The sequence below is a fragment of the Pseudomonas sp. GW821-FHT01A09 genome (genome assembly GCF_058986725.1).
Map to the genome: position 1 here is coordinate 111,456 of NZ_JBYSWB010000014.1, position 53,709 is coordinate 165,164.

Annotated in this window: 45 protein-coding genes (1 of these 45 cut by a window edge); 33 read left to right on the top strand and 12 right to left on the bottom strand. The window is 63.6% G+C overall.

Features of this window, described 5'->3' with window-relative positions:
* A protein-coding gene (locus AC3WJP_RS17240; protein ID WP_493721849.1) for a sugar transporter crosses the window boundary here: on the top strand, window positions 1-1,131 show its 3' portion. The gene continues 66 nt to the left of window position 1, outside the view; the window shows 1,131 of its 1,197 coding nt (coding positions 67-1,197); its start codon lies off the left edge, out of view; its stop codon occupies window positions 1,129-1,131.
* A gap of 108 nt (window positions 1,132-1,239) precedes the next feature.
* Here the strand turns inward: AC3WJP_RS17240 and ppnN are convergent, their stop codons facing one another.
* The gene (ppnN, locus tag AC3WJP_RS17245) at window positions 1,240-2,613 is read right to left on the bottom strand and encodes a nucleotide 5'-monophosphate nucleosidase PpnN (protein ID WP_493721848.1); all 1,374 of its coding nucleotides are present in this window, start codon (window positions 2,611-2,613) and stop codon (window positions 1,240-1,242) included.
* A 272-nt stretch (window positions 2,614-2,885) separates the two neighbouring features.
* The gene (locus AC3WJP_RS17250; RefSeq protein ID WP_493721847.1) at window positions 2,886-3,827 is read right to left on the bottom strand and encodes a sensor domain-containing diguanylate cyclase; all 942 of its coding nucleotides are present in this window, start codon (window positions 3,825-3,827) and stop codon (window positions 2,886-2,888) included.
* A 241-nt stretch (window positions 3,828-4,068) separates the two neighbouring features.
* Between AC3WJP_RS17250 and AC3WJP_RS17255 the strand changes: the two genes are divergently transcribed.
* The 3 genes from AC3WJP_RS17255 (at window position 4,069) to AC3WJP_RS17265 (ending at window position 6,900) form a co-directional block, all read left to right on the top strand.
* Window positions 4,069-5,088: a branched-chain amino acid aminotransferase gene (locus tag AC3WJP_RS17255; protein ID WP_493721846.1), complete on the top strand. Its 1,020-nt coding sequence runs from the start codon at window positions 4,069-4,071 to the stop codon at window positions 5,086-5,088.
* 196 nt (window positions 5,089-5,284) lie between these two features.
* The gene (locus AC3WJP_RS17260; protein WP_493721845.1) at window positions 5,285-6,190 is read left to right on the top strand and encodes a HAMP domain-containing protein; all 906 of its coding nucleotides are present in this window, start codon (window positions 5,285-5,287) and stop codon (window positions 6,188-6,190) included.
* Window positions 6,191-6,291: 101 nt separating this feature from the next.
* Window positions 6,292-6,900, top strand: coding sequence for a methyl-accepting chemotaxis protein (locus AC3WJP_RS17265; protein ID WP_493735682.1), 609 nt, complete (start codon window positions 6,292-6,294; stop codon window positions 6,898-6,900).
* Window positions 6,901-6,932: 32 nt separating this feature from the next.
* On the opposite strand, the gene AC3WJP_RS17270 is transcribed toward AC3WJP_RS17265, so the two are convergent.
* The 3 genes from AC3WJP_RS17270 to AC3WJP_RS17280 form a co-directional block, all read right to left on the bottom strand.
* Complete coding sequence (locus AC3WJP_RS17270; RefSeq protein ID WP_493721843.1) at window positions 6,933-7,523, bottom strand: class I SAM-dependent methyltransferase; 591 nt, start codon at window positions 7,521-7,523, stop codon at window positions 6,933-6,935.
* A 209-nt stretch (window positions 7,524-7,732) separates the two neighbouring features.
* The gene (locus AC3WJP_RS17275; RefSeq protein WP_493721842.1) at window positions 7,733-8,917 is read right to left on the bottom strand and encodes a D-alanyl-D-alanine carboxypeptidase family protein; all 1,185 of its coding nucleotides are present in this window, start codon (window positions 8,915-8,917) and stop codon (window positions 7,733-7,735) included.
* A 117-nt stretch (window positions 8,918-9,034) separates the two neighbouring features.
* Window positions 9,035-9,712, bottom strand: a complete 678-nt coding sequence (locus AC3WJP_RS17280) for a response regulator transcription factor (protein WP_493721841.1) — start codon at window positions 9,710-9,712, stop codon at window positions 9,035-9,037.
* 254 nt (window positions 9,713-9,966) lie between these two features.
* Between AC3WJP_RS17280 and AC3WJP_RS17285 the strand changes: the two genes are divergently transcribed.
* From AC3WJP_RS17285 to AC3WJP_RS17300, 4 genes are all read left to right on the top strand, one after another.
* Window positions 9,967-11,265 (top strand): SGNH/GDSL hydrolase family protein, encoded by a 1,299-nt coding sequence (locus AC3WJP_RS17285; protein ID WP_493721840.1) that lies wholly within the window; start codon window positions 9,967-9,969, stop codon window positions 11,263-11,265.
* A gap of 147 nt (window positions 11,266-11,412) precedes the next feature.
* The gene (locus tag AC3WJP_RS17290; protein WP_493721839.1) at window positions 11,413-11,913 is read left to right on the top strand and encodes a chalcone isomerase family protein; all 501 of its coding nucleotides are present in this window, start codon (window positions 11,413-11,415) and stop codon (window positions 11,911-11,913) included.
* Between the two features lie 36 nt (window positions 11,914-11,949).
* The gene (locus AC3WJP_RS17295; RefSeq protein ID WP_493721838.1) at window positions 11,950-12,882 is read left to right on the top strand and encodes an NAD(P)-dependent oxidoreductase; all 933 of its coding nucleotides are present in this window, start codon (window positions 11,950-11,952) and stop codon (window positions 12,880-12,882) included.
* A gap of 329 nt (window positions 12,883-13,211) precedes the next feature.
* Window positions 13,212-14,564: an OprD family outer membrane porin gene (locus tag AC3WJP_RS17300; protein WP_493721837.1), complete on the top strand. Its 1,353-nt coding sequence runs from the start codon at window positions 13,212-13,214 to the stop codon at window positions 14,562-14,564.
* Window positions 14,565-14,682: 118 nt separating this feature from the next.
* Here the strand turns inward: AC3WJP_RS17300 and AC3WJP_RS17305 are convergent, their stop codons facing one another.
* Both AC3WJP_RS17305 and AC3WJP_RS17310 read right to left on the bottom strand, forming a co-directional pair.
* The gene (locus AC3WJP_RS17305; protein WP_493721836.1) at window positions 14,683-15,435 is read right to left on the bottom strand and encodes a GntR family transcriptional regulator; all 753 of its coding nucleotides are present in this window, start codon (window positions 15,433-15,435) and stop codon (window positions 14,683-14,685) included.
* A 91-nt stretch (window positions 15,436-15,526) separates the two neighbouring features.
* Complete coding sequence (locus AC3WJP_RS17310) at window positions 15,527-16,012, bottom strand: flavin reductase family protein (protein ID WP_493721835.1); 486 nt, start codon at window positions 16,010-16,012, stop codon at window positions 15,527-15,529.
* 192 nt (window positions 16,013-16,204) lie between these two features.
* Here AC3WJP_RS17310 and AC3WJP_RS17315 point away from each other — a divergent pair, with 192 nt between their 5' ends.
* Complete coding sequence (locus tag AC3WJP_RS17315) at window positions 16,205-16,495, top strand: YkgJ family cysteine cluster protein (protein ID WP_493721948.1); 291 nt, start codon at window positions 16,205-16,207, stop codon at window positions 16,493-16,495.
* A 95-nt stretch (window positions 16,496-16,590) separates the two neighbouring features.
* Window positions 16,591-17,304, top strand: coding sequence for an alpha/beta hydrolase (locus AC3WJP_RS17320; protein ID WP_493721834.1), 714 nt, complete (start codon window positions 16,591-16,593; stop codon window positions 17,302-17,304).
* A gap of 114 nt (window positions 17,305-17,418) precedes the next feature.
* On the opposite strand, the gene AC3WJP_RS17325 is transcribed toward AC3WJP_RS17320, so the two are convergent.
* A complete protein-coding gene (locus AC3WJP_RS17325) occupies window positions 17,419-18,627 on the bottom strand; it encodes an MFS transporter (protein ID WP_493721833.1) in 1,209 nt (402 codons plus the stop codon).
* 312 nt (window positions 18,628-18,939) lie between these two features.
* On the opposite strand from AC3WJP_RS17325, the gene pvdP reads away from it, so the two are divergent.
* Both pvdP and AC3WJP_RS17335 read left to right on the top strand, forming a co-directional pair.
* Window positions 18,940-20,556, top strand: coding sequence for a pyoverdine maturation tyrosinase PvdP (gene pvdP / locus AC3WJP_RS17330; RefSeq protein ID WP_493721832.1), 1,617 nt, complete (start codon window positions 18,940-18,942; stop codon window positions 20,554-20,556).
* A 156-nt stretch (window positions 20,557-20,712) separates the two neighbouring features.
* On the top strand, window positions 20,713-22,035 hold the full coding sequence (locus tag AC3WJP_RS17335) for a methyl-accepting chemotaxis protein (RefSeq protein WP_493735681.1): 1,323 nt from the start codon (window positions 20,713-20,715) through the stop codon (window positions 22,033-22,035).
* 166 nt (window positions 22,036-22,201) lie between these two features.
* Here the strand turns inward: AC3WJP_RS17335 and AC3WJP_RS17340 are convergent, their stop codons facing one another.
* The gene (locus AC3WJP_RS17340; RefSeq protein ID WP_493721831.1) at window positions 22,202-22,882 is read right to left on the bottom strand and encodes a hypothetical protein; all 681 of its coding nucleotides are present in this window, start codon (window positions 22,880-22,882) and stop codon (window positions 22,202-22,204) included.
* Window positions 22,883-23,132: 250 nt separating this feature from the next.
* Here AC3WJP_RS17340 and AC3WJP_RS17345 point away from each other — a divergent pair, with 250 nt between their 5' ends.
* The 9 genes from AC3WJP_RS17345 (at window position 23,133) to AC3WJP_RS17385 (ending at window position 32,641) form a co-directional block, all read left to right on the top strand.
* Window positions 23,133-24,083 carry a LysR family transcriptional regulator gene (locus AC3WJP_RS17345; protein WP_493721830.1) on the top strand — a complete coding sequence of 317 codons (951 nt, stop codon included), beginning with the start codon at window positions 23,133-23,135 and terminating at the stop codon, window positions 24,081-24,083.
* A gap of 270 nt (window positions 24,084-24,353) precedes the next feature.
* On the top strand, window positions 24,354-25,811 hold the full coding sequence (locus AC3WJP_RS17350; protein ID WP_493721829.1) for an FAD-dependent oxidoreductase: 1,458 nt from the start codon (window positions 24,354-24,356) through the stop codon (window positions 25,809-25,811).
* Complete coding sequence (locus tag AC3WJP_RS17355) at window positions 25,811-26,785, top strand: ABC transporter permease (RefSeq protein WP_493721828.1); 975 nt, start codon at window positions 25,811-25,813, stop codon at window positions 26,783-26,785. The genes AC3WJP_RS17350 and AC3WJP_RS17355 overlap by 1 nt, the downstream gene beginning before the upstream one ends.
* Window positions 26,782-27,687 (top strand): ABC transporter permease, encoded by a 906-nt coding sequence (locus AC3WJP_RS17360; protein ID WP_493721827.1) that lies wholly within the window; start codon window positions 26,782-26,784, stop codon window positions 27,685-27,687. The genes AC3WJP_RS17355 and AC3WJP_RS17360 overlap by 4 nt, the downstream gene beginning before the upstream one ends.
* A complete protein-coding gene (locus AC3WJP_RS17365) occupies window positions 27,684-28,682 on the top strand; it encodes an ABC transporter ATP-binding protein (protein ID WP_493721826.1) in 999 nt (332 codons plus the stop codon). Before AC3WJP_RS17360 ends, AC3WJP_RS17365 begins: the two co-directional genes overlap by 4 nt.
* The gene (locus AC3WJP_RS17370; protein ID WP_493721825.1) at window positions 28,672-29,685 is read left to right on the top strand and encodes an ABC transporter ATP-binding protein; all 1,014 of its coding nucleotides are present in this window, start codon (window positions 28,672-28,674) and stop codon (window positions 29,683-29,685) included. Before AC3WJP_RS17365 ends, AC3WJP_RS17370 begins: the two co-directional genes overlap by 11 nt.
* A 165-nt stretch (window positions 29,686-29,850) precedes the next feature.
* Window positions 29,851-31,416, top strand: a complete 1,566-nt coding sequence (locus AC3WJP_RS17375) for an ABC transporter substrate-binding protein (protein WP_493721824.1) — start codon at window positions 29,851-29,853, stop codon at window positions 31,414-31,416.
* 116 nt (window positions 31,417-31,532) lie between these two features.
* Window positions 31,533-32,057 carry a CMD domain-containing protein gene (locus tag AC3WJP_RS17380; protein ID WP_493721823.1) on the top strand — a complete coding sequence of 175 codons (525 nt, stop codon included), beginning with the start codon at window positions 31,533-31,535 and terminating at the stop codon, window positions 32,055-32,057.
* Window positions 32,057-32,641 carry a peroxidase-related enzyme gene (locus tag AC3WJP_RS17385; RefSeq protein WP_493721822.1) on the top strand — a complete coding sequence of 195 codons (585 nt, stop codon included), beginning with the start codon at window positions 32,057-32,059 and terminating at the stop codon, window positions 32,639-32,641. The genes AC3WJP_RS17380 and AC3WJP_RS17385 overlap by 1 nt, the downstream gene beginning before the upstream one ends.
* 197 nt (window positions 32,642-32,838) lie before the next feature.
* Here the strand turns inward: AC3WJP_RS17385 and AC3WJP_RS17390 are convergent, their stop codons facing one another.
* Complete coding sequence (locus AC3WJP_RS17390; protein ID WP_493721821.1) at window positions 32,839-33,993, bottom strand: aminotransferase class V-fold PLP-dependent enzyme; 1,155 nt, start codon at window positions 33,991-33,993, stop codon at window positions 32,839-32,841.
* 241 nt (window positions 33,994-34,234) lie between these two features.
* Window positions 34,235-35,272, bottom strand: coding sequence for an AraC-like transcriptional regulator QhpR (qhpR, locus tag AC3WJP_RS17395; RefSeq protein WP_493721820.1), 1,038 nt, complete (start codon window positions 35,270-35,272; stop codon window positions 34,235-34,237).
* A gap of 341 nt (window positions 35,273-35,613) precedes the next feature.
* On the opposite strand from qhpR, the gene eat reads away from it, so the two are divergent.
* The 3 genes from eat to eutC all read left to right on the top strand — a co-directional run bounded on the left by eat (window position 35,614) and on the right by eutC (window position 39,632).
* Complete coding sequence (eat, locus tag AC3WJP_RS17400) at window positions 35,614-36,975, top strand: ethanolamine permease (RefSeq protein WP_493721819.1); 1,362 nt, start codon at window positions 35,614-35,616, stop codon at window positions 36,973-36,975.
* 3 nt (window positions 36,976-36,978) lie between these two features.
* Window positions 36,979-38,373 carry an ethanolamine ammonia-lyase subunit EutB gene (locus tag AC3WJP_RS17405; protein ID WP_493721818.1) on the top strand — a complete coding sequence of 465 codons (1,395 nt, stop codon included), beginning with the start codon at window positions 36,979-36,981 and terminating at the stop codon, window positions 38,371-38,373.
* A 404-nt stretch (window positions 38,374-38,777) separates the two neighbouring features.
* Window positions 38,778-39,632 carry an ethanolamine ammonia-lyase subunit EutC gene (gene eutC / locus AC3WJP_RS17410; protein WP_493721946.1) on the top strand — a complete coding sequence of 285 codons (855 nt, stop codon included), beginning with the start codon at window positions 38,778-38,780 and terminating at the stop codon, window positions 39,630-39,632.
* On the opposite strand, the gene AC3WJP_RS17415 is transcribed toward eutC, so the two are convergent.
* The gene (locus AC3WJP_RS17415) at window positions 39,629-40,030 is read right to left on the bottom strand and encodes a hypothetical protein (protein WP_493721817.1); all 402 of its coding nucleotides are present in this window, start codon (window positions 40,028-40,030) and stop codon (window positions 39,629-39,631) included. The genes eutC and AC3WJP_RS17415 overlap by 4 nt on opposite strands.
* 283 nt (window positions 40,031-40,313) lie before the next feature.
* On the opposite strand from AC3WJP_RS17415, the gene AC3WJP_RS17420 reads away from it, so the two are divergent.
* From AC3WJP_RS17420 to AC3WJP_RS17460, 9 genes are all read left to right on the top strand, one after another.
* Window positions 40,314-40,538: a hypothetical protein gene (locus AC3WJP_RS17420; RefSeq protein ID WP_493721816.1), complete on the top strand. Its 225-nt coding sequence runs from the start codon at window positions 40,314-40,316 to the stop codon at window positions 40,536-40,538.
* Window positions 40,539-40,752: 214 nt separating this feature from the next.
* Window positions 40,753-41,361, top strand: a complete 609-nt coding sequence (locus tag AC3WJP_RS17425) for a paraquat-inducible protein A (RefSeq protein ID WP_493721815.1) — start codon at window positions 40,753-40,755, stop codon at window positions 41,359-41,361.
* The gene (locus AC3WJP_RS17430; protein WP_493721814.1) at window positions 41,358-41,975 is read left to right on the top strand and encodes a paraquat-inducible protein A; all 618 of its coding nucleotides are present in this window, start codon (window positions 41,358-41,360) and stop codon (window positions 41,973-41,975) included. The genes AC3WJP_RS17425 and AC3WJP_RS17430 overlap by 4 nt, the downstream gene beginning before the upstream one ends.
* Entirely contained in the window at window positions 41,968-43,650 is a 1,683-nt protein-coding gene (locus AC3WJP_RS17435; protein WP_493721813.1) for a PqiB family protein, read from the top strand. The genes AC3WJP_RS17430 and AC3WJP_RS17435 overlap by 8 nt, the downstream gene beginning before the upstream one ends.
* Window positions 43,647-44,255 (top strand): PqiC family protein, encoded by a 609-nt coding sequence (locus tag AC3WJP_RS17440; protein WP_493721812.1) that lies wholly within the window; start codon window positions 43,647-43,649, stop codon window positions 44,253-44,255. The genes AC3WJP_RS17435 and AC3WJP_RS17440 overlap by 4 nt, the downstream gene beginning before the upstream one ends.
* A gap of 232 nt (window positions 44,256-44,487) precedes the next feature.
* Window positions 44,488-45,720, top strand: coding sequence for an efflux RND transporter periplasmic adaptor subunit (locus AC3WJP_RS17445; RefSeq protein ID WP_493721811.1), 1,233 nt, complete (start codon window positions 44,488-44,490; stop codon window positions 45,718-45,720).
* Entirely contained in the window at window positions 45,717-48,917 is a 3,201-nt protein-coding gene (locus tag AC3WJP_RS17450) for an efflux RND transporter permease subunit (protein WP_493721810.1), read from the top strand. Before AC3WJP_RS17445 ends, AC3WJP_RS17450 begins: the two co-directional genes overlap by 4 nt.
* Window positions 48,918-48,925: 8 nt before the next feature.
* On the top strand, window positions 48,926-52,033 hold the full coding sequence (locus tag AC3WJP_RS17455) for an efflux RND transporter permease subunit (RefSeq protein WP_493721945.1): 3,108 nt from the start codon (window positions 48,926-48,928) through the stop codon (window positions 52,031-52,033).
* 21 nt (window positions 52,034-52,054) lie between these two features.
* On the top strand, window positions 52,055-53,491 hold the full coding sequence (locus AC3WJP_RS17460; protein WP_493721809.1) for an efflux transporter outer membrane subunit: 1,437 nt from the start codon (window positions 52,055-52,057) through the stop codon (window positions 53,489-53,491).
* Window positions 53,492-53,709: the final 218 nt, after the last annotated feature.

Consider the following 53,709-nt stretch of genomic DNA (forward strand, 5'->3'; position numbering starts at 1 on the left):
TTCATCTTCAATACCACCGAATTCGTGCCGGTCGGGCTGTTGAGCGCCATCGGCCACAGTTTTTCCATGACCACCGCCCAGGTCGGGCTGATGCTGACCGTCTATGCCTGGGTGGTGACGCTGCTGTCGTTGCCGATGATGCTGCTGACCCGCAATATCGAGCGGCGCACCCTGCTGGTGGGTGTGTTCATGGTGTTTATCGTCAGCCACATCCTCTCCGGCATGGCCAACAGTTTTACCGTGCTGCTGATCAGCCGCATCGGTATCGCCGTGGCCCACGCGGTGTTCTGGTCGATCACCGCTTCGCTGGCGGTGCGCGTGGCGCCGGCCGGCAAGCAGGTGCAGGCGCTGGGGCTGCTGGCCACCGGTACGTCGCTGGCGATGGTGCTGGGTATTCCGATTGGGCGCATTGTCGGTGAGGCACTGGGCTGGCGCACCACCTTTATGGCGATCGCCGGTGTGGCCGGGCTGACGGTGCTATGGCTGGCCAAGACCCTGCCAGCGCTGCCGAGCCAGAACTCCGGTTCGCTGCGCAGCCTGCCGATTCTGTTCAAGCGCCCGGCGCTGGTGTCGTTGTATGTGCTGACCGCGCTGGTGGTGACCGCGCACTTCACCGCGTACAGCTATATCGAGCCCTTTGCCCAGGGCGTGGCGCACTTGAGCGGTGACATGACCACCGTGCTGTTGCTGCTGTTCGGCGCCGCCGGGGTGATCGGCTCGCTGTTGTTCAGTCTGTACAGCAGCCGCTTCCCGCGGGGCTTCCTGATCACCTCGGTGGCGGTGCTGGGGCTGTGCCTGATGTTGCTGCTGCCGTTCTCCCTGAACGCATCGCACCTGGGCGCGTTGAGCGTGGTCTGGGGCGCGGCGATCATGTGCTTCGGCCTGGTGATGCAGTCCAAGGTCATCAGTCTGGCGCCGGACGCCACCGACGTGGCCATGGCCTTGCACTCGGGTATCTACAACATCGGTATCGGCGGCGGGGCGCTGCTGGGCAGCGTGGTGATGAGCCAGTTGGGCACTTCGAACATCGGTCTGGTGGGCGGCATGCTGGCGGTCAGTGGCTTGCTGATCTGCTGCTTCACCACGTACCGCTTCGCCAAACCAGCGGACTCCGATATCCGCGACGTCTGAGTCTCTCTGTAGCGAGGGGGCTTGCCCCCGATAACAGTGTGTCAGCCACATTGATTTAGCTGACACGCCGCCATCGGGGGCAAGCCCCCTCGCTACATGAGGCCTTGGTCAGGTCACTACGCGATAGCACGGCTCATAGGCCGCGCCGCCAGGCAGCTTCATTCGGTGTTGCGCCACGAAGGCCTGCAGCAACTTGTCCAGCGGCTGCATGATCGAGGCATCGCCGTGGATCTCGTAGGGGCCGTGCTCCTCGATCAGGCGGATGCCCTTGTCCTTGACGTTGCCGGCCACAATCCCGGAAAACGCCCGGCGCAAGTTGGCGGCCAGTTCATGGGCCGGCAGGTCCTTGCGCAATTGCAGGCTGGCCATGTTGGCGTGGGTTGGATCGAACGGCCGCTGGAAGCTCTCCTCGATGCGCAACAGCCAGTTGAAGTGGAAGGCGTCGTTGCGCTCGCGGCGGAACAGACGCACCTCCTTCAGGCCCGCCGCCATCTGCCGCGCGACTTCGACCGGGTCGTCGATGATGATCTGGTAGTGCTTGTGCGCTGCCTCACCCAGCGTGGCGCCGACGAACGCGTGCAGTTGCTCCAGATACGGCGCCGCGCTCTTGGGCCCGGTGAGCACCACCGGGAACGGCAGTTCGCGGTTGTCCGGGTGCATGAGGATGCCCAGTAGATAGAGGAATTCTTCCGCCGTACCGGCACCGCCCGGGAAGATGATGATGCCGTGGCCGACGCGTACGAAGGCTTCGAGGCGTTTTTCGATGTCCGGCAGGATCACCAGCTCGTTGACGATCGGGTTGGGCGCCTCGGCGGCGATGATGCCCGGCTCGGTCAGCCCCAGGTAGCGGCCGCCCTCGAGGCGCTGCTTGGCGTGGGCGATGGTGGCGCCTTTCATCGGGCCTTTCATCACGCCCGGGCCGCAGCCGGTGCAGACGTCGAGCTTGCGCAGGCCCAGTTCGTGGCCGACCCGCTTGGTGTATTTGTACTCGTCCGAGTTGATCGAGTGGCCGCCCCAGCACACCACCATCTTCGGTTCGACACCGGCGCGCAGCGTACGGGCGTTGCGCAGCAGGTGGAAGACGTAGTCGGTGATGCCCTGGGAATTGCTCAGGTCGATGCGCTGGCTTTCGAGTTCGCTTTCGGTATAGACGATGTCGCGCAGGGCGCTGAAGAGCATTTCCCGGGTGCTGGCGATCATCTCGCCATCGACGAAGGCGTCGGCGGGCGCATTCAGCAGTTCGAGACGTACGCCGCGGTCCTGCTGGTGAATACGGACTTCGAAGTTCTTGTAGGCTTCGAGGATGGTCTTGGCGTTGTCGACATGGGCGCCGGTATTGAGAATGGCCAGGGCGCACTGGCGGAAAAGGGTGTAGGTGCTGCCCGAACCGGCAGCGCTGAGCTGCTGCACTTCGCGTTGGGACAGGGTCTCCAGGCTGCCTTTGGGGCTGACCGAGGCGTTGATGACGTGTCTTTGAGCCATACTCTGATTCCTTGAATCGACAGCTGCAGGCCACCGCGGCCGGCAAGCATCAGGCGGTGTTGCGGTTTGACGCGGCGCAAGCATTTCCTTATGGGTGATAAGCGGTTAGCGAGTTATCTGACCCTAGCATAACCAAAACGTCAGAACAGCTGTCGAGGAAAAATCGGCCGGCAGGTTTCATCTGGTCATGGGTGGTGAAGCATCTCCCACGGGCCCAGTGGGAGCCAGGCGTGCCCGCGAAGAGGCCGGTGCCGGCAGCCCGGTTTCGCCCATCAGCCCCCGAACTGCCCGTACTCGGCGCGTTTGCGGCCATTGTGCTTGGCCAGATACAGCAGCTCGTCGACTTTCTCGACAAAACTCAGCGCGTGGGCCTGCTGCCCTGGAACGATAGTCCCCACCCCCAGGCTCACCGTCAGCCAGCTCGATACCTGCGAGCGTTCATGGGGGATCTGCGCCTGGCGAATCAGCTGCTGACACTTGTTGGCGACTTCCCGGGCCGACGCGGCATCGGTCTCGGGCAGCACCCAGACGAACTCCTCGCCGCCCATGCGGGCAATGAAATCCAGTGGCCGATTGGCCGCCAGGCTGAGCGTCTGCGCGACCCGTTTGAGGCACTCGTCGCCCTTCATGTGGCCGTAGCAATCGTTGTACTGCTTGAAATAATCGATGTCCGCCAGAATCAGCGAAATCGGCTTCTGGCTGCGCTGCGCCTGGGCCCATTCGCGCTCCAGCACCTTGTCGAGCATGCGCCGGTTGGCGATGCCGGTCAGGCCGTCGCTGAAGGAAAACTCTTCCAGTTGCTTCTGCAGCTTGAGCAGATGCTCCTCGGTGGCCTTGCGCTCGCTGATATCGAACATGAAGCCCACCAGCGCCTCGACCTTGCCCTCCTTGCGGATCACATGGACCACGTCGCGGATCCACACGTAGCCGCCGTCCTTGGTCAGCGCCCGGTAGTCGGCCTCGTGGTCGACGCCGGCCTGGGACTGGGTCACGCAGAACTCCACGACGTAATCCCGATCGCCTGGGTGCATGCGCTCGACCCAGTCATTGATACCCACCCAGCTTTCGGGCGTCCAGCCCAACAGCGCCTCGATCTGCGGGCCGACGTAGGTGAAGGTCATGGTCTCCCAGTCGATGCGCCAAGGAATGGCCTTGGTGGATTCGAGCAGGGTCTTGTAGACGTCGCCGTCAGCTTCGGGAGGGAGGTTGGCCATGGGTGCGCTTCGGTCAAGGAGGAGGGACAGTGCTAGATAGCATGGTGCCACTAGTGGAGATTTGCGCAAGCCCCTCCCTTCGCAACGGACGAACGGCCAGCCGACAGCCCACGCCGATGAAAGTTGCTCATGTGGCCACGGAGCTGCTGAAACCATCCTCCGAATGCAGTATTGTTACAACCATTGTCAATAATCAGCGGCCTGAAAGGTTCAGGCGGTCGTTCAAAGCGTAGAGGGTGTCATGGGTCACGAAAGCCTTAACTGGGACAAACTGGGGTTCGATTACATCAAGACCGATCTGCGCTACCTGTCGCACTGGAAGGACGGCGAGTGGCAGGCCGGCAACCTGGTCGAAGACAACGTGCTGCATATCAGCGAAGGCTCCACCGCCTTGCATTACGGTCAGCAATGCTTCGAGGGCCTCAAGGCCTACCGCTGCAAGGACGGTTCGATCACCCTGTTCCGCCCCGATCAGAACGCCCTGCGCATGGCTCGCAGCTGCCATCGCACCCTGATGCCGGAAGTGCCGACCGAGATGTTCATCGATGCCTGCAAGCAGGTAGTAAAGGCCAACGAGCATTTCATTCCTCCCTATGGCACCGGCGGCGCGCTGTATCTGCGCCCGTTCGTCATCGGCGTGGGTGACAACATCGGCGTGCGTACCGCCCCTGAATTCATCTTCTCGGTGTTCTGCATCCCGGTCGGCCCCTACTTCAAGGGCGGCATGAAGCCGCACAACTTCCAGATCTCCAGCTACGACCGTGCCGCGCCCAACGGCACCGGCGCCGCCAAGGTCGGTGGCAACTACGCTGCCAGCCTGCTGCCAGGTTCGGCCGCCAAGAAAGCCAACTTCGCCGATTGCATCTACCTCGATCCGCAGACCCACACCAAGATCGAGGAAGTCGGTTCGGCCAACTTCTTCGGCATCACCGCCAACAACGAATTCGTCACGCCGAAATCGCCATCGGTCCTGCCGGGCATCACCCGCCTGTCGCTGATCGAGCTGGCGCAATCGCGCCTGGGCCTGACCGTGATCGAAGGCGACGTGTTCATCGACAAGATCGACCAGTTCGTCGAAGCCGGCGCCTGCGGCACCGCAGCGGTGATCTCGCCGATCGGCGGCATCGAGTACAACGGCAAAATGCACGTGTTCTACAGCGAGACCGAAGTCGGCCCGGTAACCCAGCGTCTGTACAAAGAGCTGACCGGCGTACAGACCGGCGACATCGAAGGCCCGGCAGGCTGGATCGTCAAGGTCTAACAGGCTCCTGCGGGACCAGGACCCATCCACGGTGCAAGCGGTGGATGGGTTTTTTTTTGACCGGCGGTTTATGGCGTAACGCCATAAGTGCTTAAGCCAGGGCATTGCGCGCCGATACAGCGGTTGAGAAAGTCTGCCAGCCAGCGCTGGCAACACAGGGATGTGGCAAGCGACTCCACCCTAAAGAGCACTGCCCATGTCCAAATCCCTGCGTCTGCAAATACTCGCCTTGCTGGGCACCAGCCTGGCGCTGGTGCTGCTCATAGCACTGGCCTGTTTCTACTTCCTGTCGAACAACGTTCAGGCCTATCGCGGTCTGCTCAACGGTCCGTTGCAAGCGTCAGAGCTGGTGAACGAAGCCGATATGCAATTCAAGGTGCAGGTGCAGGAGTGGAAAAACGTGCTGTTGCGTGGCAAGCAGCCCGCCGAGCTGGCCAAATACTGGGGGCAGTTCGAAGAGCGCGAGCGCAGCGTGCAGGACATTCTGCAGCGTCTGAACGCCCTCGATGGCGCCGTCAGTGTCAAGCCGCAGATCGAGCAGTTGCTGGTGGAGCACCGGACCCTGGGCGTGGCCTACCGCAAGGGCCGGGACGCCTTTCTGGCAGCCGGCGCCGATCCAGCGGCGGGGGACGTGGCGGTGAAGGGCGTCGACCGCGCCACCAGCGACAAGATGGCCGAGCTGGTCACCCGTTTGCATGATCAAGCCAGCGCCCAGTCCACCGTGATCAGCGCCGCGGCGTCCAATACCATTCTGATCGGTACCCTGGTGATGCTGGCTTCGGCGCTGGTGATCGCCTTGTTCAGCCTGTGGCTGGTCAACCGCAATCTGATCCGGCCCATCTCGCTGTTGATCGACTACGTCGCGCGTCTGAGCCAGGGGAAGTTCGGTGATCGCGTCGATGCCAGCCGCCGTGACGAGCTTGGCCGTCTGGCCGTTGCCGCCAACACGTTGCGCGACTTCCTTGCCGATACCTTCACTCGCCTCAAACGCAGCACCACCGACCTGGACAGCGCCAGCGGCGAGCTCAATGCCATCGCCAGCCTGATGTCCCGTGGCCACCTGATCAGTTCGACCGAACCGATCAGGTGGCCACGGCGATGAACGAAATGTCCGCGACCGCTCAGGAAGTGGCCCGCCACGCCGGCGAGGCGGCGCAAGCGGCCGACGAGGCCGATCGCTCGGCGCAGGAGGGCGGCCAGGTGATGCAAGCGACCATTCGCACCATTACCGCCATGCGCGGCGAAATCGGCAGCACCGCGCAAGTCATCCGTCGCCTGGAAGCGGACAGCGACCGCATCGGCAAAGTCCTCGAGGTGATTCGCGGGATCGCCGAGCAGACCAACCTGCTGGCCCTTAACGCCGCTATCGAAGCCGCCCGGGCTGGGGACGCCGGCCGCGGCTTCGCGGTGGTCGCCGACGAAGTGCGTACGCTGGCCCAGCGCACCGCGGCCTCGACTGCGGAGATCCATCAGATCATCGATTCGGTACAGACCGGCGCCAGCGACGCCGTGCTGGCGATCGAATCGGGTGCGCAGCGCAGTCAGGATGGCGTCGAGCAAGTGGAGCAGGCAGGCGCGACTTTGCAGCGCATCACTGCGGCGGTCGAGGCGATTCGCGACATGAATCGCCAGATCGCCACGGCGGCGGAAGAGCAGACCTCGGTGGCCGAGGATATCTCGCGCAATCTCAGCGAGCTGACCACCATCGCCAGCACCAATCAGGACAACGTCCGCCGCACGGAGATAGCCAGCAAGAACCTGCATGAGCTGTCGGGCGGCTTGAACGATGTGATTTCGCGTTTGAGTGCGTGAGCGTAGAAGGGTGAGCGGCGCCACGGCGCCACTCATCCGCGCTTGCGGATCACCATGCGCTGAATGCGCTTGCCGGACGCTTCGCTGAGGTCCTCGCGGTCCAGCAGTACCCGGTGGCCCAGGCACTCCTGCAGGATCAGCGACTTGTCGAAGGCCGAATACAGCCGCCGGTGCTGATCGCGCTTGGCGCTGCCGGCCATCACCCGCCAACTGATGTACAGCGCGCCACCGGGCACCAGCAGGTCGAGCATGCGCGCCACCGAAGGACGGATCAGGGCCAGGTCGAGGTGCATGATCACCGACTCGCACAGAATGTTCTGAAAACGCTCGCTGACGATGTCGGCCAGATCGGGCAGCGACGACAGCTCGAAGCGCAGGTCGGGGTAGCGATAGCGGGCGTGGTCCAGCAACAGATCGCTGGCGTCGTAGCCGATGGTGTCGAAGCCGGCGTTGTTGAGCCACGCGACATCACGGCCCGCACCGCAGCCGATATCGGCGGTGAGCCCCGGGGTAAAGAAGGTTGTCAGCAGCGTGTACAGATCGCTCGGTTGCGGTTGCTCGTGCCAATGCTGGGCGAAGGGCTTGGCGTACACGTTGTACGCGTTGAGGGTGTCGACATCCATGGCACATCTCCAGACAGGCTTTGGACTAAAACCTGTTGCTGAATGTGCCAGTATTCGGCCGGCGACCGCAAGGGGCATTCGGGTTTCAGCGTTGATACCTGGCAGTTCCCGCCGGCCCCTTCGCGGGCAAGCCTTGCTCCCAGCGGGATGCGGAAGTGGGAGCAGGGTTTGCCCGCGAAGAGGCCATCCGCCTCAACGGAGATTTTGGCTCAGAACCTGGACGCGAAGAACATCCGGATACTGTCGAACAAACGATGCAGCCAGCCGCCTTCAGGCGTCTCGGCCAAGGTGACCAGTGGCCGCGAAACCAGCTTGTCGGTGCCGTCGAAGACGTCATAACTGCCCACCACGGTGCCCACCGGCAAAGGCGCGACCAGCTCGGGGTTGAGATTGACGTGGGCGTTGAAGTTCTGATGGCTGCGGCGCGGCAGGGTCATGACCAGGTCGCTGGCCAGGCCGACAGGCACGGTATCGGCGGCACCTTTCCATACATGCGGTTGCGCAAGGATCGCCCGGCCGTTCTGCAGCTTGGCGTTCTCATAGAAACGGAAGCCATAGGTCAACAGGGTCTCGGTGTCCGAGGCACGGTTGGCCATGCTGGTGGAGCCGAACACGGCGGTGATCAGACGTTCGCCGTTGCGCACCGCCGAGGTCACCATGCAATAGCCCGCGGCGTCGGTATGGCCGGTCTTGAGGCCATCGACCGAGGCATCGCGCCACAGCAGCAGGTTACGGTTCGGTTGGCGAATACCGCCCCAGGTGAAGTACTTGTTGGCATACAGCGGGTAATAGGCCGGCTCGTCGCGAATGATCGCCTGGGCCAGCACCGCCATGTCGTGGGCCGACGAGTAGTGATCGTCGATGGGCAGGCCGGTGGGGTTCATGAAGTGCGAGTTAGTCATGCCCAGCTTTTGCGCGGTCTGGTTCATCATGCCGGCGAAGGCATCCTCGCTGCCGGCGATGCGTTCGGAGAGCGCCACGGCGGCGTCGTTGCCGGAATCGATCACCACGCCGTGCATCAGGTCGTCGACGCTGATCTGGCTGTTGGGGGTGATGAACATTCGCGAGCCGCCGGTGCGCCAGGCGTTGTCGCTGATGGTGACCTTGTCGTCCGGCTTGAGGCGGCCGGCCATGAGCTCATGGGTGGTGATGTACACCGTCATCAACTTGGTCAGGCTCGCTGGGGGCAGACGCTCGTCGGCATTCTGGCTGCTGATGATGGTGCCGGTGGTGGCATCCATCATCACCCAGGAGCGCGCGCCCAGCTGGGGCGGTGCCGGAATCATCGGCTCGGCGCTGCGCATCGTTGCGGAGACGGGGCCGTCAGCCCAGACCAGAGGAGTGATGGCGGCACAGGCGAGGGCGAGGGTCAACGGCAGCAAGCGAAAGGTCACGGACGGCGGGCCTTGAGTGAATATGAAAAAAAGGTCGCACACGTTAGGCCAGAGCCAGCGGCCACTCAACGGGGGCGAGATTAAATAAAAGTTACTGGACGCCGTGCGGGGCTTCGGTCATGCCGCGGCTTGCAGGCGATAGCCACCGTCGCGCAGGGTTTGCAGGGTGGGGGCGCCGGGGCCGGCAAGCTTGCGTCGCAAGCGCTCGATGTGAACTTCGATGATGTGTTTGCCGGGGTCGAAGGGGTAGCCCCAGACCTGCTCGAAGAGCATGGTGCTGGTGACCCGCTGGCCGATATTGCGCAGCAGAAACGCCAGCAGCTTGAACTCCGAGGGCAGCAGCTCCAGCGCCTGGCCGTGGTGTGTGGCCCGCTGGGTATCGAGCTCCAGGTGCAAGGGGCCGCTGACCAGCCGGGCGGGCGGGTTGCCATCCTCGCCGCGGCGCTGCAGCATTGCCAGCCGCGCGGCCAGCTCGCCACTGGTGAAAGGCTTGGTCAGGTAATCGTTGCCTGCATTGCGCAGGTCCTCGACGCTGGCATCGACGCCATCGGGTGCACTGAGCATGAGGATGGGGGTGTGGATGTCCTGCTTGCGCAGGGTGTCGACGATGGTCAGGCCGTCGATGTCCGGCAAGCGCCGCGCCAGCACGATACTGTCGTAGCCGCCGGCCACGGCCATGGCCAGGCCGGTCGAGCCATTGTCGGCGCAGCGCACGCTGAAACCGTGCCCCTTGAGCTCCGCCATGACGGCCTGAGCCGTGACCTCATCCTGTTCGATTACCAACGCGCACTTCATCTACGGCTCCGCATTGTCTGCCGCCGGCGGAACAGCCCTCCGGCAGGCCACTCCCGTGGGTGACCCTGTCATCAGCCTAGGGTTGCGGGCTCTATCGGTAAATTAACTAATCTTTAATGCCTGTGGGCGGCGATTTGACAACGGCCTGGCGCTGGCCTAAACCTTCACTTCTCCGAGAAGTTGTATCTGCAGTCCTGGTTCGCCAGATGGACGTGGTTTCCCTTTACGTTCCGATCGACTGCAGGAGCGCCGTCATGGCCGATCCCGTATTTGCACTGCAAGACCTTCGCGTTTCCGGGTGGGGCGACAGCCGCACCGCACAGAATTGGATCACTACCAGCCTCAATCAACCGGCGCCCCTGGCACGCGGTTATCTGTGGTGGTTCGAGGCGCTGTCGCAACGGGTGCGGCTGACCGCCGACTACAATCAGGGGCTGTCCGGCGACACCATCGCCGAGTTGTGGAATCGCTTGCAGAACGACACACCCAACGCTCGCGGGGTCAAGCCCAGCCAGGTGGTAGCGGGTACGGCGGTGCTGCATATCGGTACCAACAGCGTCAACGGCGGGCTGGCGGTGACCACCATGATGAGCACCTACCTGCAGGTGCTGAACTGGCTGGTGACGCGCGGTTTCAAGGTGATGGTCATCAGCGAATGGCCACGGGGTGGTGACGGCGCCAACAGCGGCCTGCTGACGCCCAACAATCAAAAGCTCATGTACGGTTTTGTCGAGGCCTTGCGCCGCCTGCGCGGCCTGCAGAACGTCTGGGTGGTGGATGTCTGGCCGCGTACCGCGGACCCTGCGCGCACCGACTGTAGGCCGCTGCCGAACATGCTCAACCCCGATGACCTGCACAACAGCCCCGGAATCGCCTTTATCACCGGCCTGGAACTGGCGCGAGTGGCACGGGACGAAATGGCCCTGCCGCGCTACAAGCTGTGCCCCGCCAGCAACGGCGATCAGTACGACGCGACGCTGAATGCCAAGGGCTGCCTCAACACCAACCCCATGCTGGTGCTGGGCGCAGGTGGGACCTTGGGCTCGGGTGCCAGCGGCCAGGTCCCCGAGGGTTACACCCTGAGCGCCTCGGCAGGGCTGACGGTGGCAGGCAGCTTCGTCACCGTGCCAATCGACGGCAACCCGCGCGCGGCCTATCGGATGGTGGTCAGCGGCACGCCCACCGGCAACAACGCCTCGGCGCTGCTGCGCCAGACCGGCATGCTTCCCAAGGTGCTGGCCAACGATGTGTTGGAAGCCGGGTACGAGGTGTCGGTGAGTGCCGGCCACGTCAACTTCGCCGCGCCTGGCCTGCTGCTCGATACCAGCGTCGCTGCGACGCGGGCCCATGGCGGGCTGACCATCAGCGGCGACCGGCAAATGGCCAGTCAGGCGGTGCAGGGGTTTTATGCGGTCCCGCGCAGCTGCGAGTATCCGGTCGGGGCCAGCTTGCCGAGCCAGCTCAACCTGGAATTGCGCCCCTATTTCACGCTGGCCGGGGTGGCGTCAGCGGTGACGATCGATCTGCTGAGCTGCTGGGTGCGCAAGAAGTAGACAGCTGCCGGGGGAATGACCGAACGCCACTGCTGCGTGGCGATAATTTACTTCCCCGGCCTTTGGGTATAGCGTTTGGCGTCCATGGGCCAAGCGCTGGGGTGGTAGATGAAGTTGTCTGGGCATCTGACAATACTGATCAGCCTAATGCTCTTGGGGCTGTCGCTGAGCTCGGCGGCCTGGGCAGGTTGGCAGGTGGCGCTGCCCAATGCGCACCTGCTCGGGGCCGGGGATTTTCGCAAGTTCGGCTTTCTGGTCTATACCGCGCGGCTCTACACGCCCGCCACCCGCCTGGACGACAACACGCCCTTCGCCCTGGAATTGACCTACCACCGGTCGATCAAGAGCGCCGCGCTGGTGGACGCCAGCATCAATGAAATCAAGCGTATCCAGGGCAGCACCGTCAGCGCCGAGCAGTTGCAACGCTGGCGTGAACAGATGCAGCAGTCTTTCATCGATGTGGAGCAAGGCAGCCAGCTGACCGGCGTGTTTCTACCGGGGCAGGGCGCGCAGTTCTACGTCGGCGATCAGCTCAAGAGCGAAATCAAGGACCTGGCCTACGCCAAGGCGTTCTTCGCCATCTGGCTCGATCCGCGCAGCCGCGACCCGGACCTGCGTGCGCAGTTGCTGGGCACGAGCAAAGACTAGCAAGCGATTTTTTCGGTATTCAAGGAGCGCCTTAATATGTCATCCGAACCCTTGCCACTGGCCCTGCTGGTGCCCATGCCAGACAGCGTCGTGCAGCGTTTGCAGCAGCGTTTCGAGGTGCTGAACCCCGCAGCCGAGGCACTCACCGACGCTCAGTCCGCCCGCGTGCAGGTGGTACTGAGCAACGGCTCGCGCGGTTTGAGCGCTGCCGAGATGGACGCCATGCCGGCGCTGCGGATCGCGAGTGCGATGGGCGCCGGCCACGAGAACATCGACCATCGACATGCCGTGCGGCGCGGTATCGCCGTGACCCACGGTGGCGGTGCCAACGCCGATATCGTCGCCGACCATGCCATGGCGCTGTTGGGCGCGGTGGTGCGGCGTATCTCGCAGATGGACCGTCTGGCCCGGGCCGGCTGCGATCGCAATACCCTGCCCAGCGATCCGGGCCTGCATCGGCGGCGCCTGGGTCTGGTGGGGGCCGGTCATATCGGCCGCTGCCTGGCCAGACGGGCGAGCGGCTATGACATGGAAATCGCCTACCACAGCCGCAATCCCGTGGCGGATTGGCCGCCGCGCTACTTCGACGACCTGAGCGCTCTGGCCCGGTGGTGCGACTTTCTGGTGGTGGCGGTGCCGGGTGGCGCCGCGACCTTGCACCTGATCGACACGCCGATACTGGAGGCGCTGGGGCCAGAGGGGTATCTGGTGAACGTCGGCCGCGGCTCGGTGGTCGACACCCGTGCATTGGCGGCGGCACTGCGCGAGGGAAGCATTGCCGGAGCGGCGCTGGACGTCTATGAGAGCGAGCCCGGGCCGCCGCTGGAATTGGTCGCGTTCGAGAATCTGGTGCTCACCCCGCATATCGCCGGGCGCTCAGACTCGGCTTGGGCCGGGCAGACGGAGCTGTTCATCAATAACGTCGAGCGCTATCTGGCGGGGCAGGCGACCGTCAATACCGTGGTGTGATGGGGCCGCTGTAGCGAGGGGGCTCGCCCCCGAAACACTGTATGAGCTACCCGACATTTGCCGATACCGGCTATCGGGGGCAAGCCCCCTCGCTACAGGGGTGCGGTGCGGTTATCGCGTCACCTTGATATGCCTTTTAATTCTTGAATGCGATAAAAAGATTATTTTTAATAATATTTAATCTCCCTTAAATTGCCTCCCGTCGCCAGCGGTCCACCGCAACGAGCCCATGAGGGGCTCATGTCCATCCGGATGTACGGCAAGCCATCGCTTGCCTTCGAGCCCCAGCAGAAACTCAAGACTTTCATGTCTGCACTGGAGCATCGAGCATGAACACCTCTTCACGGCTGGCAATGGCCATCGCCCTCGGCATCGCCGCCCAACAAGCGGGCGCCGCCGGTTTCATCGACGACAGCAAGGCCACGCTTAGCCTGAAAAACCTCGACTTGTCCAACGACATCCGCGAGAGCCAAGGCAAGGTCGGCAATAGCGCCTACAGCGGCCAGGTGCATAACTGGGGCCAAGCATTCGTGCTCAAGGTGCAGTCCGGCTATACCGAAGGTACCGTCGGTTTCGGCCTGGATGCATTGGGCACCTACGCGGTGCGGCTGGACGGCGGCGGCAAGGTCGGCAAGGCCGGCGAAGACCGTAGCCCCGGCAACCTGTTTCCTACCGATGGTGGCCATGATGCCGACCAGTTCGGGCGTCTGGGGCTGACCGGCAAGGTCCGCTTCGCCAAGACCGAGGTCAAGACCGGCACCCTGATCCCCAACCTGCCGATCCTCGTGCCCAACGATGGCCGCCTGCTGCCGCAGACCTTCGAAGGCACCCAGTTCACCAGTAAGGACATCGACCACCTGACCTTCACAGGCGGCCTGATCGAACACGCCGTGGGTCGTGCATCGACCAACAGCACCGGCCTGGCGGTGAGTGGCGGGACACAGCAAAGCAACAAGTTCTGGTTTGCCGGTGGCGATTACGCGGTCACCAAGAGCCTTACCGCGCAGTACTACTACGCCAACCTCGAAGACTACTACACCCAGCATTTCGCCGGCCTGACCCACATCTGGGCCATCGACGCCAGCCAGTCGTTCAAGACCGACCTGCGGTTCTTCCACACCGGCTCCGATGGCGCCAACGGCAGCGCCTCTGGCCGCGCCGAAGGCTACAAGACCAGCGGTTATGCGCGCACCCCGGGCGAGATCCAGAACAACACCTGGAGTGCATCGTTCACCTACGCGCTGGGCGGCCACAGCTTCATGGCCGGCCATCAGCGGGTCTCCGAAGGCAGCAACTTCGTGCAGCTCAACCAGGGCAGCCTGGTCAATGAAGGCGCTGGCGGCGGCACCACCTACCTGATCACCGACCGCTTGATCTCCAACTTCGCCCGCGCCGGTGAAAACACCAGCTTCGCTCAGTACATCTATGACTTCGCAGGGCTGGGCCTGCCGGGTCTGAAGTTCTCGACCATCTACCTCAACGGGCAGAACATCAAGGCCACCGCCGGTGGCGATCAGAACGAGTGGGAACGCGACATTGCGCTGGATTACGTCATCCAGGACGGTACCTTCAAAGGCCTCGGCATCGGCGTGCGCAACGGATCGTTCCGCAGCAACGCCACGGGCGCCAGCGATATCGACCACAACCGCTTGATCCTCACCTATCAGGTGGCGTTGTTCTAGCAGCGGCGTGCGGGGCCACGAGGTCTCGCCAGCCATATACAAGCAACTGCTGCTTTCAATCGCGTCCGGGTCGTCTGCCTGAATGCACGCCGCTGCGCTCGAGAGATTGGCGCCGGTCTCAATGCTCGAGGTGGGGGGCCTGGAGCGCCACTGGGGTGGTGATGTCGCGAACCTCGGTGCGGGCCTCCTGCTGACCGCGCAGACAGTCCAACGCCACCTTGGCGGCGGCACGCACGTGGTCGACCGAGGCCTGGTGCGCGGCCAGGGCATCACCGCTCTTGATCGCCGCGACGATGCGCTGCAGCTCTTCATGGCTGGCCCGGCGGCGGCTTTGCTGGGACGCCGATGTCGCCCGCAGGTAGCTGATGCGCGCGTGCAACTGGCGAAGCTGGGTGGCGGCGACCTTGTTGCCGGCGCCTTCGAACAGCAGATCGTACAATCCTTGAAGCGAACGCAGGAGCTCCTGCGGCTGATGTTCTTCGAGGGCCAGGCGATGGACCTCCAGGGCCTTTTCCAGCGCGCGGATGTCCTTGGCCTTGGCGTTGAGGGTGAACAACTGAACGATCAAGCCCTCCAGTACGCAGCGCAGTTCGTAGATGTCGCGGGCGTCGGCCAGGCTGATGATCGCCACGCTCGGGCCCTTGGCATCGGCGAACTCCACCAGACCTTCCGATTCGAGGTGGCGCAGGGCTTCACGCACCGAAGTGCGGCTCACGCCCAGGCGTTCGCACAGGTCGCGCTCCACCAGGCGGTCGCCGGGCAGCAGCTGAAAATTCATGATTGCGTCGCGCAGTTTGTCCAGCACGATTTCGCGCAGGGTGACGGGGTTGCGATTGACCTTGAAGCTATCGTCGAGTGGCAGGCGTTTCATCGGGTCCGCTCTTGGGGTGACTGTGCTGTGCAGAAAACGGCAACAAGCGCCGTTCGGGGCGCTTGTCGCGTGGCAGCTTACCACGCGTCCGTCAGCACAATGCCGGCAGCGTGCCGAGTTTGCCGCGGTGGTAGATCATCGGGGTAACCGGCTCGGCCGGCAGGATCAGGTTGGTCACCTTGCCGACCATAATGGCGTGATCGCCGCCGTCGTACTCGCGCCATAACTCGCACTCGATGATCGCCGTAGCGCCGTCGAGCAGCGGGTTGCCCAGTTCGCTGAGTTGCCACCCGATTGCCCGGGCCTTGTCCTTGCCCTTGCTGGCAAAAGCATAGGCATGAGCCTGCTGCGGGCCGCTGAGCAAGTGAATGGCAAAGCGCCCGACGCTACGCAACACCGGGTAGGTGTCGGAGCTGTAGCTGGGGCAGAACAACACCAGCGCCGGGTCCAGCGACAGCGCGCTGAAGGCGCTGGCAGTCATACCGACGATTTCGCCCTCGGGATCCAGCGCGGTGACTACCGTCACGCCGGAAGGAAAGCAGGCCATCACTTCTTTATAGAGACTGGGTTCGATCATAGTCAGGTACCTGATAGCGCTTCGTATATGGTCTTATGGTATACCATAAGTTTGCTTGTGCAAGGGCGATTCCTGAGCGAGGGGTGGGCGGCGCTGTGGTGGCTGCGGGTCGGAAAAGCCTTGTGCTCGCCATGGATCCGGCTACCCTCCATGCCTTGCCATCTATCGCCTGTGGAATTGCCTTTGATCACGTTGCATCCCATCACCGATGCCACTCCGTCTGCCGCCGCTGTCAGCTGCACCACCTGCGCTGCCAAATGCTGCCGGCTGGAAGTGATGTTGATCACCGATACCGGGGTGCCGCAGCGCTTTATCGAGGTCGATGACTGGGGCTCGGAAACCATGGCGCGGCTTGACGACGGCTGGTGCGCGGCACTTGACCGCCGCACCATGAGCTGCAGCATCTACCAGCAGCGGCCACTGATCTGTCGGGAGTTCGAGATGGGCGGCGAAGACTGCCTGGAAGAACGCCAGGCGCCTTGATGAATCTTTCCGTTCGCGCGCTCGCGGTGCCTGCAAGATAGCGGCGTGGGCGCTATGATCGGTGCACGCTCATCGCCCGAAGGCTCTATCTCGACATGAAACTGCTCATTGCCGCGCTGTCCCTGCTGTTTTCGCCGCTGCTGCTCGCGCAACCCTCCCTGCAGGGAGATCTTGCGCTCAAATACCTCGAACAGCCCGGTAACGGCCAGCCCGACCAGCCATTGGTGATCCTGTTGCACGGCTACGGCAGCAACGAGGCGGACCTGTTCAGCCTCAAGGACGATTTGCCCCAAGGCTATACCTACCTCTCCGTGCAGGCGCCGATGCAGATCAGCCAGGACGGTTACCAGTGGTTCACCCCCAATCGTGAAGCGCCCGAGTACGACGGGCTGGGCGGCGACGTCAACAGCAGCGAGGCGCGTATCGTGGCGTTCATCAAGGCCGCGGTCGCCAAGTACCACACCCGAGCGGATCTGGTGACTCTGGTGGGCTTTAGCCAGGGCGCGATCATGAGCTATCAGGTAGCGCTGCATGATCCCCAGAGCATCGGCGCGATGGCAGCCTTGAGCGGCAAGCTGCTGCCGCCGCTGCGGTCCAGGATGAAGGCTGATCCGCAGTACGCCAAGGTGCGCTTCTTTATCGGTCATGGCACGGCGGATAACGTGTTGCCGGTGGCCAGTGCTACCCAGGCCGACGAGAGCCTGCGGGCGATTGGCATTACCCCGCAGATTCATCTGTATCCGGGGTTGCGCCATTCGATCAGCGAGGCTGAGGTGAGTGATTTGCGGGATTGGTTGCAGGCTCGGTAATCAATCAACAACCCTGTAGCGAGGGGCTTGCCCCCGATACGGTATCTCAATCACCCGATAGGCGGCTGACACACCGTATCGGGGGCAAGCCCCCTCGCTACAGTGTGATGCCGGTCAATGGGCCACCGACTTGAACCCCGCGCGCCGCGCCTGCAGCACCGTCACCCAGACCACCGCCAGCAGCAATGCCGCGACCCAGGGCAGGCTGTGGGTGCCTTGGCCGTGCAGCAGCACACCACCCACCACGCCGCCGCCGGCGATACCCAGATTCCAGGTGGTGACCAGCATCGCCTGGGCGACATCGGCGGCGCGTTCGCCGACTTTGGCGCAGGCAGTCTGCAACAGCGTCGCGGCACCGCCGAAGGCCAGGCCCCAGACCACCGTCAAGGCATACACCGCCACCGCGCTCTGGCTCCACAGCGCCAGAGCCAGGCTGGCAGCAATGAACATCGCCGTGGTCACCAGGGTCAATTCCCGCAGCCAGCGATCGATCAACATGCCGATCAAGGTGATGCCCGCCAGCGCCGAGGCACCGAAGACCAGCAGCACGATGCCGATTTGCGCGTTCAGGCCCGACGGCGCCAGCAGCGGGGCGATGTAGGTGTAGAGGATATTGTGCGCGAGGACGAAACCCAGGGTCGCCACCAGCACGGCCTTGACCCCCGCGATCCGCCACACGGCGCCTAGCGAGAAGGTCTCGGCCGATGGCTGACCGGCGAAGTCCGGCACCTTGATCCGCACCCATAGCAGCAGCGCGACCGTCATCACCGACATGCAGATGAAGGTGGTCTGCCAGCCGGCCAGGGTGCCCAGCAAGGTCCCGGCGGGAATGCCCAAAGTGAGCGCCAGCGGTGTGCCGACCATGGCTACGGCGATCGCGCGACCCTTGAGCGGCGCAGCCACCATGCGCGCCGCGTAACCCGCCAGCAGCGCCCAGACCAACCCGGCGAACACCCCGGCAAAGAAGCGCGCCACCAGCGTCAGCGGGTACCAGGTGGACAGCGCGGTGACGGTGTTGACCACGGCAAAGCCACCGATGGCGATCATCAGCAGCGGTCGGCGCCGCCAGCCCTGGGTCATCAGGGTCAGCGGAATGGCCGCCAACAACGAGCCCAGTGCATAGAGCGTCACCAGCTGCCCCACCAGCGCTTCGGAAACCTGCAGGCTCTGGCCCATCTGCGGCATCAGGCCGGCGGGCAGTGCTTCGGTGAGGATGGTGATGAAGCCGGCCATGGCCAAGGCCAGCAGGCCGGTCCAAGGCAAACGGGTTGCGGCGACGGACTGCTCGACAGCGTCGCGGGGGAATTCCTGTGAAATGGTCATGGCTGCCAGTCCCTTGTCGTGAAGGGCGCCATCTTGACGCCTCGCGAGCCTGAGAAAAACGGTCCCGAGGTCCGATCATTGCGGCCACCACCGTCCGTAAAAAGGCCGCAGCGCCCCCTGCCGCCAGACGGTATCGTCCGCCCACTAGCGGCGCTCTTGAAATATCTGCTAACGTATTCGTCAATTAGATGGCGTAATTATGAAAAAAGTAAAAAATCGTCAATATCCCGACTTTTTCTGCCTTGCAGGGTGTGAGCCGATGCTGACCAGGAGGTCAGGGCGAGCCAATTTTGTTGTTCGGGGAGGGGATTCATGGAGATTTCACGTCGCAAGATTCTCGCGGGGATGGCGCTCACCGGCGTGTTGGCTCCCGCTGGCTACTTCGCCGCCAAACGTTATAAAGCCTATCGGGACAAGGACCTGACCCCAGACGCCCCCACGGTCGAGCTGGCCGACGCCAGGATGCAGCATCTAAGCAGCCAATTGCGCGGCATCTGGCTGCTCGACGTCAGCGGCATGCCAGCCCTGGACGGGCTGCCCACCAGCGATGTGCAGATGTTCCTTGATGTCGCCGAGCGGGGCCGGGGGCTGTCCGGTTACGTCGACTCCGCGGCCAATCTGCGCACTGCGCAAGAGCCGCGCTATCGAATACTGGGTGACATGGTCGACGCCTCGGTGCAGGAAATCCGCTGGCGCCTGCTCGATCGTGAATCACCACGGCGGGTAGTGGCCTATGAGTTCGTCTCGCAATTGAATGAACAGTGGGCGAGCTTCGGGGTGGCCGACGCCGACACCATGACCGGCGAGTTGCACACCCTGGATCCGAACAAGCCGTCCAATGGCAAGGTCGCGAACTTCGTCGCGCGCAAGCAGCCGTTCCCCGAGTCCCGCGATCGCCTGCCCGTCGCGCCGGGCTTGCTGGCCTGGGGCATCACCCCGCAAAAACGCCTGGAGCACCAACTGTGGCACTTCTCCCGGGACAAATGGCACCTGTTGTCCAATGATCGGCGCGAGGCCCTGCGGGCGCTGGGCTGGCAGCCCGGGCCACGTAACGCCGAGCGCGATGCCCGTGGGCGAACCAAGGACCACAACGGCTCCGGTGAAGATTTCTTCTTTATGCATCGTTACATGCTGACCACCGCGCGCACCTATCAGGACCTGCCGTCCTGGCGGCATTTCCCCGTGCCACCGCCCGCCGCGGTACAGGACTGGGTCGGCTTCGCGCGCTTCTACGACAACCATGGCGGCTGTTGTGTGCCACCGACCTGGCAGATCCCCGACGATCAGACCTACAGCGTCGGCATGGGCCTGGTGAAAAGCCCCGAAACCTTCTACAGCAATTTTCAGGTCTGGGAATCGCGCTATCGTGACCCGCAATACCTGGCCAAGCTGACCCTGGCGCAGTTCGGCTCCGAGCTCGAACTGAGCCTGCACGACTGGCTGCACATGTGCTGGTCGAGCGTGCCGCGCAACCCTGCCACGGGTGAGCCGGTGCCAGCGGCGCGCGATCCCTCGGATTTCGCCGAGCATTGGTTCGCCCGCGAGAACGATTTCCTCGGCGATCCGTTTTCTTCCCACCTCAACCCGACGTTCTGGCGCCTGCACGGCTGGATCGACGACCGTGTCGAGGACTGGTTCGACGCCCATGAGCGAGCGCACCCAGGCCAGGTGGTGCGCCGCGAAGTACGGGGCGTGCCCTGGTTCGCCACCGGCCCCTGGGTGATGGTGGACGAACCGTGGCTGGGGTCCACGACCCATGGTTGTGGCAATGAACTGACCGTCAGCAACGAGGCCGACGCCAGTGAAGTGGAGGTGATGAAGCTGGCCCTGCATATCGCCGCCGATGACGACAAGCACATTGGTGATGCCGTCTCCAGGGCACCGCATCGACCTTACTATGCGCGGCGCCTGCCGACTGCCAAGGTATAATACTGGCTAAAAGCTACGTAGTGGCTGTAAGCCCCGTCCTAGCAGGCTTACAGCTATGCTTAATAGACGAAATGTGCTTGTTTAGTTTTCATGTACAGGTATCGTACAACGTACTGGCGCCCGGTCCGTCGTGGTGCCTGTCCGGGAGCGAGTCGTATGTTTTTCGCCAATAACAAGCAAGGCATGATTGATCTCAAGCGCGATGTGGCCCTGCAGCGCAGTCTGCTGCAAGCCATCGATCGCGCCATGGCGGTGATCGAGTTCGACGTGGACGGTCGGATTCTTCAAGCCAACGGTAATTTCCTCAAGACCATGGGCTACAACGCCGACCAGGTGAACGGACATCACCATCGGATGTTTTGCGAGTCCAAATACGCCAACAGCCCTGAGTACGCTCGTTTGTGGACGCGCCTGGCCGCGGGCGAGTTCGTTGTCGGTACCTTCGAACGCATCGATGCCAAAGGCCGCAAAGTGTGGCTCGAAGCGAGTTATAACCCGGTGCTGGACGACGCTGGGCGAGTGTCCAAGGTGGTCAAGTACGCCACTGACGTGACGGCGCGTATCGAGGCCGAGCACGAGGCCGAAGGCAAACTCAAGGCCATCGACCGCGCCATGGCGGTCATCGAGTTCAAGCTCGACGGCACGGTGATCACCGCCAATGACAATTTCCTGCGGACCATGGGCTACGGCCTCAAGGACGTGCAGGGCAAGCATCACCGTACCTTCTGCGCCCCAGACTTGGCGGCGAGCAAGGAATACCAGGATTTCTGGAAGCGCCTCAATCAGGGTGAGCTGTTCAGCGGCCAGTTCGAGCGCCGCAACCGTCAGGGCCAGCCAGTGTGGCTGGAGGCCAACTACAACCCGGTGTACGACGCCAGTGGCCGGCTCGACAAGATCGTCAAGTTCGCCACCGACATCACCGCGCAGGTCACCCGCCACGACCAGGACTCCCACAGCGCCTCCCAGGCGTGGCGGATTTCGGTAGAGACGCAAAAGGTGGCGGAGCAGGGCACCGAGGTGATTCGCCAGGCGGCGCAGGAGATGCGCAATATCGCCAGCGACATCGATACCTCGTCCGGGATGCTCGACGCTTTGGGGCAGTTGTCCGAGCAGATCAGCGCCATCGTCAGCACCATCCGCAGCATCGCCGACCAGACCAACCTGCTGGCGCTCAACGCCGCCATCGAGGCGGCGCGGGCGGGCGAACAGGGCCGAGGTTTCGCCGTGGTCGCCGATGAAGTGCGGCAACTGGCCGGGCGTACGGCGGGCTCCACGGCGGAGGTGTCGGCGATGGTCGAAAGCATTCAGCGCGAAACTCGTCAGACCATCACCAGTATGGATGCCACCCGCGAGCGTGCTGGCAATAGCGTGCAACTGGCCGACCAGGCGGCGGACGTGATCCTGAAGATTTTCCAGGGCACGGGGCAGGCGGTGGATGCCGTGAGCATGTTCGCCAATGACCGCAAGGTGGGGGCGTAACGGGTTTGAAACAGCACGCTGGCTATCCCTTTGATGAAGGGGGCCAGCACGCTGGAGGGTCTTCATAGGCGCAGACGATGGTGAGTCAATTGATCCTCAGAATAACTTTTGTGCGGCCATGCCGGGAGCATCAGCCGTCGGGTTACTGATGCGGCAACGGGTACTTTTAACCCAAGCGCTCGCGAACTTCCTCGCCACCTACTTCCTTAAGAGGGTCAAGAGGGAAACCGGCTTGTAGCGCGCCGGCTATCATGTCCTTTCCCGCCCGGGAGGTTTTGCCGTCAGGTTGTTCATATTCGAGGATATAGTCCCGGACTGTTTCTGCCACTGTCCTGCTGAACGCCGCTTTATCTATATTGAATTGTTCAGCTAAACTATAATACTTGAGCTTGCCCAGAATGTTATACATTACCCCTTCCGTAAGCCCAGTTTTGTGAAGGGTTCCCTTAAGAAACGTATTGATCGCCTCGTTAGCCCGCGTTCGCTCACCACTGTTCTTGCCATCTTTTCGATGAACGGATATTTCGATTTGGTCTTTCAATGTCCTAAGGTTTTGTAGCAGGCGTTGGCGTACAGTCGTTCCGGATTGACCGGTGACGCTGGAGGCATTAGTGACACTATTGCTTGTGGTCAGTGTACTGCTGGCAACGGTAAGCTGGGTTTTTCCCGTCGGTACGGTCGACCTTCCGTTGACGCCGGGATGGTTAGTCAGGGTCGACGTACTGTTCGCAGTTGTTTTCAATGCGCTACTGATGGCGCCAGAGCTGTTGGTCTGCTCCCCTAACTCGACACTTATCTCCATAGTTCGGAAGCGGTTGCTCAAGGCTGAAACGATTGTACCGGGCATATCGGATTCTCCGTAGACAAGCACGGCATTTTAGGTGTCCCTACTCTTTGGCTCTGTAAGGAAGCGCTCCCTCAGGCGAAATTGGCTGCGCGCATCAGGTGTTCGGAAGGGATTTGGGTTATGAAGCCGCCGACCTACCGAATCGGCCTGGGGCGCGGAGGGCTGAGCGTGTAACCCGCGCACAGGGATAAACACTGCCCGGCAGATGCAGTAAGCTTGCGCGGTTAACCCTCGCACAAGGCTTGTACTCATGGATCTGCGTCAACTGGAAGCCTTCGCGGCGGTCATGTCAGCGGGCAGTGTCACTGCCGCCGGGAAGATGCTCGGGCGCTCGCAGCCGTCGGTCACGCGGATGATCCAGGAGCTGGAGCAGGAGCTGGGGTTCGCCTTGTTCGAGCGCAGCGGGCCGAAAGTCTCGCCCACGCAAAAAGCCTTCATGATGTATGCCGAGGTCGAGAGCGCGTTGCTGGGGATCCGCAACATCCGCCAGCGCGCTCAGCACATCGCCGTCGATGAAAACCGCCATATCAAACTGGTCGGTATTCCGGCTCTGGCTGCCGGTCTGCTGCCGGCGGCCCTGGCGCGCCTGCCGCAAGCGCTGCGGCCTTATGACATTCAGCTGCACAGCATGTCCCCGGAAAACGTCGTTCAGGCGGTGCTGTCCAAGACCGTCGACCTCGGCGCCGTGAGCCTGCCGCTGGAACACCGCGGGCTGGATATCCACTGGATCGGCGAGGCGCCTTGTGTGGCGGTGCTGGCGGCCGATTCGCCTTTGGCGGCCCATGGCGCGCTGAGCATGGCGCTGCTGGCCAAGCAGACGCTGATCAGCATGTCCAACCCGTACCGCTTTCGGCGGCGCATCGACAAGGCCTTTCAGGACGCCCGCGACACCCCCCCGCATATGCTCGACACCAACACCTCGCTGATCGCCATGCAAATGGCCCGCGCTGGCCTCGGCGTGGCGCTGGTCGACCCGTTCACGGCCCATGGCGTGCCGGTCGATGGCCTGGTGGTGAGGGCGATCGACTGCCACATTCCGTTCTTCTTCGGCCTGATATCGGCGTACGCCAGCCCGCGCTCCGAAGTCACCCAGGCGCTGATCGATGCGCTGGGCGAAACGGCGCGGGATCTGGTGCCCGGCATGGTGATGCACGCCAGCGGGCAGCACGATGCGCTATTGCAGAGCATCTACGCGGAATAGGCGAACGCTTCAAATTCATTTTCGATCTATAAATATGCTTTTTAGGTCTTTGGCAGAATAAAACAGCTCTTTTAGTATGCGTATATCGCATTCATAGCGACCAATCATCCACATATCGTATGAGTGGCGCGCTTTTTGAATGATCGACTCGCTGCAACCTCGTTGCTCAAGCCGATCGCCGCAGGTGACGCCATGACCCTTGCACAGGGGAGGGCGTCACTCGCGCGAGCAGTTGCCTATTCTTGTATTGCCTTGCCGGGACCGATTCTCATGCCACAGCCCAATGCCCCCATCGGCCTCGCCGCCCTCGAAGCGCGCCTGAGCCAGGACCTCGAATGGCTCGAACTGCCTGCCAAGGCCTGGGTCAAGCCACGCTTGGAAAACGGTCAGGCGGTGCTCGATGTGGCGGTGATCGGCGGCGGCATGGCCGGGCTGGCGCTGGCCACTGAACTGCGGCATCTGGGTGTCACCGTCACGGTGTTCGATCAGGCGCCCGTCGGTTATGAAGGGCCCTGGGCGACCACGGCACGGATGCAGACGCTGCGCTCGCCCAAGCAACTGACCGGTCCGGCACTGGGCCTGCCCGCGCTGACCTTCCGCGCCTGGTATGAAGCGCAATTCGGCCTCGATGGCTGGGCGGCGCTGGACAAGATCCCGCGCCTGCAATGGGCCGAATACCTGCGCTGGTATCGCCAGGTGATGAAGGTCGATGTGCGCAACGAACACCGCGTGACGCGTGTGCAGCCCCGGGCCGATGGCCTGGCCGCGCTGCACGTCGAGCACCACGGCGAAAGCCGCGAAGTGCTGGCGCGACATGTGGTGCTCGCCACCGGTCGCGACGGCCTCGGCGGCCCGTGGGTGCCGGACTATGCCCACAGCGTCGCGCCGCAGTACTGGTGCCATTCGGCGGCGGGCTTGCAGGATGATTGGTTCGTCGGCAAGCGGGTCGGCGTGATCGGTGGCGGCGCTTCGGCGATGGATAGCGCCGCGACGGCCTTGGAAGCCGGCGCCGCCAAGGTCGATCTGTTGATCCGGCGTGCCGTGATGCCACGCATCAACAAGGGCAAGGGCGCTGGCAACCCCGGCATGGTGCACGGCTACTGGCGGCTGCCGGACGCCTGGAAATGGCGCCTGCGTCACTACCTCAATACCCAGCAGGTACCGGCGCCACGGGGCAGCACCTTAAGAGTCTCCAGTGCCAGCAATTCACGGTTTCTGTTCGACAGTGCGGTGCTGTCGATCAAGGAGTCCGGCCATGGCACGGTGCTGGTAAGCACCGCGCAGGCCCAGCTGGAATATGATTTTCTGGTGTTCGCCACCGGCTTTCGCGCCGATCTGCAACAGCGTCCGGAGTTCGCGCCCTTCGCCGAACACATCCGCTTCTGGGGTGATCGTTTCGAGGCTCCGGCCGACGAGCAGGACGCCGAACTGGCCGCGCTGCCGGACCTGGGCCAGTGCTTCGAGTTTCTGGAAAAACAACCGGGCAGTTGCCCCGGCCTGCACCGTATCCACTGCTTCAGCTACCCGGCGGCCTTGAGCTACGGCGCCGTGTCCGGGGACATTCCAGCCATCAGCGAGGGCGCGCGACGCATGGCTCAGGGCCTGGTCAGCCAGTTGTTCAGCGATGATATCGAGCTGCACTACCAGGCCATGCAGGACTATGCCGACCCCGAGCTGCTGGGCGATGAGTGGGTGGCCGGCGAGCTGACCGCCGAGGAGCGTCGTTGATGCTCGGCTGGACCCTCAAGCGCCTGGCGCAGTCGTTGCTGGTGGTGTGGCTGATGACCCTGGTGGTGTTCATCGGCCTCAACGCCATCGGCAACCCGCTGGACATCCTGGTGGGCGAAGACCTCAATCAGGCCGAGCGTCTGGCGGCGATCGCCCAGCTCGGCCTCGACAAGCCGTTGTGGCAGCAGTATCTGGTGTTCCTGCAGGGCGCCTTGCACGGCCATCTGGGGCAGAGCTTCGTTTATCACGAGGATGCCCTGCAGTTGATCCTGCAACGTCTGCCGGCCACCCTGGAGCTGGCGTTCGGCGCGCTGTTGCTGGCCATCGTGATCGGCATACCGCTGGGCATGTTCGCCGGCATGTACCCAGACAACCCGCTGTCCAAAGTGCTGATGGCCGGCAGCATCCTGGGGTTTTCGCTGCCGGCGTTCTGGGTGGCGCTGATGATGATCCTGGTGTTTTCCATCAACCTCGGCTGGTTGCCGGCCAGTGGCCGTGGTGAAACCCGCGAGCTGTTCGGTATTCAATGGTCGTGGTTGACCCTCGACGGCCTCAAGCACCTGCTGCTGCCGGCGCTCAACCTGGCGCTGTTCAAGATCTCTCTGGTGCTGCGCCTGACCCGCGCCGGTGTGCGTGAAGTGCTGCCCCAGGATTACGTCAAGTTCGCCCGGGCCAAGGGCTTGTCGCCGCTGCGGGTGATGCTCATGCACGTGATGCGCAACACCATGATCCCCTTGGTCACCGTGCTCGGCCTGGAGCTGGGGTCGACCATCGCCTATGCCGTGGTCACCGAAAGCATCTTTTCCTGGCCCGGTGCCGGCAAGTTGATCCTCGACAGCATCAACAGCCTGGACCGCCCCGTGGTGGTCGCGTACCTGATGATAGTGGTGGTGATTTTCGTGATCCTCAACTTGATAGTCGACGGCCTCTATCACTTGCTCGACCCCCGTGTCCGTGTGGAGTCCCCGCGATGAGCGCTGTTCCTGCAACCCGCTTCCAGGCGCAGTCGCCCTGGCGCCGCGGCCTCGATGAATTCCTGCAATCCAAGGTCGCGGTGGCGGCCGCCGTGTTGCTGCTGGCGATACTGGGGCTGGCGGTGCTGGCGCCCTGGGTGACCTTGCAGAACCCCTATGACCTAATGCAGTTGAATGTGCTCGACGCACGACTGCCGCCGGGCAGTGCCAACCTGGATGCCGGCTATACCTATTGGCTGGGCACCGATGGCCAGGGCCGCGACTTGCTCTCGGCAATCATCTACGGGTTGCGCATCAGCCTGTTCGTAGGCATCGGTTCGGCGTTGATCGCCGCCGTGGTCGGCACCTTGCTGGGGCTGCTGGCAGCCCGCGCCGGTGGCTGGGTCGACGCCCTGTTGATGCGCCTGGTGGACCTGCTGCTGTCGTTCCCGGTAGTGCTCATGGCGCTGATGATTCTCGCCTGGCTGGGCAAGGGCGTTGGCAACGTGATGATCACCCTGGTGCTGCTGGAGTGGGCCTATTACGCGCGCACCGCCCGCGGCCAGGCGCTGGTCGAGAACCGTCGCGAGTACGTCGAAGCCGCGCGCGGCCAGGGCATCGGCCAGTGGCGCATCGTGGTCGGCCATATCCTGCCCAATTGCCTGCCGCCGCTGATCGTCATCGGCGCCCTGCAGATCGCCCGCGCCATCACCCTGGAGGCGACCATGTCGTTCCTCGGCCTTGGCGTGCCGATCACCGAGCCGTCGCTGGGGTTGCTGATCGCCAACGGCTTCCAGTACATGCTCAGCAATCAGTATTGGATCAGCCTGTACCCGGGGCTGGCGCTGCTGACCACCATCGTCGCCATCAACCTGGTGGGCGACCGCCTGCGTGATGTGCTCAACCCGAGGCTGCAACGATGAACCTGGCGGACCTGGAAGTGGCGCAACCGACGCTGGACGTGCGGCACCTGTCGACCTCTTTCCATACCCGCGCCGGGGTGTTGCCCGCCGTGCGCGACGTGTCGCTGCGCTTGCAGCCGGGGCGCATCCTCGGGCTGGTGGGCGAGTCGGGTTCGGGCAAGTCGGTGACCGGTTTTTCCATCCTTGGCCTGGTCGACGCTCCCGGGCGCATCAGTGGCGGCGAGGTGCTGTTCAAGGGTCGCGACCTCACCAGGTTGCCGGCCAGGGAGCTGCGCCAACTGCAAGGCAATCGCATCGCGATGATCTTTCAGGACCCGATGATGACCCTCAATCCGGTGCTGCGCGTCGATACGCAAATGATCGAAGCGGTGCGCGCCCATAGCTCGCTGAGCCGCCGCGAGGCCCGCGCGCATGCAGGTCGAACCCTGGCGTTGATGGGCATCCCCAGCCCCGAAGAGCGCCTGAATGCCTATCCCCATCAATTGTCGGGCGGCATGCGTCAGCGCGTGGCGATTGCGATTGCCTTGCTGCACGCCCCGGATCTGATCATCGCCGACGAGCCCACCACCGCGCTGGATGTGACCATTCAGGCGCAGATCCTCAGTGAGGTGCAGAAACTGGTGCGCCAGCAGAACACTTCGCTGATCTGGATCACCCACGACCTGTCGGTGGTCGCCGGCCTGGCCGACGATGTGGCGGTGATGTATGCCGGGCAGATCGTCGAGCAGGGCAGTGTCGACGATGTCCTCGACCGCCCGCTGCACCCCTATACCCAAGGGCTGATCGACAGCCTGCCCAGTCGTAACCAGCGTGGCCAGCGGCTGCGGCAGATTCCGGGGATGACCCCGGATCTGTTGTCGATGCCGGCCGGCTGCGCCTTCGCCGAACGCTGCCCGCGGGCCAGCGCGGTGTGTGCCGAGGAGCCTGAAAGCCGTGAGATCGAACCTGGCCGTACCGTGCGTTGCTTCCATCCCGGAGGTGAGCATGGACAGTAATGCAATTGCGCTCGTCGAGCTCGATCAAGTCAGCAAGACCTTCGGCAAGGCCAGCGGCGATGGCGCCTTCGAGCGCTGGGCGCAGCGCCTGCAACTGACGCGCAAGTCCAGCGTGACTCAGGCTGTCGACCGCGTCGATATGCGCATCCAGCGTGGCGAAGTGGTGGGTTTGGTGGGCGAGTCGGGCTGCGGCAAGTCGACCCTGGGGCGCATGGTCGCCGGGCTGATGCCGGCTTCCAGCGGCCAGGTGCGTATCGACGGCACGGCGGTGGACGAGCTGAGCGCCGCCGAGCGCCACGCCGCGCGCTTGAAGATCCAGATGATCTTCCAGGACCCCTCGGCCAGTCTCAATCCGCGGCTGCGCGTCGACCGCATCGTCGGTGAAGGCGCACGCCTGCATGGCCTGACCGACAGCGCCGGTTTCGATGACTACGTCAGCGCGCAACTGCAACGCGCCGGCCTCAACCCGAGCCTGCGCCAGCGTTACCCGCATCAGTTCAGCGGCGGTCAGCGTCAGCGCATCGGCATCGCCCGCGCGCTGGCGGTGCAGCCACAGTTGCTGGTGTGCGACGAGTCGGTGGCGGCACTGGACGTGTCGATCCAGGCGCAGATCCTCAATCTGTTCATGGACCTGCGCGACGAGCTGGGCCTGACCTACCTGTTCATCAGTCATGACCTGGGCGTGGTCGAGCACCTCTGTGATCGGGTGATCGTCATGTACCTGGGGCGGGTGGTGGAGAGCGCGCCGGTGGAGGAGCTGTTTGGCGCCGCCAATCACCCGTACACCCAGGCCTTGCTGGCGCAGATTCCGCGTTTCGATGTTCGCAGTACCCGGTATGACGCGATCAAAGGGGAAATCCCCAGTCCGCTGAACCCGCCCAGCGGGTGTCATTTCCATCCTCGCTGCCCGCACGCCTTCGCGCGATGCCGCGAGCAGGCTCCACCGCTCAAAGAGGTTGCACCCAATCACCTGAGCGCTTGCCATCTTAATGATGTGACCTGAATTCGGTATGTGCTTTTCTCTGTGGTGAGGGGGCTTGCTCCCGAGGGGCCGTCACTGCTTACCCGCGTCCTGTCAGCCACGGCCCCTCGGGAGCAAGCCCCCTCACCACAGGGACGCATCAGAACCGGTATTGCCGCCAATTCTTACGTACACAAGGAAACCTTCATGCAACCTCGCGTTCGTTCACTGCTTGCCACCGCATTACTGCTGGCCGCCACCGGCGCCTCGGCCGAATCGCTGCGCATCGGTTTTGCCGATCCGATTTCGTCCCTCGATCCGCAGCTCAACAACTATGCCGGCGACCGTTCCGTCGCCTTGCATTTCTTCGAATCACTGGCCGATCGCCGCGATGACCGGACCATGCCGGGCCTGGCCGAGAGCTGGAAGATCGTCGATCCGCTGACCTGGGAGTTCGACCTGCGCGATGACGTCAAATGGCAGGACGGCACGCCGCTGACCGCCGACGACTTCGTCTTCTCCTACGAGCGCGCCCGCGCCGTGCCGGGCAGCGTGGCGTCCTACGCCGGCGCCTTGCGCACCGTCGATACGGTCACCGCCAAGGACGCCCACACCTTGATCGTCAAGACCAAGGCCCCTAACGCCAACCTGCTGCCGGACATCAACTCGATCTATATCGTCAGCCGCCACGTCGGCGCCAAGGCCGAGAGCGCTGATTACAACTCGGGCAAGGCCATGGTCGGCACTGGGCCGTATCGCTTCGTCTCCTACGTGCCGGGCGACCGTACGATCTTCGAACGCAACGATGCCTACTGGGGCCCCAAGGCCGAGTGGGACAAGGTCGACTATCGCTTCATCGCCAATGCGTCGAGCCGCACTGCGGCGTTGCTGGCCGGTGACGTCGATGTCATCGACAAGGTCGCGCCCACCGATATCGCGCGCCTCAAGCAAAGCGCCAACGTCAGCGTGTACGCCTATCAAGGCCTGCGCGCGCTGATCATCCAGCCGAGCTTCCGCCAGGGCCCGAACGAGTACATCCGTGACAACGCCGGCAAGCCGCTGGCGCAAAACCCGTTGCTCGACGTGCGGGTGCGCAAGGCGTTGTCCCTGGCGATCAACCGTCAGGCCATCGACGAGCGCATCATGCAAGGCACGGTGACCGAGGCCAATCAGTGGATGCCGTCCAACACCTACGGCTACAACAGCCACATCAAGAACATCCCGTACGACCCGAGCGCCGCGAAAAAACTGCTGGCCGACGCGGGCTTCCCGGAAGGCTTCCAGCTGACCGTCAGCGTACCGGGCGACCGTTATCCGCAGGCGCCGGAAGCCATGCAGGCGGTAGCGCAGTTCTGGACCCGCATCGGTATCAAGGTGCAGCTCGATGTGATGCCGTGGGCGGTGTATGCCGGCAAGGCCAACAAGAACGAGCTGGCCGTGAGCGTGATCGCCTGGGGTAACGGCACCGGTGAGGCGGCTTATGCGCTGACCAATATCCTCACTACTGTCGACGCCGCCAAGGGGCAGGGCGCTTCGAACTGGGGGCATTACAGCAACCCTGCGGTAGACAAGGCCTTGCAGGACGCGACTGCGGAATTCGACGAGGCCAAGCGCCGCGCGATTCTGGAGAATTCGGCGCAAGTGGTGAGCGATGACGTGGGCATCATTCCGCTGTTCCACTATCAGAACATCTGGGCCGCACGCAAAGGCCTGAAGGTCGAACCGCTGGTGAGTGACCGCACGGCGGCAATGATGGTCACCAAACAGCCATAACCTACTGTAGCGGGGGGGCTTGCCCCCGATTCGGTGTGTCAGCAGCGCAGAAGTCGTTGTCATTCCTTTTCGGGGGCAAGCCCCCTCGCTACTCGTGTACTCCGAAGGATTTCGCAATGACCCTAACTGAATCCGCCGTCGAGCCGGATGTGCTCGACACCCTGCTGCACATCGCTGCGGGCTCGCCGGTGCATGCCGCGCGGCAATTTCGCCACAAGGTGCTGGCCGCCACCCAGAGCAGCTACGACTTGTTTTTCGCCGCTGAAGTCGCCGACGGCCTGAGCCAGGTCGAACGTTTGCTGGTGGCGTACCACGCCTGTCTGCTGACGCCGCAAGTCCTGTTGGCGGCGCACTACCTCGAGCGTCTCGAAGCGATCGGCGTAGCGGCCGAGCAGTTGTCGGCAGTGGCCACCGGCGCCATCGAAGCCTTGGGCGAGCCGCGCTTGCAGGCGATCCTGGCGTTCACCGGGACCTTGATCAAGGCACCGGTGGAAGGCGATCGTCATGCCCTGACGGCGCTGTCCGAGGCCGGCCTGTCGACGCCGGAAATCGTCACCCTCGCGCAGCTGGTGGCGTTCATGTCCTATCAAGTGCGTCTGGCCAGCGGTCTGCTGGCGATGCAGTCCGCGGGAGTTGCGTGATGAGCGAGCCGATCCGTATTGCCGGTTTCACCAATGAAGTGCTGGGCTGGAAGGCCTGGCTGCCCACCGTTGCGGTCGAACAGGCAACTCCTGAACAGACCGCGGTGCTGGAAGAGAGCCATCCGCAGGCCAAGGTGTCGGACTACTACCTGACCCTGATCCATCAACCCGAGATCCTGCGCCAGCGTTCATTGGCCTTCAACGCCATCATGTATGCCCCGGGTGGCTTGTCCCGGGCCGAGCGCGAACTGGCCAGTGCCGTGGTCTCGCGGATCAATCAGTGTGTGTATTGCTGTTCGGTGCATGCCCAACGCTTCGAGCAACTGGCCAAGCGCAACGATGTGATCGCCGAGGTGTTCGCCGATCCGGCGACGGCCGGGACCACGCTGCGGGAACGGGCGATCGTGCAGTTTTCGATCGATCTGACGGTTGATCCGGCGAACATCAGCGCCGCGCATATCGCGACGCTGCGTGAGCATGGGCTCGAAGAAGGGCCGATTCTGGATCTGATCCACGCGATTTCGATTTTCGCCTGGGCCAATCGGTTGATGCTCAATCTGGGCGAGCCGGTGTACAAGGGCTAGGTTTGCGTTAGCCGCACTGGCCTCTTCGCGGGCAAGCCCTGCTCCCACAGTGGTGGCTCGCCCACTTGTGGGGGCCTTGCTCTCACAGTGTCAGCCGATCTTGCGTTGTGCACCTGTGGGAGCGAGGCTTGCCCGCGAAGGGGCCCGTTCAAGCGATGAAGCCCATAGGCCCATACGCAAGCCGGAACATCACCGGGTTACCAAAGCGGCGCAGGTGCTTTCAGGGCCTGGTCGATAATCGCAATCGCCTGCTCCACATCCGCCGCCTGGCTGTAGCGCCCGAGGCTGATGCGCACGCTGCTGCTGGCCTGGCTGTGGTTCAGCCCGATCGCAAGCAATACGTGGGATGCCGCGTTGCTCGCCGAATTGCACGCCGAAGTCGATGACACCGCCAGCGCACCGGCAAGCACAGCGCTGTTGAACCCAGGCCTGGCGATGCACAGGTTCAGCGTATGCGCGATGCGCTGCGTCGCGCAGCCATTCAACGTCACCCCCGGCAACGCCAACAGGCCTTCACGCAACTGTTGCGACAACGCGGCGATACGTTGCGTTTCAGCCTGTTGTTCATTCGCCGCGATGGCAAAGGCACTGCCCATGCCGACGATCTGATGGGTCGCCAGGGTTCCGGAGCGCAACCCTTGCTCATGCCCGCCACCATGAATCTGCGCCTGCAGCGCGCCCCGTGCACGGGGGCCGACATACAGCGCGCCGATGCCCTTCGGGCCGTAAGTCTTGTGCGCCGAGAACGACATCAAGTCGACCTCCAGCGCCGCCAGATCGATCGCCACCTTGCCAGTGGCCTGCGCCGCGTCGACGTGGAACAGCGCGCCATGCTCGCGCACCAGCTGTCCGATCCTGTCGATATCGGTCAGCGTGCCCAGCTCGTTGTTCACCCGCATCAGGGACACCAGCAAGGTGTCTTCGCGCAACGCCGCCTGCACCGCTGCCGGCTGAATCAGCCCGTTGGCATCCGGCGTCAGCCAGGTCACGGGGAAGCCCAAAGCTTCAAGCTGATGCACGGTATCGATGACTGCCTTGTGCTCCAGCACACTGGTGATCAGGTGGCGACGCTCAGGCGTGCTGGCCATGGCCACGCCCTTGATCGCCAGATTATTGGATTCGGTCGCGCCGGAGGTCCAGATGATCGAGTCCGCAGGCGCCCCCACCAGCTCGCCGACCTGACGCCGCGCCAGTTCCACCGCCTGCCTGGCGTTGCTGCCGAAGGCATGGGAGCTGGATGCCGGGTTGCCGAAGTTGCCCGAACGCCCCAGGCATTCGACCATGGCCTGGATAACGCGGTCGTCGACGGGGGTGGTGGCGGCGTAATCGAAATAGAGCGGGAGAGGGGTCATGGGGAAAGGCTTCACGAGTGACTGAGAATAGAGAAAGGTTACGCGTGTGGCGGGTGAAATATTTTGATAACACCGCTCTATCTCGGCACTAAGCAGGAATAAAATTCTAATTAATCAGCATTCCATAGATTATTATTCCCACTCCTGTAGCGAGGGGGCTTGCCCCCGATAGGGTACGCCAGCAACAGAGACGCCGCTGGCATCTTTTCGGGGGCAAGCCCCCCCGCTACAGGTGAGTGTTTCAGCTTGTCTGCCGCCACTGCCGCGGGCTTACCCCGAACCAGCGTTTGAACGCCCGGGAAAACGCGCTGGTTTCCGAGTAGCCCAGCAGCGGCGCCAGTTGCGAAATGCTCAACTGCCCGTCACGCAGATGCTGGCGCGCCATGGCCTGGCGGGTCTGGTCCACCACCTGAGTGAAGCTCAAGCCCAGTTCACGCAGGCGCCGTTGCAGGAGCGTCGGGCTCATTTGCAGGTGTTCGGCAATCAGCTCCAGCACCGGTTCGCCTTGATGCAGCGAGGCTCGCAACAGCTGGCGCATCTGTTCCGGCAGTTGTGGCCCGCTGGCCCGTTCGCCGAGCTGGCGAATGGCGTCCTTTACCACCATCAGCAGCATCGGGTCGTGGCCCGGCATGGCGTGGCCGATCAGCGGCTGTTTGGGGATCAGCATCCAGTTGCCGCCCTGGCCGAAGCGCACCGGGGCACCGAAAGCGTCGCGATGCTCGCGCCAGTCCTGCGGCCGAGCGTGCTCGAAGCCCACTTCCCGTGGCGTCCAGCCATCTCCCAACACATGCCGCACCAGGTTGGCGGCCATGCCCATGGTCAGTTCGGCGTCCTGGCGGCGTTCGACGATGGCGTCGTGCTGCACTTGATAGTCGAAGCGATAGCACTCGCCTTGATCCACCAGGCGGATCAGCGTGCTGTGCTGGTGATAGGGGAAGGCGGCAGCGAAATTGATCAGCGCCTGCTCGAGGTTTTCCGAGCACAAACCCACGTACCCCAGCAGCCCAAGCGCCTGCGGCTTGAACTGCTGACCGTAGTGCAAGCCGAAATTGTCGCAACCGGTTTGCCGGGCGGCTTCCTCGAGCACCTGACAGTAATTGGGCAGGGCCAGACTCAGGGTCGGATGCTGCAGTTGTTCAGGATCGATGCCGGCGCGGCCGAACACCCGATCCAGGTCACCGCCGTGGTGGCTGATGAAACCGTCCAGGCCATTGGCAGCCGCTGACAGTACGCCCTGATTGCTGGGGCGGGCGGTGGGGGCGAGGAAGGTCTGCAGCATAGTCAATCGGTACCGTTAAAGATCTGTATGAAAATGTTTCATGCAAACTCCATTCCGGCTGCCCGATAGACCCCTGTAGCGAGGGGGCTTGCCCCCGAATACCGCTGATCAGGCACATTACTTGTAACAGACACAGGGCAATCGGGGGCAAGCCCCCTCGCTACAGGGCTTTATGCCGTAGAAGTGTGCGTTTCTGGGGCGCACCGCCCCGCTTTGGCGCGACGATCGTAAAAATTGACCGCGCAGCGCAAAGGCGCGTTTTCGCGGTCAAGTCTTGGCCCGTAGCCTATGGTTATGCTGGCCTTACGCAATCTTGCCGATGGATTTCCGAGGTGTGATCAATGACCGTCAATCAACTCAAGCCCACGCTGGGCACACTGCACTTGTGGGGCATCGCCGTCGGGCTGGTGATCTCCGGTGAATACTTTGGCTGGAGCTATGGCTGGGGCACCGCCGGTACCTTGGGCTTTCTGGTCACGACCCTGATGGTCGCGGTGATGTATACCTGCTTCATTTTCAGCTTCACCGAGCTGACCACCGCCATCCCCAACGCTGGCGGCCCGTTCGCCTACAGCCTGCGCGCCTTTGGTGTGGGCGGCGGGATGATCGCCGGCCTGGCCACGCTGATCGAGTTCGTGTTCGCGCCACCGGCCATCGCCATGGCCATCGGTGCCTACCTCAACGTCCAGTTCCCAGGGCTCGACCCGCGCTGGGCCGCGGTCGGCGCCTATGTAGTGTTCATGGGCCTCAACATCGTCGGGGTGAACATCGCCGCGACCTTCGAACTGGTGGTGACCATTCTCGCCGTCATCGAGTTGCTGGTGTTCATGGGCGTGGTTGCGCCGGGCTTCAGCTTCAGCAACTTCGTGCTGGGTGGCTGGTCGGGTGAGAACAGCTTCAGCAGCGGTTCGATCGCCGGTATCTTCGCGGCCATCCCCTTCGCCATCTGGTTCTTCCTGGCCATCGAGGGCGCCGCCATGGCCGCCGAAGAGGCCAAGGACCCGAAACGAACCATCCCGCGTGCTTATATCGGCGGCATCCTGACCCTGGTGGTGCTGGCCATCGGCACCATGATCTTCGCCGGGGGCGTGGGTGACTGGCGCGCCCTGTCGAACATCAACGACCCGTTGCCGCAGGCGATGAAAACCGTGGTCGGCGGTAACTCCAACTGGATGCACATGCTGGTGTGGATCGGCCTGTTCGGTCTGGTGGCGAGCTTCCACGGCATCATCCTGGGCTACTCGCGGCAATTCTTCGCCCTGGCCCGGGCCGGCTTCCTGCCAAAAGGTCTGTCCAAGCTGTCGCGCTTCCAGACTCCGCACCGTGCCATCCTCGCCGGCGGCGTGGTCGGTATCGCGGCGATCTTCAGCGACAGCCTGGTCAACCTGCAAGGCATGACCCTGACCGCGGCCATGATCACCATGTCGGTGTTCGGCGCCATCGTCATGTACATCATCAGCATGCTCAGCCTGTTCAAGCTGCGCACCAGCGAGCCTGATCTGCAACGCAGCTTCTACGCTCCGGGCTACCCGATCGTGCCAGGCATCGCCTTGGTGCTGGCGGTGGTGTGCCTGATCGCGATGATCTGGTTCAACACGCTGATCTTCGGGATCTTCCTCGCCTTGATGGTGGTGGGCGCGCTGTTCTGCGCCGCCGTGCGCAGCCGCGGTGTACCCAGTGCAGCCTTGACCACAGGAGCTTGAGCCATGGGCGGTTTCGTACACACAGTGGGTGGCCAGACCTGGCGCTTCGACAGTCTCAAGTCGTTGCTGGCCAAGGCCAGCCCGGCGCGTTCGGGGGATTACCTGGCTGGTGTCGCCGCCACCAGCGATGCCGAACGTGCGGCCGCGCAAATGGCCCTGGCGGACGTGCCGCTCAAACAGTTCCTGACCGAGGCGGTGATCCCTTATGAAGCCGACGAAGTCACCCGGCTGATCGTCGACAGCCATGATGCCCAGGCCTTCGCGGTGGTCAGTCACCTGACCGTTGGCGGCTTGCGTGACTGGCTGCTGGGGGATGCCGCCGACGAGCACAGCCTGCGCGCCCTGGCGCCCGGGCTGACGCCGGAAATGGCCGCGGCGGTGTCGAAGATCATGCGCATCCAGGACCTGGTGCTGGTGGCGCAGAAGATCCGCGTGGTCACGCGTTTTCGCAATACGGTGGGGCTGCGCGGGCGGATGTCCACGCGCCTGCAGCCCAATCATCCGACCGACGATCCTGCCGGCATCGCCGCCAGTACCCTGGACGGTCTGTTGTACGGCAACGGCGATGCGATGATCGGCATCAACCCGGCCACCGACAGCCTCAGCGCCATCACCGAGCTGTTGAAGATGCTCGATGGCGTGATCAACCATTACCAGATTCCCACCCAGGCCTGCGTGCTGACCCACGTGACCTCGTCCATCGCCGCCATAGAGCGCGGCGTGCCGCTGGACCTGGTGTTCCAGTCCATCGCCGGCACCCAGGCGGCCAACGAGAGTTTCGGTATCAGCCTGCAACTGCTGCAGGAAGGTTATGACGCGGGCCTGAGCCTCAAGCGCGGCACCGTCGGCAACAACCTCATGTATTTCGAGACCGGGCAGGGCAGTGCGCTATCGGCCAACGCCCACCATGGCGTCGACCAGCAGACCTGTGAGGCTCGCGCTTATGGCGTGGCCCGGCATTTCAAGCCGTTTCTGGTCAATACCGTGGTCGGTTTCATCGGCCCCGAGTACCTGTACAACGGCAAGCAGATCATCCGCGCCGGCCTTGAAGATCACTTCTGCGGCAAGCTGCTGGGCGTGCCCATGGGCTGCGACATCTGCTATACCAACCATGCCGAAGCCGACCAGGATGACATGGACATGCTGCTGACCCTGTTGGGGGTGGCGGGCATCAATTTCATCATGGGCATTCCGGGTTCGGACGACATCATGCTCAATTACCAGACCACCTCGTTCCACGATGCGCTGTACGTGCGCAAGACCCTGGGCCTCAAGCCGGCGCCGGAGTACGAGGAGTGGCTGGCGCGCATGGGCATCCTGCACCAACGCGACGGCGAGTTGCGCCTGGGCAACGGCCTGCCGCCGGCGTTCAGGCAGGCGTTGGCGCAATTGACATGAGCATGGGTCGGAATGTTCGCAATCTGTGCCGCCGTCTTCGCGAGCAAGCTTCGCTCCCACAGGGCAAGCTGGACCTGAGCTGTACGCCTGTGAGAGCAAGCTTCACTCCCACAGGGCAAGCTGCACCTGAGCCGTACGCCTGTGAGAGCAAGCTTTACTCCCACAGGGCAAGCTGGACCTGAGCCGTACACCTGTGAGAGCAAGCTTTACTCCCCCAGGGCAAGCTGCACCTGAGCCGTACACCTGTGAGAGTAAGCTTCACTCCCACAGGGCAATGAACTGCACCTGAGCCGTACACCTGTGGGAGCAAGGCTTGCCTGCGAAGAGGCCAGTGGCCTCGCTATAAGTTTCGCGCCCTGAACGCGTTGCCCGCGTAACAAGACCCCGAGGTACCCCTGTTGAAACTGCCCGCCGATGACACCCTGCCAACATCCCCATCCACCACCCCGGCCCAGGCCGATCCATGGCGCCAGCTGCGCGACCTCACCGCAGCGCGTATCGCCCTTGGCCGCGCCGGCACCAGCTTGCCCACCAGCGCCCAGTTGGACTTTCAATTCGCCCATGCCCAGGCCCGCGACGCCGTACACCTGCCGTTCGACGGCGCGGCGCTGGCAAGCAAACTGGCCGAGCGCAACCGCGAGTGCCTGACCCTGCACAGCGCCGCCGCCGACCGCCACATTTACCTGCAGCGCCCTGACCTGGGCCGTCGACTGGATGACGACTCGGCGGCGCTGCTGGATGCCCATGCTCAAAGCCATCCCCAAGGCTACGACGTCGCCGTGGTGATCGCCGATGGCCTGTCGGCGCTGGCGGTCGATCGCCACAGCCTGGCGATGCTGCAACGTATCGACGAGCAGGCCGCCGCCGAGGGCTGGAGCCTGGCGCCGGTGACCCTGGTGAGCCAGGGGCGGGTCGCGGTGGCGGACGAAGTGGCGCAGCGCCTCAAGGCACGCATGGTGGTGATCCTCATCGGCGAGCGGCCCGGGCTCAGCTCGCCGGACAGCCTGGGGCTGTACTTCACCTACGCGCCCCGGGTCGGATTGACCGATGCGGCCCGCAACTGCATTTCCAACGTGCGGCTCGAAGGCATGAGCTACGCCATGGCCGCGCACAAGTTGCTGTACCTGATGCGCGAAGCCTGCGTGCGGCAACTGTCGGGCGTGAGCCTCAAGGATGAAGCCCAGGTGCCATTGCTGGAGGCGGGCGAGGGCGCGCGGCCAGGCAATTTCCTCCTCGCGGGCAGCGACGACAAGGCCTAGGCATCGCGCAACAGGTCGTGGGCGTTGAGCAGGGTGAAGGCGATTTCCGGGCGTTTCTCCAAGGCGCGACGAATGGCAGCGGGAATCGCCTGACGGGTCTTGCGGCACATGCCCGGCAGCTCATCGAGCTCGATACGGATGCCGCGCATGGTGCGCACTTCATTGGCGCCGGGGCCGACGTGCACGCGTAACCCCAACTGCTCGAACATGCGCTGCTGCAGGCGCTCCAGGTCCGCCAGGCTGTCGAGGTTTTCAAGGCGCTCGAGCAGGCGTTTCTCTTCCTGGCGGGTCAGCAGCAGAATCCGCAGGTCGGCCTGTGGCAACGCCTGCAGCCGTTCGCGCTCGCAAATGCAGGCACCGGGAGGGCAGGGTTGGCGCAGCGGGGGGGACGGGTTCATGGGGTCAGATCATAGCCTTGGTCAGGGATCTTGCCTACCGAGCACCTTTATCGGTGCCGGCCTCTTCGCGGGCAAGCCTCGCTCCCACAGACCAGCAGTGCCCGAGGCTTACTCCTGTGGGAGATCAGCAGTGCCCGAGGCTTACTCCTGTGGGAGCTGGGCTTGCCCGCGAAGGGGCCAGTGCAGGCAAAACACCCGTTCAGCGCGCACAGGTGAAACCTGACGGCGCCTGAGGTAACCTAGCCGACCCTCTGTATCCTGCCGTATTGAAGGCCCCTTGCCGTTGAGTCCACATTCCGATCCCTACGCCGAGCGCGATGAACACATGCTGGAATGGTCGCGTCAGTGGCTGCTCGAAGGCGATATCGTGCGCTGCCCCTATTGCCACAACTACCAGCCTCTGAGCCGCGGTCACCGGGCGTTCGTGCATGAGGACCAGTGCAAGGGCGCCAGCTTCAGCGAGCAGTACCCCTGGCGCTGGCTGGCGTGGAATCTGCGCGCGCTCTAGCACCTCGCCAACGACCTGCTGCTGCGCCTTGAACCCTCCGGCCCCAAGTGCGGTCTATGGCAAGTGGCTACCGTTGGGCAATGCACCCGGCGATACCTCCATATTGTGAAGTTGCAGTTGATTGGCGCCATAATGACGCCACTCTCCTGCGTTTGATTTATAGTGTCGCGCGCCTTGTGCCGGCATCTATTCAACCCGACGATCAAACTGCCCCATGACCGAACCCTGTCCCTGGATCATTTGTGAACACTGCGACGCGGTCTATGCGCCGGTGTCACTGCTCAGCGGGCAGAAATCCTTGTGCCAGCGCTGCGGTGGGGTGCTGGAGCGCGGCCATGGCCTGAGCATCCAGCAGCTGTTCGCACTGTCGATCACGGCGCTGATCCTGTTTCTGTTCGCCAATATCTTTCCGGTGATCTCCATCAGCCTCAAGGGGCTGTCCAACGCCGCGACGCTGTGGCAATCGGTAGAGGCTCTGGCGCAAGGGCAGATCAGCCTGATCGCGGCGGTGGCCGGCTTGTGCATCATCCTCGCGCCGGGTATGCAGATCGTCCTGCTATGCTGGGTGCTCAGCTATGCCAACGTCGGTCTGCGCGCCCCCGGATTCAAGGCTTGCATGCGCACCCTCGAGCAACTGCGCCCCTGGAGCATGCTCGAGGTATGTCTGCTGGGCATTCTGGTGGCTATCGTCAAGCTCGGTGGCATGCTCAGCGTGCACCCCGGCCTGGGCCTGTGGGCGCTGGCCATGCTCACCGTGCTGATCATCCTGATCTCCGGCAAGAGCATTCGACGCCTATGGACAGAGCTCGAGGACAGCGATTGACCAGTCATCCGCCCACCGCCGACGCCCTCGGCCTGACCCTGTGCCATACCTGCGGCCTGGCCTGTGCCCAGGGCACCCATCGTTGTCCGCGCTGCGACGCCAGCGTGCATCGGCGCAAGCCCAACAGCCTGGCGCGCACCTGGGCATTGCTGCTGGCCAGCATGATTTTCTATATTCCCGCCAATCTGCTGCCGGTGATGTACACCGACCTGTTCGGCAGCGGCGCCGAGAACACCATCATGAGCGGGGTGATCGAGTTCTGGCAGGGCGGGTCCTGGGACATCGCCGTGTTGATTTTCGTCGCCAGCGTGGCGGTGCCCTGCATCAAGTTTCTGGTCCTCGGCACCCTGCTGGTGACCGCCCAGCGCCGCAGCCAGTGGGCCATGCGCGAGCGTTCGCGGCTGTATCGTTTCGTCGAGCTGATCGGCTACTGGTCGATGCTCGACGTGCTGGTGGTGGCGCTGGTGGCGGCGCTGGTGCAGTTCCGTTCGCTGAGCACCATCGAGCCGCGTCTGGGCATCCTGTTTTTCGGTTTCGTCGTTGTGCTGACCATGTTGGCAGCCATGAGTTTTGATCCCAGGCTGATCTGGGACGCAGAGGTTGAAGATGTCTGAACCCGTTGCTGATCCTTCCCGCACGCCGGGCACTCCCGACGTTCGTCGGCGTCGCTTCAACGTATCGCTGGTGTGGCTGGTGCCTATAGTCGCCGCCGTGATCGGCCTGTCGATGGTGATCCATAACTCCTTGTCGGCCGGCCCGAAGATCACCGTCAGTTTCGAGACGGCCGAAGGCCTGGAAGCCAACAAGACGCAGGTCAAGTACAAGAACGTGGTGATCGGCCAGGTCACGGCCATCGCCCTGAGCGACGACCGCAACCGGGTGGTGGCAACCATCGAACTCAAGGATTCGGCCAAGTCCTTCACCACCGAAGATTCGCGCTTCTGGGTGGTGCGCCCGCGCATCGGCGCTCAGGGCATCTCCGGCGTCGATACCTTGCTGTCGGGGGCCTTTATCAGTGCCGACCCGGGCGCCTCGAAAAATACCCGCAGCGATTTCCGCGGTCTCGAAACGCCGCCGCCGATCACCTATGGCCAACGCGGCAAGCGCTTCACGCTGCATGCCGACGACCTCGGTTCGCTGGATATCGGCTCGCCGGTCTACTACCGGCGCATCCAGGTCGGGCAGGTGGTGCAGGTGGGGTTGAGCGAGGACGGCAAGGGCGTCGACATCGAGCTGTTCGTCAACTCGCCCAACGATGAATTCGTCACCACCAATACCCGGTTCTGGAACGCCAGTGGGGTGGACATCAGCCTTGGCGCCGATGGCCTGAAGGTCAACACCCAATCGGTGTCCTCGATCGTGTCCGGTGGCGTGGCATTCGTCGAGCCCAAGTACAACCCGGAGCAGAAGCAGGCGCCGGAGATGACCAAGTTCAACCTGTTCGCCGATCAGCAAAGCGCCCTGGCGCCACCCGATGGCACGCCGCGATACATCCGCATGCGCTTCGACCAATCGTTGCGCGGCCTGGCGGTTGGTTCCCAGGTCGAATTCCTGGGGGTGAACCTGGGACGCGTGGTGTCCATCGACCTCGACTACGACGAAAAGACCCAGACTTTCCCGACCATGGTCGGCGCGGTGATCTTCCCGGATCGCCTGGGCAAGGCCAACGACAAGCTGACGCAGATCGCCGGTAAGGGCAACGAGGACGCGCAGGCAGCGAAAATGCTCTCCGAATTCGTCAAGCATGGTCTGCGCGCTCAGGCCCGCACCGGCAACCTGCTGACCGGGCAGTTGTATATCTCCCTGGCGTTCCTGCCCAAGGTGCCGCCAGTGACCTTCGACATGTCGGCGCGGCCGCTGGAGATTCCTACCGCACCGGGCAGCTTCGACAAGTTGCAGGAGCAACTGCAGGCGATCGTCGACAAGGTCAGCAAGCTGCCGATCGATCAGATTGCCGACAACCTCAATGGCAGCCTCGCCGAGATGCACAAGTCCTTAAGCCGCTTTAATGGGCAGGTGCTGCCGGAGCTGACCGACACCATGGCGCAGACCCGCAAGACCATGGCCGCCGCCGCCGACACCCTGGGTGAGGATTCGCCGCAGCGTCAGCAGTTCGGCCAGGCCATGGATGAAGTGCAACGTACCGTGCGATCGGTGCGGGTACTGACCGACTTCCTCGGCCGCCACCCGGAATCGCTGATTCGCGGACGGGTGAGCGAGGGCTCGCCGGATGCCTATCGCTCCAGCGGTTCGTCTTCTCGTGATATTCAGTTGGAAACCAAACCATGATGCTGCGCTATCTGCTGCTGGGCACAACGCTGGGACTGGCGGCCTGCTCGACGACCGTCACGAACTACTACACCTTGGTCCCTACCACCGAATCGGTGCCAAGGCCGGCGGCGCCTGCGGACTTTCAGTTCGAACTGCTGACGGTGCGGGTGCCGGTGCAGGTCGACCAGCCGCAAATGGTGGTGCGTCAGGATCAGGGGCGTCTGGCGATTCTCGACAATGAGCGTTGGGGCGCGCCGTTGGCGGATGAATTCCACGATGCGCTGGCGGCTCAGCTGGAGCGCCAGCTAGGCGTTCGCGATCTTTCGGGCCTGCCGAAAAACGCCGGGCAACCGGTGGTATCGTTGCAGGCCGACGTACGCCGCTTCGACAGCGTGCCGGGGCGCTATGCGCTGGTGGACATGGTCTGGAGCCTGACCCGCCGAGCCGATGACGGCAGCAAACGCCCGACCCTGACCTGCGCCACCGTGGTCAAGCGTGACGCAGGTGTGGCGTTGAACAGCCTGGTGCTTGCGCATCAGCAGGCGATCGCCGAACTGGCGGTGCGCATCGGCGCCACGGCGCGGCAGTGGGCGGATAATCCTGCCATCGGTTGCCCGAACTGATCCTGGCCGGAACCTGTAGCGAGGGGGCTTGCCCCCGATACTCGTGGGCAGCGACGAATCTGGTGCTGACAGTGTTTTTCGGGGGCAAGCCCCCTCGCACCATACGCGCCAGCCGCCAGATGACCTGCGCCACCCCCTCCATATTTCCTGCACAATTCTTCCCTAATCTCCATCCTGTTCGCGGGCCGTGCGTGCTGTCCGCCTCGTATTTCAGCCTTGCAGAAGTGTACCAATGACCCAAACCCCGGCTGCCCGTTCTCGCTCCCGCAAACCCCTGATCCTCACTCTGCTGTGCATTGCCGTGCTCGGTGGGGCCTACATGGTCTACAAGCATTCATCGGGCCCGGAGTCGGCCCCGGCTGAAGCGGGCCGTGGAGCTCATCGCGGCGCCGGCGGGCCGGGCATGGGTATGGGCATGAACGCCAGCATCAGCGTCGCCACCGGCCAGGCCGGGCTGGCCGATGTGCCGGTGATCCAGCAAGCGCTCGGTACGGTCATCCCGAACTATTCGGTGACGGTCACCAGCCGCGTCGACGGCGAGCTGCAAGCGGTGTATTTCACCGAAGGCCAGTACGTGAAAAAGGGCCAGTTGCTGGCGCAGATCGACCCCCGTGCCTATCAGGCGACCCTGGATCAGTACAAGGGCGCGCTGGAAGAAAACAACGCGCTGCTCAAGAGCGCGCAGCTCACCGTCGAACGCTACAAGCGCCTGTACGCCAAGGACTCCCTGGCCAAGCAGGACCTCGACACCCAGGTCGCCACCGTCGGCCAGTACGCTGGCGCGGCGAAGACCGACCAGGCGCAGATCGACGCCGCCAAGCTCAACCTGCAATACGCGCGGATCGTCTCGCCCATCGATGGCTACGTCGGCCTGCGCCTGGTGGACCCGGGCAATATCGTCCAGGCCGGCAGCACCACCGGCATCGTCACCGTGACCCAGACCAACCCCATCGCCGTGACCTTCAGCCTGCCTCAGGCGCAACTTGCCAGCCTGCTGCCCAAGGTGCGGCAGGGCCAGGCGCTGGGTGTGCAGGCCATGGATCAACTTGGTACCGCGGTGCTGGCGACCGGCACACTGAAGTTCATCAGCAACGAAATCGATACCAACACCGGCAGCATCAAGCTCAAGGCGGTGTTCGACAACCCGGACGAGAAGCTTTACCCCAATCAGTTCGTCAACGTTAAGCTGCAGACCGACACCCTCAAGGACGCCGTGGTCATCCCATCGGCAGCGGTGCAGTTGAGTTCGGGCGGACACTTCGTCTATGTGGTCAAGGATGGCAAGGCCAACCGCAAGGCGGTGCAGGTCGGGCCGAACATCGATGAGCGCACGGTGATCACCGACGGCATCGCCAATGGCGATCAGGTGGTCACCCGTGGCATCGACCATCTGCGCGATGGCGCGGCGGTGGAGATCGAACAACCCGCCGCTGCCACCAAGACGGCAGGCGTCCAAGCCCCATGAATCCATCACGGCTGTTTATCGAGCGCCCGGTGGCCACGGTGCTGCTGATGGTCGCGGTGCTACTGTCGGGTATTTTCGCCTATCGCTTGCTGTCGACCTCGGCATTGCCGGAGGTCGACTACCCGACCATTCAGGTCTCGACCCTTTATCCAGGGGCCAGCTCCAACGTGCTGGCCTCGGCGGTGACCGCGCCGCTGGAGCGGCAGCTCGGGCAGATGTCCGGGCTGTCGCAGATGTACTCGGTGAGTTCGGCTGGCTCCTCGGTGATCACCCTGAAATTCTCCCTGGACCTGTCGCTGGACGTCGCCGAGCAGGAAGTCCAGGCCGCCATCAACGCCGCCGACAGCTTGCTGCCTACCGACTTGCCCAACCCGCCCACCTACAAGAAGGTCAACCCCGCCGACACTGCGGTGCTGACCATCGCCGCGACCTCGGACAGCCTGCCGCTGACCCGCGTGCAGGATCTGGTCAATACCCGCGTGGCACTCAAGCTGTCGCAGATTTCCGGCGTCGGCCTGGTCAGCCTGGCCGGTGGCCAACAGCCGGCGGTCAAGATCGAAGTCAACCCGGTAGCGCTCGCCGCCCACGGCCTGACGCTCGAGGACGTCTACACCAAGGTCAACGCCGCCAACGTCAACGGCTCCAAGGGCGGCTTCGACGGCCCGGCGCACTCGATCACCATCGATGCCAACGACCAACTGCGCGACGCCTCGGAATACGGCGAGCTGGTGCTGGCCTACGAGAACGGCGCGGCGCTGCGCCTCAAGGACATCGCCACCACCGCCGAGGCGCCGCAGGATCAATACCTGTCAGCCACGGCCAACGGCCAGCCGGCGATCGTCGTCAACGTGCAGCGCCAGCCCGGGGCCAACGTCATCGACGTGGTGGACAGCATCAAGGCGCAACTGCCGACGCTGCAAAAGGCCTTGCCCGACTCGGTGCAACTGGCGGTGATCAACGACCGCACGCAAACCATCCGCGCCTCGATCAAGGACGTGCAGATCGAGCTGATGCTGTCCATCGGCCTGGTGGTGCTGGTGACCTTCGTGTTCCTCGGCAACCTCACCGCCACCCTGATCCCCAGCGTCGCCGTGCCGCTGTCGCTGGTGGGCACCTTCGGGGTGATGTACCTGGCGGGCTTCAGCCTCAACAACCTGACCCTGATGGCGTTGACCATTGCCACCGGCTTCGTGATCGACGATGCCATCGTCGTGGTCGAGAACATCTCCAGGCACCTGGAGGAGGGCGAGACGCCCATGCAGGCGGCGCTCAAGGGCTCCCAGGAAATCGGCTTCACCATCATCTCGCTGACTGTGTCGCTGATCGCGGTGCTGATCCCGCTGCTGTTCATGGGCGATGTGGTCGGCCGCCTGTTTCGCGAGTTCGCCATTACCTTGGCGGTGGCGATTCTCGTGTCGATGGTCATCTCCCTGACACTCACGCCGATGCTCTGCGCACACCTGCTGCGGCATGTCGAAAAAAGCCAGCAGAGCCGCTTTGCCGCCTGGGGCGATCGTCAGTACCAGCGCGTGCTCGATGGCTATGACCGCGGCCTGCTGTGGGTGCTCGACCACCAACGCCTGACGCTGCTGGTGGCCGTGGGCACCGTGGCGCTGACGGCGTTGCTTTACCTCATCGTGCCCAAGGGCTTCTTCCCGCCCGAAGACACTGGTTTGTTGCAGGGTTTCACCCGTGCTTCCCAGGACGTATCGTTCAGTGAAATGGCCCGCCGTCAGCAGGCGATGGTCGATGTGGTACGCCAGGACCCGGCCGTGCAGTCGGTGTCCTCGACCATCGGCGTCGACGGCACCAACGCCTCCCTCAACAACGGCCGCTTGCAGATCGAACTCAAGCCGTTCGACGAGCGCAGCGACACCGCCGACGCGATCATCAAGCGCTTGCAGCAGTCCACCGCCAGCGTCGCCGGCATGCAACTGAACCTCACCAGCTCCCAGGACCTGACGGTGGACGATCAACTGACGCCCAGCCAGTATCAGTTCACTCTGGACGACGCCGACAGCGCCAACCTGACGGCCTTGATCCCCAAGCTGATGGCCAGGTTGCAGAACCGCCCGGAGCTGCGTGACGTCATCGACAACCTCGAAGACCAGGGCCTGGTGGCCTATGTCGAGCTGGATCGAGCCGCAGCGATGCGCTACGGCATCACCGCGTCGGACGTCGACACGGCGCTGTACAACGCCTTTGGTCAGCGGCTGATCTCGACCATCTTCACTCAGTCCAACCAGTACCGCGTGGTGCTGCAGGTGCCGGGGCGGTTCCAGAACTCCATGGAAGCCTTCGACCAGATTTATCTGGCGGCGGCCAGCTCATCGAGCACCACCAGCACGAGCACCACCGGGACCTCGAGCAGCAGTTCGAGCAGCACCACGACCGCTAGCTCGACCAACAGCACCACCCCGACTTCCATGGTGCGCCTGACCGACATCGCCAAGGTCGGCCAGCGTACCGGCGCCTTGAGCCTGGCGCGGCTGGACCAGTTCCCGGCGGTGACGCTGTCGTTCAACCTGGCCGACGGTTACTCGCTGGAGCAGGCGCAGCAGGCGATCACCAGCGTGATGACCGAGCTGCAGGCGCCGACCAGCATCACCTTGCGCTATCAAGGTGCCGCGGCGGCCTTCCAGGCCGCCACCGGCAACACCCTGTGGCTGATCCTCGCCGCGCTAGTGACCATGTACATCGTCCTGGGCATGCTCTACGAGAGCTTCATCCACCCGGTGACCATCCTCTCGACCTTGCCCTCGGCGGCCATCGGCGCGTTGCTGGCGCTGCTGCTGTGCGGCACCGAGTTCAGCCTGATCGCCTTGATCGGGGTGATCCTGCTGATCGGTATCGTCAAGAAGAACGCCATCATGATGATCGACTTCGCCCTCGAAGGCCGCCAGCACCAGCGCCTGAGTGCCCGCGAGGCGATCCATCGCGCTTGCCTGCTGCGCTTGCGGCCGATTCTGATGACCACGCTGGCGGCGCTGTTCGGTGCCTTGCCGTTGATGCTCGCCACCGGTGCCGGGGCCGAATTGCGCCGGCCGCTGGGGTTGGTGATCGTCGGCGGTTTGCTGCTGAGTCAGTTGCTGACGCTGTTCACCACGCCGGTCATCTATCTGCTGTTCGATGGTCTGTCGGAACGTGCCCGCGCGCGCTTCGGGCGACGCGCTGAGCCGGGCAGGACCACGCCGTGAGTCGCGCGCTGAACCTGTCGCGGTTCTTTATCCGGCGACCCGTGGCGACCTTGCTGCTGAGCCTGAGCATCACCCTGGCCGGGGTGCTCGGCTTCATTCTGCTGCCGGTGGCGCCGCTGCCGCAGGTCGATTACCCCACTGTGATCGTCAGCGCCAGCCTGCCTGGCGCCAGCCCGGAAACCATGGCCGCCACGGTGGCCACGCCTCTGGAGCGCAGCCTGGGCACCATCGCCGGCATTACCGAGATGACCTCCAGCAGCGGCCAGGGCTCCACCAATCTGGTGCTGCAGTTCGGCCTGGATCGCGACATCAACGGCGCCGCGCGGGACGTGCAAGCGGCGATCAACGCCTCGCGCAGCCTGCTGCCCAGCTCGATGCCGTCGTTGCCGACCTACCGCAAGGCCAACCCGTCGGACGCGCCGATCATCATGCTGGCCCTGACCTCGGCCACCCGCAGCCGCGGCGAGCTCTACGACCTGGCCTACAGCACCCTGCAACAGAAGATCGCGCAGGTCACCGGCGTCGGCGAAGTGTCGGTGCGCGGCGGTTCGCTGCCCGCCGTGCGCATCGATCTGCAACCGCAGCAGCTGGCCCACGCCGGCATCTCGCTGGACACCGTGCGCACGGCCATCAACAACGCCACCAAGGCCAAGCCCAAGGGCATCCTGCAGGGCGACGGCCAGCACTGGATGATCGACAGCAACGACCAGCTCGACCAGGCCGACCAGTACCGCGCGCTGGTGGTCAGCTATCAGGATGGCGCCGCCGTGCACCTGGGCGATGTCGCCAGTGTCTACGATTCGGTGGAGGACACCTTCGTTGGTGGCTACTTCAATGGCCAGCCGTCCGTGACCCTGGGCGTGACGCGCTCGGCCGGGGCCAACATGCTGCAGACCATCGACAGCATCAAGGCGCTGATGCCGCAATTGCAGGCCATGGTGCCGGGCGATGTGCAGCTGGCGACCATGATCGATCGCTCGAGCACGGTGCGTTCGTCCCTGCACGACACCGAGGAAACCCTGCTGATCGCCGTACTGCTGGTGATCGTGGTGGTCTTCGTGTTTCTGCGTAACGCCCGGGCGACGCTGATCCCTGCGGTGGTGCTGCCGGTGTCGCTGATCGGCACCTGCGCGGTGATGTACCTGGCGGGCTACAGCCTGGACAACCTGTCGCTGATGGCGTTGATCATCTGCACCGGTTTTGTGGTGGACGATGCCATCGTCGTGCTCGAGAACATCGCGCGCTACCAGGAGCGGGGCATGCGTCCGTTGCGCGCTGCGCTGATGGGCACCCGCGAAGTGGGCTTTACCGTGCTGTCGATGACGGTGTCGCTGATCGCGGTGTTCATTCCGATTCTGCTGATGGGCGATATCGTCGGCCGGCTGTTCCGTGAATTCGCCGTGACCCTGAGTGTGGCCTTGGTGCTGTCGATGGTGGTGTCGCTGACCCTGACCCCGGTGCTGTGCGTGCTGGTGTTGCGTCAGCCCGATCATCACAAGCCGGTGCCACGCCTGTACCAGCGGGTCGAGCGTGGCTTGCAGGCGTTGCAGGACGCCTACCTGGCGGCCCTGGTGTGGGTCATGCGCCACCGCTTGCTGACGCTGTTCAGCCTGCTGCTGACAGTGATACTCACCGTCTACCTTTACGCCACGGTGCAGAAGGGCTTCTTCCCGGCTCAGGACACCGGCGTGCTGATGGGCGCCGTGCGGGGTGATCAGAACACCTCGTTCCAGGCCCTGCAGCCGCAGCTGGTGAAAATCGCCAAGGCCATCGCTGCCGATCCGGACGTCGAGGCGGTCAACACCTCTACCGGCAGCGGCGGCTTTGGTGCGCGCAACACCGGGATGTTCTTCATCCGTCTCAAGGATTACAAGCTGCGCCGCGATACTGCTCAGGTGATTGCCAATCGCTTGAGCATGGCCAACAGCAAGACCGCGGGTATCCAGGTGTTCATGATGCCCGCCGAAGACATCCACATCGGCGGACGCAGCGCCAACGCCACCTATCAGTTCAGCGTGCGTGCCGATGATCTGGATGTGTTGCGGCTGTGGACGCCCAAGGTCGAAGCGGCGTTGCGCAGCCTGCCGCAGCTGACCGGCATCGACTCCGATTCGCAGACCGGCGGTCAGGAGATCAAGCTGCATATCGATCGCGCCGCCGCCAGCCGCCTGGGGGTGAGCACCAGCGATATCGACGACCTGCTCAATAACGCTTTCAGCCAGCGCCAGGTGGCCACCCTGTACAAGACCATGAACCAGTATCACGTGATCATGGGGCTGGACCCGGCCTACACCCAGGACCCGAGCATGTTGGCGCGCATGTACGTGGTCAACACGCAACAGCAGCAGATCCCGCTGACCGCCTTCGCCGGGTTCAGCCCGGACAACGCGCCGCTGTCGGTGGCGCACCAGGGCCAGTCGGCGACCAGCACGGTGGCCTTCAACCTGGCTGACGGTGTGTCGCTGGAGCAAGCCACTGCCGCCATCGACGCCGCCATCGACAAGCTCGGCATGCCCCGTGATGTGCAGGTGGGGTTCGCTGGCACCGCGCAAGCCTTCGCGGCCTTGGCCAAGAGCATGCCGTGGCTGATTCTTGCGGCGCTGCTGGCGGTGTATATCGTCCTCGGTGTGCTGTACGAGAGCTACGTGCACCCCTTGACCATTCTTTCGACCTTGCCATCGGCCGGGGTCGGTGCGCTGTTGCTGATGAAGGTCACCAACATGCAGCTGACGGTGATCGCGCTGATCGGCATCTTGCTGTTGATCGGCATCGTCAAGAAGAACGCCATCATGATGATCGACTTCGCCCTGATGGCCGAGCGCGAGCAGGGCCTGAGCCCGGAGCAAGCGATCATCGAGGCCTGCCGCATGCGCCTGCGGCCGATCCTGATGACCACTCTGGCAGCGTTTTTCGGTGCCTTGCCAATGGCGCTGGGCAGCGGTGGCGACGCCGACCTGCGTAAACCCATGGGCATGGCGATCGCTGGCGGCCTGGCCCTGAGTCAGTTGCTGACGCTGTTCACGACCCCCGTGGTGTATCTGTATCTCGACCGCCTGAGCCGTGCCACCCGGCAGCTGTGGCATACCCGTATTCGCCGCACGCACGCCGCCGGCTGATTGACTGAAAAAGGTTATCGCATGAATGTTTTCAAGCCGTCCCGTCTGTGTTGTGCCCTGGCTCTGGCAGGCGTGATGAGTGGCTGCATGGTCGGTCCGGACTACCAGCGCCCCAGCGCCCCGGTGTCGGTGGCGTTCAAGGAAGCCGCCGGCTGGAAGGCCGCCAGCCCTCAGGATGAATTGCCCAAGGGGCCGTGGTGGGCGCTGTATCAGGACCCACAGCTGAACGCGCTGGTGGCTCAGGTGCAGCTCGACAACCAGAACGTCGCTCAGTATGCGGCGCAGTACCGTCAGGCGCTGGCGCTGGTGCGTGAATCGCGGGCCGAATTGCTGCCGACGGTGTCCGCTACCGGGGCGACGACACGCAGTGAAACGGGCACCGGTTCCAGCTCCACCAGTTCGACCAGCGCCGGTGGCCCGCGCAATGAACATTCGGCGACTTTGAGCCTGAGTTGGGAGGCCGATATCTGGGGCAAGCTGCGTCGCACCGTCGAGGAGGACCGCGCCAACGCCCAGGCCAGCGCCGCCGACCTGGCCAACGCCACGCTCAGCGCGCAGTCGTCGCTGGCTCAGGATTACTTCCAGCTGCGGATTCTGGACCGACGCATCGCGCTGTATCAGGACACCATCAAGGGCTACCAGCGCTACCTGCAGATCATTCAGAACAAGTACGACGAGAACATCGTCTCGCGCGCCGATCTGTCCACCGGCAAGACGCAGCTGCAAAGCGCCCAGGCGTCGATGCTCGACCTGCAATGGCAGCGCGCGCAGTACGAGCATGCTATCGCGCTGTTGATAGGCAAGGCGCCGGCGGATTTCAGCCTGGCGGCAGATGCCGGGTGGGATTACCACGTGCCTCAGGTGCCGTTGGGTGTGCCGAGCCGATTGCTGGAACGCCGTCCGGATATCGCTGCGGCGGAGCGGGCCATGGCGGCGTCCAATGCGGCCGTCGGTGTGGCCACGGCGGCCTATTATCCGGACCTGACCTTGAGTGCCAGTGGCGGCTATCAGAGCTCGACCATGAGCAACCTGTTCTCCCTGCCCAATCGCTTCTGGTCCATTGGCCCGAGCTTGACCGGCACGCTGCTGGACTTCGGCAAGACCAAGGCGACGGTCGAGCAGGCGAGGGCGGCCTATGATGCCTCGGTGGCGGCTTATCGCCAGACGGTGCTGACGGGCTTGGGCGAGGTTGAGGATTATCTGGTCGAGCTGCGTACGCTGGAGCCGGAATTGGTGGCGCGGCGTAATTCTGCCGAGGCTGCCGAGGATTCGGCGTCGGTCAGTCGCGATCAGTATGAAGCCGGGGTGATCGATTATCTGGACGTGGCGACGACCCAGGCCACCAGTCTTAGTGAACGGCAGACGTTATTGAGTTTGATTGGTACGCAGTTGGTGACCAGTGTGCAACTACAGGCGGCGTTGGGTGGGTCGTGGGAGGGTGCAAGCGCTGCGCGGTGATGGCTTTTGCGGGGGAGTGGATCGGCGGTGGTTCTGCTTTCGAGCCGGCCTTGGGGTCGCCGCCCCCACCATTGTCCCCTCGCTGGGGGGAGGGGTTCCCGCGTTCCGGCACGCTTGCGCGGGGCACGCCCCGATGGGCCTTCCATGGCCCAGCGGGGCTTGGCCGGCATCCATGCCGGCCATCCCCGCGCAAGCGTACCTCCACGCGGCCTGCTGAA

Excerpts from the sequence above, each read along its gene's own strand:
- ppnN (WP_493721848.1), bottom strand. The coding sequence starts at position 2,613 with ATGGCTCAAAGACACGTCATCAACGCCTCGGTCAGCCCCAAAGGCAGC.
- AC3WJP_RS17250 (WP_493721847.1), bottom strand. The coding sequence starts at position 3,827 with ATGGCCAACCTCCCTCCCGAAGCTGACGGCGACGTCTACAAGACCCTG.
- AC3WJP_RS17255 (WP_493721846.1), top strand. The coding sequence starts at position 4,069 with ATGGGTCACGAAAGCCTTAACTGGGACAAACTGGGGTTCGATTACATC.
- AC3WJP_RS17260 (WP_493721845.1), top strand. The coding sequence starts at position 5,285 with ATGTCCAAATCCCTGCGTCTGCAAATACTCGCCTTGCTGGGCACCAGC.
- AC3WJP_RS17265 (WP_493735682.1), top strand. The coding sequence starts at position 6,292 with ATGCAAGCGACCATTCGCACCATTACCGCCATGCGCGGCGAAATCGGC.
- AC3WJP_RS17270 (WP_493721843.1), bottom strand. The coding sequence starts at position 7,523 with ATGGATGTCGACACCCTCAACGCGTACAACGTGTACGCCAAGCCCTTC.
- AC3WJP_RS17280 (WP_493721841.1), bottom strand. The coding sequence starts at position 9,712 with ATGAAGTGCGCGTTGGTAATCGAACAGGATGAGGTCACGGCTCAGGCC.
- AC3WJP_RS17285 (WP_493721840.1), top strand. The coding sequence starts at position 9,967 with ATGGCCGATCCCGTATTTGCACTGCAAGACCTTCGCGTTTCCGGGTGG.
- AC3WJP_RS17290 (WP_493721839.1), top strand. The coding sequence starts at position 11,413 with ATGCTCTTGGGGCTGTCGCTGAGCTCGGCGGCCTGGGCAGGTTGGCAG.
- AC3WJP_RS17295 (WP_493721838.1), top strand. The coding sequence starts at position 11,950 with ATGTCATCCGAACCCTTGCCACTGGCCCTGCTGGTGCCCATGCCAGAC.
- AC3WJP_RS17300 (WP_493721837.1), top strand. The coding sequence starts at position 13,212 with ATGAACACCTCTTCACGGCTGGCAATGGCCATCGCCCTCGGCATCGCC.
- AC3WJP_RS17305 (WP_493721836.1), bottom strand. The coding sequence starts at position 15,435 with ATGAAACGCCTGCCACTCGACGATAGCTTCAAGGTCAATCGCAACCCC.
- AC3WJP_RS17310 (WP_493721835.1), bottom strand. The coding sequence starts at position 16,012 with ATGATCGAACCCAGTCTCTATAAAGAAGTGATGGCCTGCTTTCCTTCC.
- AC3WJP_RS17320 (WP_493721834.1), top strand. The coding sequence starts at position 16,591 with ATGAAACTGCTCATTGCCGCGCTGTCCCTGCTGTTTTCGCCGCTGCTG.
- AC3WJP_RS17325 (WP_493721833.1), bottom strand. The coding sequence starts at position 18,627 with ATGACCATTTCACAGGAATTCCCCCGCGACGCTGTCGAGCAGTCCGTC.
- pvdP (WP_493721832.1), top strand. The coding sequence starts at position 18,940 with ATGGAGATTTCACGTCGCAAGATTCTCGCGGGGATGGCGCTCACCGGC.
- AC3WJP_RS17335 (WP_493735681.1), top strand. The coding sequence starts at position 20,713 with ATGTTTTTCGCCAATAACAAGCAAGGCATGATTGATCTCAAGCGCGAT.
- AC3WJP_RS17340 (WP_493721831.1), bottom strand. The coding sequence starts at position 22,882 with ATGCCCGGTACAATCGTTTCAGCCTTGAGCAACCGCTTCCGAACTATG.
- AC3WJP_RS17345 (WP_493721830.1), top strand. The coding sequence starts at position 23,133 with ATGGATCTGCGTCAACTGGAAGCCTTCGCGGCGGTCATGTCAGCGGGC.
- AC3WJP_RS17350 (WP_493721829.1), top strand. The coding sequence starts at position 24,354 with ATGCCACAGCCCAATGCCCCCATCGGCCTCGCCGCCCTCGAAGCGCGC.
- AC3WJP_RS17355 (WP_493721828.1), top strand. The coding sequence starts at position 25,811 with ATGCTCGGCTGGACCCTCAAGCGCCTGGCGCAGTCGTTGCTGGTGGTG.
- AC3WJP_RS17360 (WP_493721827.1), top strand. The coding sequence starts at position 26,782 with ATGAGCGCTGTTCCTGCAACCCGCTTCCAGGCGCAGTCGCCCTGGCGC.
- AC3WJP_RS17365 (WP_493721826.1), top strand. The coding sequence starts at position 27,684 with ATGAACCTGGCGGACCTGGAAGTGGCGCAACCGACGCTGGACGTGCGG.
- AC3WJP_RS17370 (WP_493721825.1), top strand. The coding sequence starts at position 28,672 with ATGGACAGTAATGCAATTGCGCTCGTCGAGCTCGATCAAGTCAGCAAG.
- AC3WJP_RS17375 (WP_493721824.1), top strand. The coding sequence starts at position 29,851 with ATGCAACCTCGCGTTCGTTCACTGCTTGCCACCGCATTACTGCTGGCC.
- AC3WJP_RS17380 (WP_493721823.1), top strand. The coding sequence starts at position 31,533 with ATGACCCTAACTGAATCCGCCGTCGAGCCGGATGTGCTCGACACCCTG.
- AC3WJP_RS17385 (WP_493721822.1), top strand. The coding sequence starts at position 32,057 with ATGAGCGAGCCGATCCGTATTGCCGGTTTCACCAATGAAGTGCTGGGC.
- AC3WJP_RS17390 (WP_493721821.1), bottom strand. The coding sequence starts at position 33,993 with ATGACCCCTCTCCCGCTCTATTTCGATTACGCCGCCACCACCCCCGTC.
- qhpR (WP_493721820.1), bottom strand. The coding sequence starts at position 35,272 with ATGCTGCAGACCTTCCTCGCCCCCACCGCCCGCCCCAGCAATCAGGGC.
- eat (WP_493721819.1), top strand. The coding sequence starts at position 35,614 with ATGACCGTCAATCAACTCAAGCCCACGCTGGGCACACTGCACTTGTGG.
- AC3WJP_RS17405 (WP_493721818.1), top strand. The coding sequence starts at position 36,979 with ATGGGCGGTTTCGTACACACAGTGGGTGGCCAGACCTGGCGCTTCGAC.
- AC3WJP_RS17415 (WP_493721817.1), bottom strand. The coding sequence starts at position 40,030 with ATGAACCCGTCCCCCCCGCTGCGCCAACCCTGCCCTCCCGGTGCCTGC.
- AC3WJP_RS17425 (WP_493721815.1), top strand. The coding sequence starts at position 40,753 with ATGACCGAACCCTGTCCCTGGATCATTTGTGAACACTGCGACGCGGTC.
- AC3WJP_RS17435 (WP_493721813.1), top strand. The coding sequence starts at position 41,968 with ATGTCTGAACCCGTTGCTGATCCTTCCCGCACGCCGGGCACTCCCGAC.
- AC3WJP_RS17440 (WP_493721812.1), top strand. The coding sequence starts at position 43,647 with ATGATGCTGCGCTATCTGCTGCTGGGCACAACGCTGGGACTGGCGGCC.
- AC3WJP_RS17445 (WP_493721811.1), top strand. The coding sequence starts at position 44,488 with ATGACCCAAACCCCGGCTGCCCGTTCTCGCTCCCGCAAACCCCTGATC.
- AC3WJP_RS17450 (WP_493721810.1), top strand. The coding sequence starts at position 45,717 with ATGAATCCATCACGGCTGTTTATCGAGCGCCCGGTGGCCACGGTGCTG.
- AC3WJP_RS17460 (WP_493721809.1), top strand. The coding sequence starts at position 52,055 with ATGAATGTTTTCAAGCCGTCCCGTCTGTGTTGTGCCCTGGCTCTGGCA.